This is a genomic window from Streptomyces sp. NPDC005181, assembly GCF_040608395.1.
GTDB lineage: Bacteria > Actinomycetota > Actinomycetes > Streptomycetales > Streptomycetaceae > Streptomyces.
Genome location: NZ_JBEXID010000049.1, coordinates 1 through 54700 on the forward strand (window position 1 = coordinate 1; position 54700 = coordinate 54700).

A 54700-nucleotide genomic window follows, 5' to 3' on the forward strand; every position below is an offset into this window, starting at 1 on the left:
CGAATACGCCCAGTATGAGGACGCTCCTCCGCCTTGCGATGCACCGCATCTGACGCCGCGCGCTGATCCACCAGGGATTACGGGACAGCCCTTAGGTGTGGACGTCGGACGTCCTGCGTGAAGTGCTGCGAGGTGTTGCCGAGGGCGATGCGGTCCTGCGGGCGGTTCGGTCCGGAGAAGCTCGGCCCTTGCCCCTCGAGGGCGCAGGAAGGGGCTCGTCGCCCCTTCCTGACCTGGCCGGTCGGCGGGCACGCGAGTGCCGCAGCCGGTGGAGACGCCTGACGCGCTGCCGCTGCCGACTCCCCGAGGGGCGCCTGTCCAGATGGGCCGGAGGCCCGCTCGCCCGCCTATAGATGTCGAGACACGTCAAATGTCGCAATTCTGATGATTGAGGAAAGTCACTCTCTTTTATTGACGAATGGGCAACTCGCGCGGGCCGAGGATTTGCCAGCCGGGCAAATCGCCCTTTTCGGACCGAGTGGCGAGAGTCACTTTCCAGGCCCGCGGACGCAGCGGCGCGCCGCCCGGTTCCCTTCTGTGCAAGGAAAGTTGACTCCGTGGACCGGGATGGATTGCGGAGAATTCCGTGACTCGATCTTGTAAATGAATTGTGATCGAAAATGGGGGGCTTGTTCAGGTCGGAGTTTCTCGCTTACGGTCACCGTCAATCCGGATGGAACGCCGAATCCTGCCGCCGTCCGGGAACCCGACCACACACGTACGGCAGGAGCGGGGGACCCAGGTAAGCCGCCGATCCGATATCCGGAACGGCTAGGGGTGAAGTCGTATTCCCATACGGCCAGGCAACTCCAGCCTCAACCCGACAGCTCACCTCGTAGGCGACGGAGAGGAATGCACATGCCCGCAACGGCTAACCACCGTCGTCGTAAGTCCAGTTCGCTGTCCCGCGGTTTTATCGCCGCGAGCGCGGGCGGAGCCGCTCTCGTGCTTCCGGTGATCGGTGCGACCGCTGCATCGGCGGCGCCCGCGAAGTCTGTCACCGCCGCCGTCGCAAAGACTGTGGCGCCCGCTGCGGCACCTGCCAAGGGAATTGCCGCCGCCCCGAAGGCTGCACCCTCCATCTATTCCGTGGTCACCGGTGACACCCTTTACAAGATTGCCGCGGGGCATCCCCTGAGTGGCGGTTGGCAGCAGCTGTACCAGGACAATCGAGCGGTCATCGGAGCCGACCCCGGCCTGATTCGCCCGGGCCTGAAGCTGACCATCGGTGCCAAGGCCGAGTCCACGGCTGTCGAGTCCAAGCCGGCCGCGAGCAGCGCCGCTCCTGCTGCCGCGCAGCCCGTGACGTACACGAACAACCTCGACGGCTGGATCAAGGAGTCGCTGGCCGTCATGGCCAAGCACGGCATTCCCGGCAGCTACGACGGCATCCACCGCAACATCATGCGCGAGTCCTCGGGCAACCCCCGGGCCATCAACAACTGGGACTCGAACGCCGCCAAGGGCACGCCGTCCAAGGGGCTTCTGCAGGTCATCGACCCCACGTTCAAGGCCTACCACGTGCCCGGTACGTCGATGGACAGTTACGACCCGGTCGCCAACATCACGGCTGCGTGCAACTACGCCGCCGCCAAGTACGGCTCGATCGACAACGTGTTCGGGGCCTACTGACGCCCGGTTGCGTTGATGCCCGTTCCGGGATGACGGGTGGCGAGAGTCCGAGGGGGCCTCGCCACCCGCTTCCGTCTCTGCTCTGTCGGAGGCGAGACCCGTTCAGTCGATCGCAGCCCCGGTCGAGGTGGTTCGGAGCGTCAGCGCCCGAGGCCGGGATCCTGGCGCAGTGAGCCCGGCCCCCGCACCGCGACGCACGGCGTGGCGTATCCGGGACATGCTTCGAGCGGGCGCAAATTACCGACAGGTATGTAGTGACTTGACGCGCAAACGGCAGTAGAACCAGTTTCACTCTGTCGAGAGTGAGGCGTGTCACATGAGTGACTCTACCATGCACGATGCAGGCCCCAAGGGCGTTTCGCGTCGAAGATTCATCACAGGAACTGGTTCTATTTTAGGGGCCGTGGCCCTCGTGGGTCACAGCACCCCCGCCCAGGCCGGGGTCGGCACCTCCGCTGCTCCGATCGACTCCGGAGCCCATGTCCCGGCCCTGGTGATCGGCACCGGATACGGCGGCTCCGTCGCCGCCCTGCGTCTCGCCCAGGCAGGCGTCGACGTGCACATGATCGAAATGGGCATGGCCTGGGACACCCCCGGCCCGGACGGCAAGATCTTTGCCAATACGACCTCCCCGGACAGCCGGTCGTACTGGCTCCGCACCAGGACCAAGCAGCCCCTCAGCAACTTTCTCGGCTTCCCCATCGACAAGAACATCACCCGCAGCACCGGGATCCTCGACGCCGAGGAGTTCAGCGGGATCACGGTCTACCAGGGCCGCGGCGTCGGTGGCGGCTCGCTGGTCAACGGTGGCATGGCGGTCACCCCCAAGCGCGAGAACTTCGGAGCCGTCCTCCCGTCGGTGGACGCCGACGAGATGTACGGGATCTACTACCCGCGCGCCAATGCCGGGCTCGGGGTCAGCACCATCGATCCGGCCTGGTTCGAGACCGCCGCGTGCTACCAGTACGCCCGGGTCGGCCGTAAGCAGGCCCAGCGTGCCGGCTTCCCGTTCGTCTTCGTGCCCACCGTGTACGACTGGGACTACATGAAGCAGGAAGAGGCCGGAACCGTCCCCAGATCGGCGCTGGCCGGCGAGATCCTCTACGGCAACAACTACGGCAAGAAGTCGCTGCAGAAGACGTACATCGACCGGATCAGGGCCACCGGCCGGGTCGCCATCTCGCCGCTGCACAAGGTCACTTCGGTCGCCCCGGCGGCAGGCGGCGGCTACACGGTCGTCATCGACCAGATCGACACCGGCGGTGTCACCACGGCCACCAAGACGGTGACCGCGGACCGGGTGTTCTTCGCGGCCGGGAGCGTGGGCACCAGCAAGCTGCTGGTCAAGTTGAAGGCCACCGGCGCGCTCCCCGGCCTGAACAACGAGATCGGCAAGGGGTGGGGCGACAACGGCAACGTCATGTGCGGCCGTGCCAACCACCTGTGGGACCCGACCGGCAGCCTTCAGGCGTCCATTCCCACGGGCGGTATCGACAACTGGGCCTCCGGTGGCGCGTTCGCCGAGGTCGCGCCGCTGCCCACCGGATTCGAGACCTACGCGTCGTTCTACCTGTCCATCACCAAGAACCCGAACCGGGCCGAGTTCGCCTGGAACGCCGCGACGGGCAAGGTCGACCTGAACTGGCAGACCGCCTGGAAGCAGCCGTCCATCGACGCCGCCAAGACGATCTTCGACAGGATCAACCAGAAGGAGGGGACGATCTACCGGACCGATCTCTTCGGCACCTACAAGATCTGGGGCGACCACCTCACGTACCACCCGCTCGGCGGCGCGGTGCTGAACCGGGCCACCGACAACTACGGCCGCCTGCACGGCTACTCCGGCCTGTACGTCATCGACGGCTCGCTGATCCCCGGCAACACCAGCGTCAACCCGTTCGTCACCATCACCGCGCTCGCCGAACGGAACATCGAGAAGATCATCGCCACCGACCTGTGACGATCAACGGCCGGGCAGCGCGCACACGGTGTCGAGGCCCAGCACATGGTTGAGCCGGCCGAACGCCAGCCATGATCCGATGCTCATGCTCAGCTCCACGATCTCGAGTTGGCTGTAGTGCGCGGCCATCCGGGACCAGAACGCATCGTCGAGGTTGTGGTGATCGAGGGCGTACCGCTCGGCGTATTCGGCGGCCAATCGGGTCCGGTCGTCGAATACGCCGGTGGTACGCCACTGGGTCACCGCGTCGGCGAAATCCTCCTCGACCTTCACGCCGTCCCGTTCGGTCCGCCAGTCGAGACAGAAGACGCACCCGTTGATCTGGGCGATCCGTAACCGTGCGGCTTCGAACTCGCGTAGTCCCAGGGTCGTGTGGGCGTACACCGACAGCGAGAAGTTCGAAGCGGCGATCCCGATCCCGGGCACCATCTCGCCCCACACGTACTCGATCGCGTCCCTGCCCTCGGGGATGTCGATGTTCATGGTTGTCTCCTTCCGAGCCTGCCGGCTGCGGGGCGCAGCGGGACGTCGAGCGCGTCGTACAGTCCTGGTTCCGCGTTCACGAGCCAGTCGATGGCGCCCACGAGCCGGCCGACCGCCGTGGCGTTCCCGCCCGCGGATCTGTTCTCGCCCTCGTCGGTGGCCTCGACCGTGACCTCGATGCGCGGGCGGCCCTCGATGATCACTCGATGTGCGCCGTCGCCGTCGGGCGGCGTCGGCCAGTCCGGCGCGCAGGAGGGGTGGATGCGCGTGATGTGCTCGATGACGATGCGGGGTTCGCCCCCGACGATGCCCTGCACTTCGAACCGCACGGCGCCCTGGGTGCCGGCCTCGAACGAGCCCATCGTCCGGGTGCTCACCGTGGCATCGAGCGGGCGCCGGTCCAACGTCTCGCGGATGTCTTCGAGTTCGGCCCCCAGTGCCCTGGCCATCAGCCGTATCTGCCCACCCCACACCATCGTCGGGACGGACGGTGCGAGCATCAGCGGCTCGTACTCCATCGGCTGGCCCATTCCGACGAGGTACCGGACCGATTCCTCCTGGTCGTAGGTGGAGTAGTCGAAGATCTCCTGACAGCGGATCACATCCACGGAGGTACCGAGTCCACTGATCAGCAACGGGAGTACGTCATTGCCCCAGCCGGGGTCGACACCGGAGACGAACAGCGAGCCGCCGCCGTCCGCGATCGCGGCCAGCACCGGATCCCGCAGCTCCGGCGGGGCGCCGAGCTGGTCGTACAGGGCGTACAATGCGGGGGTGACGACCACGGCCCCGGCCCGGATCGCCCGGCTGATGTCGGCGAGGGCCTCGTCGGGGCGGATGTCGCCGGACGCGGCGTACACCACGGCCCGGGGACCGGTGGCCAGCACGGCATCGATGTCGTCGTTCGCCCTGACCCCCAGCGGACGACCGAGCCCACCGAGCTCGCCCGCGTCGCGTCCCACCTTGTCGGGGTTGTGGACGAGCACGGCGGTGAGCTCGAGCGCCGGATGGGCCTCGACAGCGCGGATTGCGGCGCGGCCGACATTGCCCGTGCCCCAGACAACCGTGGAAATCATGCGCGGAGGGTAGCGAGAGGACCTATCAGTTCCTAGTGCCATGACGCGATGAGTTTGCCGGGCAGGACAGGGGAGTTGACCGCCATCGCGACGTCGCTCGGGCTGCGCCGCCATGCCAGGGGGAATGAATGCACCACGCCTGGGAGATGCTCCCGGCCTGCCGGAGAAACGGGATGCAGAAGCGCGGACGGGCCGGGACAACACACACGCCCGGGACGAGCGGCTGTGCTGGGCGTTCGGGCTGATCCCGGACGATCCCGAGGACCGGGCGGCGGCGCTTGCGCAGCCGGCCTGTGGCCCGGATCACCTGCTGCGCCGCCTGCGCGCCGAAGTCCATGCGGCACACCATGAAGTACGTCACAGTGCCGTGCGCGGGGCCGTGTCCGCCGTTGGTTCCTGGTGCCGGCAACGGCCCACCCCTGTCTGCCGATCTGAGGGTTCCCCGTTGACGGTCCGGACACTGCGTCGCTCCGGGGCGACTTAGGTCACCCTTCCCTGTCGCTGCAGTCGCCTGATAGAGATGTGGAATTCCGACAACTCATCGAAAGTCGCACCATGAACGAGGAAGATCTCACCGATTCCATACCCTTCACCATCGATCTGACCTTCGAGGAAGCTCGACGACGGGCGGAGGTCGTGACCGCACTCGGGCCCGACTGGAACCCGGTCGCCGTTCTCCAGAGCGAGGACGAGGCCTACGCGCTCCTTTACTCGAACCTGGACGTCGAGCAGCAGCGCACCTACGACCTGCTCGTGGCGACCGGTGTCCTGCCAGGAGGGGAGCCGGGCCGTGCGGCTGCCCATTGATCCACAGGCGGACGTCGCCCGCCGTGCCTGGCTCGCCTGCCCCGTCTGCGACGACGCCCGTCATTGCGAGACGTGCGCCGACCGCCGTAACTGCGGTGAGCACTGGCGCTATCTGATATCCACCAAGGGACCGGTCGTTCACCTTCAGTGTCCGCGGTGCACACACATGTGGTCAGTGAACACGCGGCCCGGCGTCAGCCGCCGCGACGACAGCACCTCCGGGTGCTGACCGACGGCCGGCTCAGGACTTGGCCTGGTGGTCACAGGACTTGGGGCGGCCCTTGGTCCTGCGCACAGTCCTGCGACGTGCGCGACACGAAATGAAGCGGTTCACAGGGGAGATTCGGGGTCTTCGCGCGGGGCAGGCTGTTCTGTTTCCTGCTCGGTGTCGGCGGAGCGAGAAACTGGCGTTCGAGCTGTCCGGGGGGTAGCCGGTCGGGCTCGACATAGCTCTGGGCGAGTCCGCCTTCCCGGATGGCGATCAGCAGGCGGGTGAAGTCGTCGGGATCCACGGTGAGTGTGCGGCCCGCGGCGCTCAGGCACTCTCCTCGGACATCCAGCGGGAGCTGACCGAAGGTGCGAATCGTTGTAGGCTCCGGACGTCGCCCTTGACCTGCGGGAAGCGGGCAGGGAGCAGGAAAGTCGGGAGATTTTTCGTGTTTCGTACCATGTTCAAGTCGAAGATCCACCGGGCCACCGTGACCCAGGCCGATCTGCACTACGTCGGCTCCGTCACGGTCGATGCCGAGCTGATGGAAGCAGCCGATCTGCTGCCCGGTGAGCTCGTGCACATCGTCGACATAGACAACGGCGCCCGGCTGGAGACGTACGTCATCGAGGGCGAGCGCGGCTCCGGTGTCATCGGCATCAACGGTGCCGCCGCCCACCTCGTCCACCCCGGCGACCTGGTCATCCTGATCAGCTACGCCCAGGTCGACGATGCCGAGGCCCGCGCTCTGACCCCGCGCATCGTCCATGTCGACGCCGACAACCGGATCGTCGCGCTCGGTGCCGATGCCTCGGCACCCGTGCCGGGCACCGCTACCGAACGCAGCCCGTACGCCGTTCCCGTAGCCAACTGACCGTTCCGTTCAGGAGGGAGCCCTCGCCATGGCTGAGAACACCGCGCTCGAATTCTTCGACGACCGAGAGAACGGCAACCTGCTGGCACTGGTGGACGGCCGGACCGCCGGAGTCATCGCGTACTTCGTGATGGACGGCACGCCCGCCGCGCTCGTCGCCGTGCACACCGTCGTCGAACCCGAGCACAAGGGCAAGGGATTCGCCGGCGCCCTGGCCCAGGAGTTCTACGCCATGGCGGGCCGCGAGGGGGTGCCCGTCGTCCCGCTCTGCCCGTACGCCGCGAAGTGGGCTCTGGGCCACCCCGACCAGGCCCCGGTGGCCCCGGTCGAGCTGGTGGAGCGGGCAAAGGAGCAGCTGAAGTCCCACCCCGAGTTGTAACGGTCCGATCCGATCCCCTCTGAACAGGACCCCGGGCCCTCGCCGATGACACTTGCGCTCCTGCACACCTCCCCGCTCCACGTCCCGGTCTTCGAGGCGCTCCGCGACGCCGACCACCCCGGTCTCGTCCTGCGCCATCTCGTGCACGAGGGCCTGCTCGCCCGCGCCCGGGACGCGGGCCCCGACGCGGTGCGCGGTGCGATCGAGGCACTGCTCGCGGGAGCTGTCGCCGAAGGTGCAACTGCGGTGCTCTGCACCTGTTCGACGATCGGCGGGGTCGCCGAGTCCGCCGCGGAGCCGCTCGGCGTCCCCGTGCTGCGTGTCGACCGCCCGATGGCGGCGGCCGCCGCCGCGAGGGACCGGGTGGTGGTCCTCGCGGCGATCGGAGACACCCTGCCGCCGACGCTCGCCCTGCTCGCCGAGGAGGCGGGCGGCCGGCGCGTGGACATCCGCACGGTGCTGGTCGCCGGCGCATGGGCGCGGTTCGAGGCCGGTGACCGTGACGGTTACCTGGAACTGGTGGCGGCGGCCGCCGACCGGGTGACGGACGCCGATGTGATCGTGCTGGCCCAGGCGTCCATGGCCGATGCCGCCACCCGCACAGCCACACGGATCCCGGTCCTCTCCAGCCCCCGACCCGGGCTCGCCGCCGCGGCCGCCGCGGCGGGCTGAGCCGCCGTACGGGTTCTCGTCCGACGGTACGGAACCCGGACGTATGGACTCGGCAGGCGAGGGCAGCCGCTCCGGGAGACGGTGGAGTCGAGATCCGCCGAACCTTCGGAGGCCCGACATGACCAACCCGTACCCCGACCCTGTTCCACCCGCGCCGACCCCCGGCCCCATGCCGGGACCGCCGTCGCCGCTGCCCGAGCCGACGCCCGCGCCGCCCGTCCCCGGCCCTGTGCCGCCCGGTCCGTCGCCCGACCCGATTCCGCAGCCGCCGCGGCCCGAGCCGGTGCCGGAACCGGAGCCGTCGCCCCAGCCGCCCGGATGACGGGGCCGGTCCGTACCGCCGCGACCTGCTACCGGTCGCGCCGCGGTCCGAGCCCGAGGAGCGAATCGGCGTGGCCTGCGCCGCTCTCCTCGGCGATCGAGTCCAGCGACTGCGCATCACGCACCGGCGCGAAGCGCACCGTGTCCCCGTCCGAGCCGCCGTCCCCGCCGTCGCCGACCGTGCTGAAGCCGTACACGGCGGGGCGCGGCAGGCTGTTGTACGACCACGGCGTGGAGAAGTAGTACGCGCCCGTGTCGTACAGCACCACGAAGTCGCCCTCCCGCAGTTCCGGCAGTTCCCGGGCGTGCGCGACGACATCACCGGCGAAGCAGCACGGCCCCGCGACGTCCTGGACCAGGAGCGGACCGTCCTTGGGCCGTCCCTCGGCGTCGAACGCCCCCACCCGCAGGGGCCAGGCGTCAGGCATGAAGACGGTACGGGTGGCGATCTGCGCCCCCGCGTGGGTGAGCGCGATACGGCGGCCCCCCGCGTCCTTCGTGTACTCGACGAGCGCCCCGATGAATCCGTTCTTGGCGAGCAGCGACCGGCCGAACTCGGTGACCAGCCCGTACCGGCCGTCGAAGAGCCCCGGTACCGCCGCCCGCAGCGCCGCCGCGTAGGCGGCGAAGGTGGGCCGGACGGAGTCGTCGTCGAAGTTGACGGGAAGGCCGCCGCCGATGTCGATGCTGGTGACCTGCCGCGTGCCGAGCGTCTTGTTGATCTCCTCGGCGAGCTGGTACATCTCTGCGACACCGGCCGCGATCAGCTCCGGGGAACAGCCCTGGGAACCGACATGGGCATGCAACTGGGTCAGCCAGGAGTGCTCGGCGAAGGCCTGCACGACACACTCGCGCGCGCCGGGATCGCGCAGCGCCACCCCGAACTTGGACGTGGCCGTGGCGGTGCTCATCGCCCCGATGGAACCGCTGCCCACCTGCGGGTTGACGCGTATCCCGATGACGGAGGCCGAGCTGCTGGGCCGCAGCGAGGCGATCCGGCGCACCTCGTCGAGGCTGTCGGCGTTGAGCGCCACCCCGAGCGCGAGCGCCTGACGGATCTCGTCACGGGTCTTGGCGGGGGAGTCGAGCACGATGGCCGAGGGCGCGAAACCGGCGTCGAGGGCGAGTCTCAGCTCACCCGGGCTGGCGACCTCGCACCCCATGCCGCAGTCGGCGAGCAGTCGCAGCACGGGGACCAGGGACGCGGCCTTGGCGGCAAATGTGTGCAGCACGCCGGGTGTGCCGGCGAACGCGTCCTGGAGGGCGGCGACGGAGTCGCGCACTCCGTCGGTGTCGATGAACCCCGCAACGGGCCGGGACTCGCCGAGCAGCCCGGCGCCGACGGCGTGGCGGACCGCGGCGGCGACACGCGCGGAGGACGGAGGGCCGGGGACGGCCGCGGTGAGAGGCATACGACGAGAGTCGGTGATGGGAGCCCCGCAGGTCTCTGTCGGACAGGACGGGATCGGTGCCGGTCCTTGGCCGTCGGGCCAACGGCTGCACCAATATGGGACAAATCTAACCGGTGAGGCGGACGGCGAGGGTGATGAGTAGCCGGGTGTCGGGGTCGTCGAGGTCGACGCCGAACCGCTCCCGGGCGCGTCGTAGCCGGTACCGCAGGGTGTTGGGGTGCAGGACGAGCCGCCGGGCCGCCCGTGCGACATCGCCCGACGCGTCGAAATAGGCGGCGAGCGAGCGGACCAGCTCGCCGCCGGTCGCCAGGTCCGTCCGTACAAGGTCGTGCACCGGCCCGCTGCCCGCTTCCCAGACCGGCCGTACGGCGTCCAGGACCCGCAGGACGTCCAGAGCGGGCCCGACCTCGGCGGCCCCTGCCCACCGGACCGGTGCCGGCTGCGCACCGTGCGACTCCCCGCCGTGCGGCTCCCTTCCGCGCGCCGCACGGTCACGCAGCACCCGTACGACCAGTCCCGCCTCCTCGTACGACGCGGCGGCCCGCAACGCGGAGGACGCCACGGACCCTGCGCCGACCCAGACCGGGGCGGATCCGGGGATCGACGTGGCGAGCGTGTCCAACTCCCTTGCCAGGCCCAGCGCTTCTCTCTCCCGGCCGCTCTCGACAGGCAGCAGCACAAGGAGTCGGTCCCCGTCGCGCAGGACGCGCACCGAGGGGTGGTACGAGGCGGCCTGCAGGCCCAGCACATCGAGGACCCGGTCGGCCGGTGCCCGCGGCCCGCCGTCGCGTTCGGCGACCACGACCGCGCACGGCGCCTCCGGCGACAACCCCAGCGACCAGGCGTGCGTGCGCCGGTCCCCGTGCCCGTACAGCAGACCGCGCACCGCATGGTCCCTGCGGCGCACGGCACCGCTCTCGCGCAGCCGGTGCTGCACCAGGTGCGGCGCGGCGACCTCCGCTCCGTGCCGCAGTGCTTCCGCCGCCCGGGCGGACAGCGCGCGCCCGTCCGCAGCCGCCCAGATGGACCCGAGCACTTCGGAGCCGCTGCGGACGGCGATGATCAGACGCTCGGGGCTGTCGCCGTCGGCGGGGCGGTGGACGACGTCCTGTGAGGTCCACAGCGCGCGGAGGATCCCACTGCGGCGCAGTTCGGCGACGCGCCACTCGGGAACCCGGCCGCCCAGAATGGTCGACCGGCGCACCCCGTCCGCCTCGGGGCGGGTGGCGGAGTGTGCCAGGACCCGGAACCGGGTGTCCTCGATGGTGAGGGAACCCCCGGTGGACTCGGCGATGGCCGAGGCGAGGGCGGCCAGCCCGCCGGCCGAGGCATCCGCCGTGGCGGCGGCTGCCTCTCCACGCCCCGCCTCCACGAACGAGAGAGCGGAACGCAGCAGCGCCGCGGTGTCGGTCCAGTCGGCCCACGCCGCGCGGGCGAGCAGGGCGATGCCCGATTCCTCGGCGGCCGCCAGCACCTCGGGCGCCGCGGGCACTCCTTCCGTGTCCCGGAGCACCACGGCGCAGGCACCGCGCCGGGCCGCCTCGCGCACCGGGTCCGCCGCGTCGGCGGAGGCGGCGGGCGGGCCGACGGCCAGCACGATGCGGCGGTCGAGCGGCTGCCCGGGGCCCTCGTCGCCCACCGCCACCCCACGGACGCAGATGTCCTGACCGGCAGGGGCGAGCAGCAGCCGCAGAGTCCCGCCGTCGTCGAACGCCAGGACGTCGCGGAGCTCGGCCCCCGGTTCGGACTCACGCACATCGTGGGGCGGAGGGATCGTCATGAAAGCCGAGCATACGAAGGGCGGGGTGGTGGCCGAGTGGGGCCCTGCGTATGCGTGAGCGGGAGGAGACGCCGGAGGAGAAGAGGTGCACGACGGAGCCGACGGGGCCCCGACCCGACTCGCGGCAGCCTTCGGGAGGCGGCCGGATCGTCTCGGGGCTGCTCGCCGATGCGGTCCCGGTCCGGTGCAGTCTTCACGAGGTCCGCGGACGGACCGGCGCCGGGCCCAGCGTCGTACTGCCCGGTGCGGCCCGGTGGCCGAGACCGGTGCGGTACGCGTCCATCGCCGCCTCGGTGCGGCCCGCCCGGCGCAGCAGATCGCCGAGGAGCCGGCAGATGTCCGCCAGGTCACCGGCCGCGCCCGCGCGTTCCAGCAGGCCGAGCGCGGTGACGTAGTGCTCCTCGGCGCGGTCGAGGTCGCCCCGTTCCTCGGCGATCTGCCCGAGGAGCCGGTGCACGCCGCCGGCGTGGACCGAGCCCCGGTCCGGCTGCAGTTCGCAGAGCAGCCTCCGCAGCAGGGCCTCTGCCTCCTGCGCCTTGCCGAGCCGGCGCAGCACATCGGCGAGCTCCACCTCGACCTGTGCCGTGTAGAGCGCCGCCCGCTTCGAGGCCAGCATGTCGCGTGCGGCACGCAGTTCGGTCTCGGCACCGAACAGATCGCCGTCCTGCGCCCGCACATAGCCGCGCATCCAGTGGCAGTGCGCCATCTCCGTACGGATCTGGAGCTGCTGGTAGATCTCGGCAGCCTTGGCGAGCGAGGCGTCGGCCTCCGCTGTGCGGCCGGCCGCGATGAGCGTACGCGCGACTCCTCGGTGCAGTCCGGCGACCAGCTCCGGGTCGGAGACCTGCGGGGCGAGGGCCAGCGCCAGTTCGCCTGCCTGCGCGGCGCGGGCATGGGCACCCATGTCCATGTAGGGGGCGATCGCGGCTGTGTACAGCAGCAGAAGCGCACCGGGGTCCTGCAGACCGGAGGCGTTGAGCTCGTCGATCGCGCTCTCCAGCAGATAGCAGGCGTAGCGGAGTTCGCCCGCCAGGAGGTGCGCGACGGCCCGGCCGCGGATTGCTGGGGCGCGCTCCGGGAGCGGGGCGCCGGCGAGGAGTTTCTCCGCGGCTTCGAAGTGCTCGCGGGCCACCGACAGGTCCCCCGTCTCGAGCGCGCACTGCCCGAGCCCCAGCAGCGCCGTGGCGCGTTCGCCGTCGAGTACGAGTCGCTCGGCCTCGGCGAGCAGCCGGGCGTAGGCGGCGGCGGCGTCCTCGGCGGCGCCGGTGGCCAGGGTCCGCTGGGCCTCGACAAGGCGCAGCCGCAGGTCGGTGGCGAGATGGGCCGGGCGCCCTGTGGCCAGTTCCTCGTACGTCACCCCCAGGCGCTCCGCGAGATGCCGTACGGCGGACTCGGAGGGGCGGACCCGGCCCGCTTCCAGAGTCGAGATGTACGCCGGCGTGTAGGCGGGCTCGGCCAGCTGACGTTGGGTCAGCCCACGCTTCGTGCGCAGCCGGTGCACGCGCCGTCCGACGGCGCCGGGATCGTTCTCCGGTCCGTGCCCCTCGCCCGGTCCGTGCCCCTCGCCCGGTCCGTGCCCCTCGCCCGGTCCGTTCCCGGCGTCCGTGCCTGTGGTGTGTATCGCGGCCACTGGCTCGCCCCTCCTGTACTCACGACGTGATCTGCGCTCCATGAAGAGTAGTTGTCCGGCTGCGCGCACCAACCGCCAGTCTTGCGGGCCATGTTCGGCGCCTCGTTCACATCTAGGTCAAGCGTCGAGATAAATCCCATTAACTCGCAAGTTGATCAAGGGTTGTGCCCCCTCACGTCCACTCGGAGTCCGAGGCCTTCAAGGAGTTGTGCATACGCACAGGCCCAGGCACGTGCCGAACGGCGGTATCGGTGACGGGACTCGCTCTCGTCGGCCTGCTGGCAGCGACCGCCGCTACTGCCGCCCCCGCGGGGGCGGCAGTAGCCGATGCCGACGGCGGGGGAAGTCACCGGGTCGAGTACTTCCTCGCGCCCGGTGGCGCCGGCCGGACCGTGGAGGTGCCGGCCGCCGCGCCGGCGACGACCGGCCGGAGTGCAGGTGCTTCGCTCGGCGCCGCGGATGCCGCCGTGGACGGCACGGTCGGACGCCAATCGGTGACCGGCACGACCGACGACCGGCTCGACGTCGTGATCACCGCCAACTCCACCAAGTACGGTGGTGCCGGCTACTCCGCTCACGCATATCCCGTATGCGCTCCGTCCCAGGCGGGCGGAATCCCTCACGACCCGGCCATATGAGTGTGGCCAGAGGCGACGGGGAGGCCCCGAACCATCCGCGACCCCGCCGTCCGTGCCCTGGCCACCGACACACTCACCTGGAGGGTCCAGGCCACCGGCCACCGGAAGTAACGGGCCGTTCCAGGCCCTCCCGCCTCAGGCGACGATCGGGACCACGGCCTCCGGCGTCAGCATCCGGAACGTGAACGACTGGTGGAAGTAGAGCCGGATGTGGGTCGCGTCGTGGTCCTGATAGCCGATGGACAGATCCTGGCCCAGCCGCAGTTCGAAGTCGCCGCCACGGGTGGACAGCAGCACCCCGCCCTTGACGGCGGGCGCCCACAGGATCCGGTCGTCCAGCAGTCGCGAGAGATGCGTGGCCACCGGATAGCCGTGGTCGGACGTCTCCGTCGCCTCGGTGAACGCGTCGGCGCCGAGCAGCAGCCGGTACGGCCCGTCGACACCGGCCAGGCGCAGCCGGGTCAACGCCTGGCTCACGGTCGTCGGATAGTCGCGGGCATCGGCCGGCAGCGCCAGCGCAGGGTGCGAGGAGCCGTCCCGCAGACCGGTGATCCCGGCCGCCGCGTACCCGTCGATGATGGCCATGTCCTCGGCGAACGCACAGGTCCGGGCGGCGTCCTTGACGGGCTGCCAGTCGCTGTCGTCGGAGCCGCGCTCGACATCGTCCATGGCCGCCCGGGTCACCGTGAACGGCACCCGCCACTCGATGACCGGCGTCGACGTACGGGCCCGGGCGATGACGTCCGGTGTCGGCGGATCGATGTCACGCAGACGCCCGTCACCGACCGCCGCGAGCGCCGGCCCCTCCGGGTCCGTCACATCGACGACGCGGCGGCCCGCCAGATGGCGGCTGAAGGTGCGCCGGGCCTCTTCTTCGATCTGGTCCCAGGCGATTTCCGTGATGGGGGCGAGTTCGCGGTGGAGGTTGTTCATCACTGGGCGCTTTCTTGCAGGCTGCCGATGTGCAGCGAACCGTCACCCGCACCCGTCGGAGCCGGGGCCTGGGCCACCGGCGCGGACGCAGGCTGCGGCAGGGACTCGGTTCCGGACAGGACGGGGGACGGCGGCGGGGCGTCGAAGAAGTCGGCGCAGGGGGCGTAGAAGAGCGTGCCGGTGACCGCGGTCGAGAAGTCGAGAATGCGGTCGTGCGTACCGGGCGGACTGCCGAGGAACATGTTGCGGAGCATCTGTTCGGTCACGTCCGGATCGGCGGCGTAACCGATGAAGTACGTGCCGAACTCGCCCTGCTCGAAGCTGCCGAACGGCATATTGGCGCGCAGGATCTCGCGCGCCGATCCGTCCGGCGCGGTGAGGGTGTTCAGCGCGACGTGGGAGTTGGCCGGCTTGACGGTGTCGGGCATTTCGACGTCGTCGGCCTTGGTGCGGCCGATGACCCGCTCCTGCTCCTCCGTGCTCAGCGCGTTCCAGCCGGTCAGGTCGTGAAGATACTTCTGCACGATGACATAGCTGCCGCCGGCGAAGTCCGGGTCGGCGGAGCCCACGAGCGCCGCGGCCCGCGCGCCGGCCCCCACCGGGTTCTCCGTCCCGTCGACGAAGCCGAGCAGATCGCGGTGGTCGAGATAGCGGAACCCCTGGGTCTCGTCGACGATCTTCACGGCCCCGCCGAGTCTGCCGATCAGCCGGGCGGCCCACTCGAAGCAGACGTCCATCCGCTCGCCCCGGATATGGAACAGCAGATCGCCGGGGGTGGCGGGGGCGTGGTGGCGGGCGCCGTGCAGCTCCTGGAACGGATGGAGTCCGGCCGGCCGCGGCCCTGCGAACAGCCGGTCCCAGGCATCCGAGCCGAACCCGGTCACACAGGCCAGATCGACGCCCGGGTACCGGAAGTCGATGGACCGGGCGAACGCCCCGAGGTCCGGGAGCACGTCGCGTACGGCGGCCTCACCACCTGGCTCGATCGTGGCGACCAGGATCAGGGCGGCGGTGGTCAGCGGCGTGACGACGGGCTGGGCGGCGGCCGGGTCCGGGACGGCGTCGGGCATACGGAGGCTCCGAGGAGTGGTGGCGACAGCGCGGTCGTGGCGTCGGTGCGGTGCCGGCGTCCCGGCGGTGCGGGACGACGGCGGGACTCGCTGCTACTTACGCATAGGTACCGTTCCGCCGCACCCGGGGTGACCCGGCCGGGCGAACAGCCGGCCGCGGCCCGTCAGCCGGTGGCGGTCTCCGACCGGTCGCCGCCCCAGAGCGTGTGGAAGGAGCCAGGACGGTCCGTACGCCGGTAGGTGTGCGCCCCGAAGAAGTCCCGCTGCCCCTGAGTGAGCGCCGCGGGCAGCCGGTCGGCGCGCAGACCGTCGTAGTACGAAAGCGCGGCGGCGAATCCGGGGGTCGGCACTCCCTGGCGTACCGCCTCGGCGACCACCGTCCGCCAGTCGTCCTGCGCCGCGCCGATCTCCTCGGCGAACTGCTGGTCGGAGAGGAGACTCACCAGCTCCGGCTGTGCGTCGTACGCCGCCCGGATCCGGTCCAGGAATGCCGCCCGGATGATGCAACCGGCCCGCCAGATCGCGGCCACCGCACCGAGATCGATCTTCCAGTCGTATGTCTCGCTGCCCGCCCGGATCTGATGGAACCCCTGCGTGTACGAGACGATCTTGGAGGCGTACAGCGCCTGCTCCACCCGGTCGGCGAACGCCGCGGCCTCGGCCCCGGCCAGTGGAGTGGCCGACGGGCCCGGCAGCTCCCGCGCGGCCTCCCGCAGATCCGCGTGGCCCGACAGCGAACGGGCGAAGACGGCCTCTGCGATACCGGAGACCGGCACGCCCAGATCGAGTGCGATCTGCACGGTCCAGCGGCCCGTGCCCTTCTGCTCCGCCCGGTCCTGCACGATGTCGACGAACGGCTTCCCCGTCTCCCGGTCCGTATGGGAGAGGACTTCCGCCGTGATCTCGATCAGATACGAGTCGAGCCGGCCGGTGTTCCAGCCGCGGAACGTCTCGGCGATCTTCGCGGGGGAGTAGCCGGCCACCCTCCGCAGCAGGTCGTACGCCTCCGCGATCAGCTGCATGTCCGCGTATTCGATGCCGTTGTGGACCATCTTCACGAAGTGCCCGGCACCGTCGGGGCCGATGTGCGTGGTGCACGGAGTGCCGTCCTTCGCCTTCGCGGCGATCTTCTCCAGGAGCGGTCCCAGCGATTCGTACGACCGGGTGGAACCGCCGGGCATGATGCTCGGCCCGTTCAGCGCGCCCTCCTCGCCGCCCGAGATACCGACACCGACGAAATGGATGCCGCGCTCGCGCAGATCCTTCTCGCGGCGGCGGGTGTCCTCGAAGTGCGCGTTGCCGCCGTCGATGATGACGTCGCCCTCGTCGAGCAGCGGGGCGAACTCCTGGATCACCGCGTCTGTCGGATCGCCTGCCTTGACCATGATGACCAGCCTGCGCGGGCGTTCCAGCGCTGCCACGAACTCCTCGGGCGTGCGCGCGGCGACGAAGGTGCCCTCGTCGCCGAACTCCTTCACCAGGGCGTCGGTCTTCGCGGTCGTACGGTTGTGCACCGCTACGGTGAAGCCGTTGCGGGCGAAGTTCCGGGCGAGATTGCGGCCCATCACCGCAAGTCCAGTGACGCCGATCTGCGCAGTGCCGCTCATCTGTGTGCTCCTGCAGTCTGTCGAGGATGCCGGGATGACCAGTATGGATACGGGGCGCGAGGACGGCCTGTTCAAGCCGCCGTACGCCGTGCACGCTGCCGCAGTAAACCGTCCGTACGGTCGAGTGCCGCGGTGCCACGGCTCACGCCTCGCCGGTCAGAGGGCGGAGGCTGCTTTCACCTGTTCCGACGGGGTGGGCAGCATGGCGGCGCGAGCAATGTTGCGGGCCATCCCTCCGAAGACGACGGCGTGGAACGGGGAGACACTCCACCAGTAGGCATGGCCCAGCAGCCCTCGGGGATGGAACAGTGCGCGCTGCCGGTAGTGCGCGCCTCCGGACGTGTTCCGCTCGGCGTACAGCTCCAGCCATGCCAGGCCGGGCAGCCGCATCTCCGCGCGCAGCCGCAGCAGATGGCCCGGCACGATGTCTTCGACCCGCCAGAAGTCCAACGAGTCGCCCACCCTGAGCCGGGTGGCGTCCCGGCGGCCTCGTCTCAGTCCGACACCGCCGATCGCACGGTCGAGCCAGCCGCGGACAGCCCATGCCAGGGGGAAGGAATACCAGCCGTGGTCGCCCCCGATGCCTTCGATGACCCTCCACAGGGCCTCTGGGGCGGCGTCGATGCAGAGTTCCCGCTCGTCGGTGTAGAGACTGCCGCCTGCCCAGCCCGGGTCCGTGGGCAGCGGGTCGCTCGGCGCACCGGGCACCGAGGCCGACGACCACCGAGTTGTCACGTTCGCCTCGCGCACCCGCTGCAGCGCGAGCGCCAGCGCCCTCCGGAACGTGAACGGCTGCCCGGGCCCGTCGGGGACGTAGCGTGCGATGTCGTGCTCGCGGCACACGACCTCGTACTTCAGCGATTCGGCGAGCGGGCGTGCGATCGAGCGGGGTACAGGGGTGACCAGCCCGATCCAGTGGCTCGACAGCCGGGGTGTCAGCATCGGGACGGGCAGGATCAGCCGGTGCGGCAGACGGGCGACGGTCGCGTACACCTGCATCATCTCGCGGTAGGTGACGATGTCGGGGCCGCCGATGTCGAAGGTGCGGTTCACCTCGGCCGGCATGGTTGCGCTGCCCACGAGATAGCGCAGTACGTCACGGACGGCGACCGGTTGGATCCTGGTCGACACCCAGCTCGGCGTGACCATGACCGGCAGACGTTCGGTGAGGTAGCGCAACATCTCGAAGGAGGCCGAACCGGAGCCGATGATGACGGCCGCGCGCAGAGCCGTGGTCGGCACGCCCGACTCCAGCAGGATCCTGCCGACCTCGGCACGCGAGCGCAGATGGGGCGACAGTTCGTGCTCGGGGACGCCGGCGGGCGTGAGTCCGCCCAAATAGACGATGCGTGAGACACCTGCGGCGCGCGCCTGCTCGCCGAATGTCCGGGCCGCGTTGCGGTCCGTGGCCTCGAAGTCCGATCCGCTGCCGAGTGCGTGCACCAGGTAGTAGGCGACGTCCACACCCCGCATGGCTGTCCCCAGCGACTCGGGGTCCAGGACATCACCGCGGACGACCTCGGCCCGGCCGGCCCAGGGGTGGTCACGCAGCTTCTCGGGCGTACGCGCGAGACAGCGCACGCTGTGCCCGGCATCGAGCAGTTCGGGGACCAGCCGGCCTCCGATGTAGCCCGTCGCACCGGTCACCAGGCAGCGCAGTCCCGGTGCGCCGTCCTCGTGGTTCATGGCGCCTCCGTACGTCTCGATCGCCGACTCTTCCACCGTGCCTGTGCGCCGTCCCTTCCGCTTCCCGACGATGTGTCCGGATGCTTGGGGCGGCGGGAAGCGGCCGAGCGGGTGGTGCGCCGGTGCCGCCGTCCGTTCACGGAGGCGGTACGGAAGATCCTCAGCGCGGTATGCCTGGTCGGGACGGCTAAAACCTGAAGCGTGTTGCCCATAGAGTGGTCGCGAAGCACTGACAAATGGTCCCGGCCTCACAAGGGCTGCGGACGGGGCGTGCGGCAGCCGTCCGAGGCGTGCCGCGACGAAGCGGGGGCGGCGTGACAGAAGCAGAGGTCGGAGCGCGCAATGCGAGCGACGCGGAGGGCGAACCTCCTGCCGAGCAGCCCCGACGGAAGAATGAACGACGCTCCTTCTGGGTGGAGTTGCCCCTCCTCATCGGCGTTGCGCTGGTGCTGTCGCTGCTCATCAAGACGTTCCTGACCCAGGCCTTCTCGATCCCCTCGGAGTCCATGCAGAACACGCTGCAGCCCGGGGACCGTGTGCTGGTCGACAAACTCACGCCCTGGTTCGGTTCACAGCCCGGGCGCGGGGAGGTCGTGGTCTTCCACGACCCGGGCAACTGGCTGCCGACCGACCCGGCTTCGCGTGCGAACCCGGTGCAAGAGGTGCTGTCCTTCATCGGCCTGATGCCGTCGGCGGACGAGAAGGACCTGATCAAGCGGGTGATCGGGGTGGGAGGAGACACCGTCGAGTGCAAGGGCACCGGCCCGGTCAAGGTGAACGGCAAGGCCCTCGACGAGCCCTACGTGTTCCCCGGCAACACTCCGTGCAGCTCGGATGCCGAATTCACGATCACTGTTCCGCAGGGACATATCTGGGTGATGGGCGACCACCGTCAGTCATCGGCGGATTCCCGCTACCACCGAAATAACCCGGGTGGCGGTGCGGTACCCGTCGACGACGTGGTCGGCCGCGCCTTCACCATCGCCTGGCCGGTCACGCGATGGGACTGGCTGTCCGTCCCCGACACCTTCGAGCAGTAGACAAGCAGTGAGCGTGAGCGCCTGCGCATATCAGGAGTCCGTCTAGAGGCCCTAGGCAGTAGCCTAGGCTCCATTGATCCGGTGGAGGTGGCGGATGGCTCGCGCTGGTCTGACGACCGATCGCGTGGTGGAAGCGGCGGCCGATCTGGCGGACTCCATCGGTCTCGACAAGGTCACCGTGTCCGCGCTGGCGCGCGGCTTCGGGGTGAAGGACGCCAGCCTGTACTCCCATGTCAGGAGCGTGCAGGACCTGCGCACCCGGGTCGCGCTGCTGGCCGCGGGGGAGTTCGCCGACCGGCTCGGCACGGCGGTTGCCGGACGGGCCGGCAGGGACGCCCTCGTCGCCTTCGCCGACGCCTACCGTGCCTTTGCCCTGGAACGGCCGGGTCGGTACGCGGCGACCCAGATCCGGCTCGATCCCGCCGTCGCCGCCGCATCCACCGCGTTCGACCGCACCATCGAGATCATCTACGCGATGCTGCGCGCCTACGACCTGTCCGAGCCCGACTTCACGGACGCCGTACGGCTGCTGCGCAGCACCTTCCACGGCTACAGCGCCCTGGAGGCCAACGGCGGCTTCGGTGCCCCCCGCGACGTGCAGGCGTCCTGGCAGCAGTGCGTCGAGGCGCTGCACATCGTGCTGGAGCGCTGGCCGTCCGCACAGCGGCGCGGGGAGGGCGGGGAGAACGATGGATGAGCGGACCTCGGCCCGCACCGGCCGTCTGCACGCGCCCGGAGCGACCTTCCCCTACGAGGTGCGCGGCGTGCCGTCCCGTGCTGCACGACATCGGCTGAACGGGGCGGCCGCACCCGTTCTGTGCGCCCGGTCGACGGGCCTGATTCCGTGAAGGGAAGGAAAACATGGCCGAGCGCACCAGGCGGACCGTGCGCGACCTGCGGCGGGCCAACCGGGCGAGAGTACTGCAACGGACGTATTTCGACGGGCCGTTGAGCCGACAGGAGCTCGGACCCGCCACCGGGCTGAGTTCAGGATCCATCAGCAACGTCGTTGCGGAGCTTGCCGCGGAGGGGCTCCTGGAGGAGGCCGGCATCGTCGGCTCCGACGGCGGCCGTCCGCGCACGCTGCTGCGCGTGGCGCCCGGCGGGGGACTTCTCATCGGCATCGACATCGGCGAGACGCGGGTCCGCGTCGAGCTCTTCGACCTGTCGCTGACCGAACTCGCGCGCACGGAAAGGCTGCTGGCCCAGGACGGCTACGACGTCGAGCGCATCGTCGCCCATGTCGGCAGCGGCGTGGCGGACGTTCTGCGGGACGCGGGAGCGGATGCGGATGTCCCTGCGCGACGGCTGCTCGGCATCGGTATCGGGGTGCCTGGCATCGTCGAGCGGGGCAGCCGCGAGGGGGCCGTTGGCGGGGTGCGGCGCGCACCGGGCGATGTCGGCGCCGTCGTGCACGGCCAGACGATCGGCTGGCGCGATGTTCCCTTCGAACGGCTGCTGCGTGACGCGGTCGACGTACCGCCCGAAGTCCCGCTGTTCATCGACAACGGCGCGAAGACGCTGGGCCAGGCCGAGATGTGGTTCGGCGGCGGCCGCGGCGCGACCGCCGCGGCGATCGCCCTCATCGGGTCGGGTGTCAGCGCCTGCGTCAATCGCGGCGACATCCTCGACGAGGACCGCAGCAGCATGGCGCTGGAATGGGGCCACACGACGGTGCAGCTGCGCGGCCGCCGGTGCCGCTGCGGGTCCATCGGCTGCCTGGAGGCGTACGCGGGTGCGCAGGCCATGCGTGAACGCTGGCACGAGGCAGGCGGCCCGCTGCCCCGCGACGTCGACGACGAAACCGCGCTGGCAGCGCTCCTGGCCGCCGCGTACCCCGATGCCGACGGCCCGGAACCCGACCCGGTCGCGCTCTCCATTCTCGACGAGACCGCCGAATGCCTGGGTGCGGCCCTGGCCGACCTCGTCAACCTGTTCCTGCCCGAACGCGTTCTGCTGGGCGGCTGGGCGGGGTTGCTGATCGGACCACATCTGATTCCGGACATCCGCCGGCATGCGCAGGAGTACGCGCTCCGGCATCCGGCGGCCCGCACCACGATCGATCTGGGCCGACTGGGACCGGACGCGGTCAGTCTCGGCGCGGCGACGCTCCCGCTGGCCGACTTCCTGGCACGGGGCGGCAGCCGCCCTGCGGCGGGCACGCCACCGGACGTGCCCGGGGCCCGGCTCCTCACGGCAACCGACGTCGTACGCAACCGCCACCGCTCCCCGGCACCATGACGCCCGTACTGCGGTCCCTGATCCGCCGGTGACCGGTGGGTCTCGGCCACTGCCTTGTCATCACCCGTTGTCTGCCCCTAAGTTGACCGCTTGCGACGTGTCCTACTGCCAGTGGGGGAGCCAATTCATGGCCGCGAACGGACGACACCGCAGATACCAGCCGAGCCGCATCAACCGCGCCTCGCTCACGGTCACGGCGGGCGGCGCGGGCATCGCGCTCCCCTTCGTCACCGCCGCCTCGGCGGGCGCCGCATCGGCCGATGTCTGGGACAAGGTCGCCGCCTGCGAGTCCACAGGCAACTGGCACATCAACTCGGGTAACGGCTACTTCGGCGGGTTGCAGTTCACCCGGTCGACCTGGGCGGCCTACGGCGGCACGGTCCATGCCCCACGTGCTGATCTGGCCACCAGGGAGCAGCAGATAGCCGTCGCGGAAAAAGTGCTGGAGGCACAGGGCCCGGGTGCCTGGCCGACCTGCTCCGTAAGGACGGGCCTGACGCGGGGCGGCGATGCCCCCGACACCACGCCGCGGTCGGAACGGACCGGCGGTCCCGTCGATGCCTCGTCGGCAACGACCTCCACGCCCAGGAAGGCGAGCCCCAGGACGAAGAAGACCTCCGCGCCCGCCACCCCGACCACAGTGTCCGGCAAGCGCGAGTCGTACACCGTCGCGCGCGGCGACTCCCTCTCCGGGATCGCGGCGACCGAGCATGTGCAGGGCGGCTGGCAGCGCCTTTACACGGCGAACCGGAAGGTCGTCGGCGACGACCCTGATCTGATCTTCCCGGGCCAGCGGCTCACCCTGGATGTGGCCGACACCCCGAAGGCCGCGCCGAAGAGCGGAACCGGGCCGGCCGCGAAGCCGGGCCGGTCGGCCGAGCCCAAGCAGAAGGTCCGTCCGCACCGGCCCGCGAAACCGAGTCACCAGGCAACCACGCCGCACCAGGTCGCGAAGGCACAGCCGAAGAAGACCGAGCGGGCCGAGAAGCACTCCGGGCTCGTCGCGCCGGTGTCGGCGACCCGTGTCGGCACCGCGTACCACCAGTCCGGCTCCTGGGCGAGTGGCTATCACACGGGCGTCGACTTCCCCGTCCCCACCGGCACCTCGGTCAAGGCGGTGGCCCCCGGCACGGTCGTTTCGGCAGGCTGGGCGGGGGCGTACGGCTACCAGATCGTCATCCGGCACAGCGACGGCAAGTACAGCCAGTACGCCCACCTGTCCGCACTTCTGGTGCGCGAGGGTCAGCACGTCAGCGGCGGCCGGCGCATTGCGCGATCGGGTTCCACAGGCAATGTCACCGGACCGCACCTGCACTTCGAGATCCGTACGGGACCCGGCTACGGCTCCGACGTCGATCCGCTGTCCTACCTCAGAGCGGGCGGCGTCAACGTCTGAACGGTCCCACGCAGCTCCGTGGGATCGCCGGCCTCACCGTCCTCGCCGGACAACGCACCTCACCGTCCCGAGCCGGCGGGCGACCGCCGTGCGGGGCCGAAGTCGACGTGACCTACCCGTCGCCGCTCCAGCGGCACCGTGACAGTCAGCGGGAGCGGCGCAGGAAACGTTTCGGCGGCAGCGGCGGCGGGCGGGCCCGCCCCGACGGCCGTGGCCCTTGCGGGCTCCAGGGGAACGACCAGCGCGGGCTCGGACTCCGCAGCGCCCCCGGCGCCCTCCGCGGCAATCACCGGGAGATCGAGACCGACCGGGAGCACCCGCTGCCCCTCGCTCTGCTCCGCGCCCAGCCGCTCCGTCATCAGCATGATGAGCCCGCCCGCGGCAACCACACCGCAGGTGAGCGCCAGAAACGCGCCCGTCGTGCCGTGCTGGAACTGCTCGTCGAACAACGTGATGCCGACCGCCGAGGCGATCACCGGGTTGACCACGGTCACTGTTGCCAGCGGTGCGGTCAGGCCGGCGCCCCGGTACGCGGACTGCGACAGCAGCAGTCCGGCCGACGCCAGAGCGGCGATCACCAGAAGCGTGGGCAACTCCGCGCCCACCGACCCCGACGTCCACTGCATCGCCACCGTTTTCGTGAACACCGACGCGATACCGAAGGCGACACCGGCGGCCCCGGCGAGGACCACACTCCGTACCACCGGTGGCCGCATGCCCTTCGCGCTCAGCAGGAGCAGCGCCACCCCACCGAACGTCACGGTCGCGAGCATCAGCTGCTGCGGGCCGCCCAGGGTGTGCGACTCCTTGCTGCCGGTGAGGGCGAGCAGACCCGCCAGACCGACCGTCGCCATGATCGCGCCACGCCAGGCGGTCGCTCCGGCCCGGCGGCGTACGAAGAGGGCCGCCATCGGCAGGGCGAACACGATCGTCAGCGCACCGAGCGGCTGCACCAGGCTGAGCGGGCCGTACGCCAGCGCCACCACGTGCAACACCGCACCCACGCCGTTCGACGCCACCGCCACCCACCAGACGCGGTTGCGCAGAGGGGCGAACGAACGGCCGTCTCCGGCCGTGGCAACGCGCTCCTGGACGATCGCCCCGGCCGCATAGGCGACCGCGGAAATCAGTGACAACAGCACGGACAGTGCAAGGGAGCTCATGTACACCACGATGGCCCTTCAAAGCCGCCGAGTCGTCGTCCTTGAGACGGCGTTCCGACGTACTGCTTTGGTAGTAGGGGAGTGGTTTTTGTGTCCTCCTCCCGACGGTAGTCCTCCCCCTGCCGAGTCTCAGGACGATCATCCCGCACGGATACGGTGAATGGTGAGACGTGGCCCCCAGGGTGTCCGGTCGTCACCACGAGTGACCGGGGAAGCCGTGAAGGAGCAGTGCATGGAGCAGGCCGAGGCGGAGTCGGTGGGCGGATTCTTCGCTCTGCGGAGAACGCCGGTGCCCGGCGGTGCGCACCGCCCGCTGGCCCTCCTGTACGCGGGGGAGACGGCGCCGCTCACGGCCCGCATCGATACGGTCGCCGCGCGGCTCCGTACCCCTGAACGCAGGGTCGCCGCGTCCGTCGCACACCTGGGGCTGGCCGCCCGCCTCTGGTCGACCGCCCTGGGGCCGGCCGCCCTCTCGGGCCGCTTCCCGGACCTCTCCCCGGCCGCACTCCACTGGGAACCGCAGCACCCCGCGCCCGACGACCTGTGGCTCGACTCCGCGCACACGTTGCCGGGCACCGCGGACCGCATCCGCGAGTGCGTCCAGTACGGCCACCTCGTACCGCTCGCCGAAGCGATCCACCGGGACGGACACATCGCACCCCGGCTGCTCTGGGGCAACGCGGGCTCGGCCCTGGCCGGAGCGCTGCGCGAGCTGACCTCCTGGGCCCGCACCCACCACCGCCCCGACGCAGCGCACCGGGCCCGCGCCCTGGCCGCCGAACTCTTCGACCACCCGGACCTGCGGACCACCGGGACTCCGCACACCCCGGCGTTCCGCCGGAACAGCTGCTGCCTCTACTACCGGTGCCCGGGCGGCGGCCTCTGCGGGGACTGCGTCTTCGACCGCCGGCCGGGCGGTTCCGCTCAGTCGCTCGCACCATGACCGCCCTCGGCCGTCGGCGAGATGCCGCTCGGCGGAGTCGGCCGCGGCGCTGACAGGAGCGGGCCGGACCGCGCGGGCCTCGTCGTCCATCGGGCCGGCCTGATGGACGACGAGGCCGGGCGACCGGGGGACGGCAGCCTGAGATGCGGCGCGGCCGTCTTGTCGGCCGGTCCGCTGTGAGCGTTCCGAGGCTCCTGGCCGGCCCCTCTCCTTCGGGTTGTCATGCACCTGGACAGTCGAACGGGTGCCGTGCTGTCATGCCAACTGTCGTTCCTTCCAACGTTGTACATCCTGTTGCAACGAGCCGCCACCCTTCCTCACCAAGGAGGATCCGTGCGCATCAGAAAGAAAGTTGTCCTGCTTCTCGCCGCCGCTCTCGCCGCCGCCGGCCTGTCCGCCGTGCCTGCCGCGTCCGCGGCCTCGGACCCCGGCAGTCCCGTCGGCGTGCATGGTCTGAAGGGCGAGTACTACACTCAGTCCGCCCCCGGTGCCTTCGACTTCGGTCAGCTCAAGGCCACCGGATTCGACCCGGACATCGACTTCCTCACCCTCGAATCGCGCCTGAGCTCGGCCACCGGGCAGGCCGACAACGTCAGCGTCCGGTGGACCGGGAAGATCGTGCCGGAGAAGACCGGTGCCCATGTCTTCTCGATGATCGGGGACAACGGATTCCGTCTCTGGATCGACGGGAAGCCCGTCATCGACCACTGGGTCGACGACTGGGAGAAGGAACAGACCTCGCAACCGGTCGAGCTGACCGCAGGTCAGGCGTACGACCTCAAGATCGAGTTCTTCGAGCACCAGGGCGGCTCCAACCTGCATCTGAAGTGGACCGACCCCGGTGGCACCAAGGAGCCGGTACCGCAGTCCGCCTTCCGGCTGCCCGACGACTTCGCGTACGACGGGGCCATCGCCGCCACGGTCCTCGCGGACGGCCGCACCCTCAAGCTGGACGTCGCGCAGAAGCTTGCGCCTCTGCCCGCTCAGCTCGCCAACCACACCGTCAATCCGTCCGCCGCCGCCCGCGCCGAGTACGAGCACGAGATGAAGGAGATGATCGACGAACACTCCAGCCATCCGTCGGTCGTCATGTGGGTCACGTTCAACGAGGGCTGGGGCCAGTACGACCAGGCGCGCATCGCCGACCAGGCCAAGTCCTGGGACCCGACCCGGCTCGTCAACAACATGAGCGGCCTCAACTGCTGCGGTGCGGTGGACGGCGGCAATGGTGACATCGCCGACGCGCACGGCTACCCGAGCCCGGCGCTTGCGCAGCCCGACGGCAAACGTGCCCTGGTCAGCGGTGAGTACGGCGGGCTCGGCCTGGCCGTGCCGGGGCATGCCTGGGCCGTGCAGCAGTCGTACATCGCGGTCGACCCGGCCACGTACACCGACGACTATCTGGCCAGACTCGACGAGGTGCGGAAGCTCGCCTGCAAGGGCAGCAGCGGCGCCGTCTACACCCAGATCTCGGACGTGGAGGGCGAGTTGAACGGACTGCTCACCTACGACCGGCGGATCGTCAAACCCGACATGAAGCGGATCAAGGCGGCCCAGGACGCGCTCGTCCGCGACGCGTCCAACCCGGTCGTGGCGGGATGCCCCACCGCCTGACCTGTGACAGTTCTCCGGTCCGCCCCTGCCCGGGGCGGGCCGGACGTTCGCGTCCGCACCCTTGACGCGGATCACCGGGGAACCAAGAATGATCGCGCTCTGACAACGTTGTCCAAGGAGGAGTGCCCCATGCACGGGATCCCACGGATGCACCGGACCCCACGGCCGAGACTCCGAGGCCCGGCGGCCGTACTCGCCGCCGTCGCGCTCCTCGGCGGTGTCCTCACCACCGGGGCCACGGCCCAGGCCGCACCCCGTCCAGCAGGGCAACTGACCGATCTGGTCGATCCGTTCATAGGCACCCAGAACGAGGGCAACACCTACCCGGGCGCATCCGTGCCGTTCGGCATGGTGCAACTCTCCCCGGACACCGGCCACAACACCGGTTACGACTACGCCGAGAACCACATACGCGGCTTCTCCGCCGTCCATCTCTCCGGCGTCGGCTGCGGACTCGGCGGCGACCTGCCGACGCTGCCCACCACCGGGACATCACGCAGACCGACTACGCCAAGTACGCAGCGGAGTTCAGCCACGACGACGAGAAGGCAAGCCCCGGCTACTACAAGGTCGGGCTGAAGACCGGGATCGGCGCCGAGCTCACCGCGACCAGGCGCACCGGCGTGCAGCGCTACACCTTCCCGGCCACCGACAAGGCCAACGTCCTACTCAACGCGGGCCAGTCGCTGCACCGGATGCTGTCCTCGAGGGTGGAGATCCTGGACAACCGGACCGTCCGGACCGCGATCACCGGCAGCGGCTTCTGCCAGGACACCAAGCCCTACACCGTCTACACGATCACCCGCTTCGACCGGCCGTTCACCACCTTCGGCACCTGGAGCGGCGACACCGTCACCGAAGGTTCGAAGGTCTCCTCGGCGGCCGGCGAGCGCAACGGCGCCTGGCTGCGCTTCGACACCGGCAACGATCGCACCGTCGAGGCCACCACGGCCCTGAGTCACGTCGACGCCAAGGGCGCCGCACTCAACCTCCGCGCCGAGGGCGGCCGCACCTTCGACCGCGTCGAGCGCGCCGCCCAGCAGTCCTGGGAGAACCGGTTCGACGACGTGAAGGCGCAGGGCGGCAGCGGCGAGCTGCGCCGCACCTTCTACTCCTCGCTCTACCGTTCCTTCCTCGCCCCGAACGTCGGCAGCGACGTCGACGGCCGCTACACGGGCTGGGACCAGAAGACCCACCGCGCTGTTGCTGCGGACGGGGATTTCACCTACTACCAGAACTGGTCGCTCTGGGACACCTACCGCACCCAGGCCCAGCTCCTCTCGCTGCTTGCCCCGCGCGAGTCCCGTGACATGGCGATCTCGGTCCTGCGGATCGACGCCGAGAGCGGCTGGCTGCCCAAGTGGGGCTACGGCACGGTCGAGACGAACATCATGACCGGCGACCCCGTCACCCCGTTCCTCACCAATGCCTACCAGCAGGGGCTGCTGAAGGGACACGAGGAGGAGGCGTACCGCGCTCTGAAGAAGAACGCCGACGGCGTCCCGCCCACCGACTCCGCGCCCGTCGGCCGCGAAGCCGACGTGCAGTATCTGAAGGACGGGTTCGCCCCGTACATCGGGAACCGTCCGCACGCCAAGCCCGGTGACTCCGACTTCGACCACGGTGCCTCCGCCACCCTGGAGTACGCCCTCTCCGACGCGATGCTGGGCGAGATGGCCCGCGACCTCGGCCACGACGCCGACGCGAAGCGGTACGAGGACCGCGCCCAGAACTACCGGAAGATCTTCGATTCCTCGACCGGCTTCTTCCGCGCCCGCGACGCCTCCGGAGCCTTCACCGGCCCCGCCGACCCGGCGCAGAGCGAGGGCTTCCACGAGGGCACGTCCTGGCAGTACCAGTGGCTCGTGCCGCAGGACCTGCCCGGCATGGTCGGCCTTATCGGCGGGAAGGACGCCGCCAATCAGCGGCTCGACTCCTTCTTCGCGTACGACAAGCTGCTCGCCGATCCCGCGAAGACCGCCCGTGAGGTCTGGGTCAACGGCCCGTACGCGTACTACAACGCCGACAAGTACAACCCGCAGAACGAGCCCGACCTCATCGCCCCGTACACCTATCTGTCCACCGGGCAGCCGTGGAAGACCACCGACGTGGTGCACGCGGCGCTGACCCTCTTCACCGACGCCCCGACGGGCATGACGGGCAACGACGACCTCGGCACGATGTCCGCCTGGATGGTGCTCTCCTCCATCGGTGTCTTCCCGATCCAGCCCGGCACCGACACCTGGGGTCTGTCCACGCCGGCCTTCGCGCGTGTGGATCTCACGCTCGACCGCCGCTACTACCCGCGCGGCTCGTTCACGGTGAGCGCGCCCGGAGCGTCGGACACCAACCGCTACATCCAGTCGGCGACCATCGACGGCGCGGCGCAGTCGCGCACGTACCTCACCACGGAGGACATCCGCTCGGCGCGGTCGCTCGCCCTCACCGTGGGCAGCGCGCCCTCGGCATGGGGCGCCTCGCCCGCGGACGCTCCGCCCGCTCTGGGCTGACCGGCATGGTCGTGGGGCGGGCGGCGTCCCGCCCGCCCCACAGCTCAGCTGCTGAGCTCGAACTCGGCCCGGATCCGCTTGCCCACCGGCACCCGCTCGGCGGTCAGCCGGTCGCACAGCGCGATGACGATCTCCATGCCGTGACCGCCGGGGCGGGCCGGGTCGGGGGAGCAGAACAGCGGAAGTGCCGAGCTGCTGTCGTACACCGTGACGCTGACCCGCTCGGCGGTGCCCTCCAGCTCCAGCAGATACGGGCCCTGGCTGTACCGGTCCGCATTGGTGACCAGCTCGCTGACCGCGAGCATCAGATCGCCCCGGGTGCGCTCGCCGAACCCCGTCCGCGACTGGGCCGCGAGCCGCGCCAGAAACTCGTCGGCGAGGGCCCGGGCCTGCGCGATGCAGCCGGGCTCGCCGTCGAAGGCCGCGGCGCTGTGGAGCACCTCCGTGGGCCGGTGCCCGTACGGGCGGCCGGCCGGCCGCAGGGTGACCTGATCGTTCATGTGCTCCAGCCAGGGCGACGCAGGGACGGTCGGTGACCATGTCTCGCCGTGCGCCTACCCACGGCGAACGGTCCCACTCCAGGCAGAAGTGGACGACCCGGTTCAGCTGACGACGCACATACCGGTACGCAGCCGTTTCACGATCCGGGAGAGCAGCCGGGACACATGCATCTGGGAGACCCCCAGCTCCGCCCCGATCTGCGACTGCGTCATCTCGGCACCGAAGCGCATCTGCACGATCCGTCGTTCGCGCGCGTCGAGCTCGGCCAGGAGCGGCGCCAGCGCATGCAGATTCTCGACGCTCTCCATGCCCGGATCGGGTGCACCCAGCACATCGGCGAATGTGCGCCGGTCCTTGCCGTGGTCGCTGTCGACCGCGTGGGTGTCGAGGGATCCCGCCGCGTAGCCGTTGGCGGCGACCAGGCCTTCGATGATCTCGTCCTCGGACAGCTCCAGATCCGCGGCGAGCTCACTCACCGTGGGATCCCGGTCCAGCTCCAGTGCGAGCCGCTCCTTGGCCTTCGCCAGATCGACACGGAGCTCCTGCAGCCGCCGCGGCACATGGACGGCCCACGTCGTGTCACGGAAGAACCGCTTGATCTCGCCGACGATGTACGGCACGGCGAAGGTGGCGAACTCGACGTCCCGGGACAGGTCGAACCGGTCGATCGCCTTGATCAGACCGATCGTGCCGACCTGCACGATGTCCTCGGCGTCGTCACCGGCCCGGTTGCGGAAGCGGGACGCGGCGAAGTGCACCAGTGAGATGTTCATCTCGATCAGGGTGTTGCGGGCGTACGCGTACGCGTGCGTCCCTTCCTCCAGATCCCGGAGACGGTCGAAGAACAGCTTCGACAGTGCGCGGGCATCGCTCGGTGCGACGCTGCCGGCGTCCTCGACCAGTGGCAGCCCACTGGTCTGCTCGATCCGTTGTGCCGGTACGCCCACCATTTCGGTCGTCCGTGCGGACCTGGCTGCCATGACGTCGTCCTCCCCTGCACCCGACTGCTGTCGACGCGCTCCTGCCCGGTCGTTGCGAAGTCATGCCTTTCTCACCTCGCACGCACCGCTTCACGCGAACGGAGCAGCACCCGCCGCATGGCAGACTTGATCGGGGCGCTCTGCCCGTGACCAGCGACCCCATGACACATGACAGAGGAACGGCAATGACGGTGACAGAGGACAGCCAGGAGTTCGCTCCCGGTATCGAGGAGTTCGGTCCCGGTATCGACCCGGAGCGGCTGGCCGTCTGCCTGAGCGTGCTCGACGAACTGGACGCCATCGAGGTCGACCACCCGGACGCCATTGCCGTGCGCCGCGCCACTGCCGGTATCTACCGGACCGTGAAGCAGCGCCGCCGCCAGGAGCGCCGGGCCGCCAAGACCGCGCACGACAAGGCCGTCACCGAAGCCACCGCCACCGGCTCGGCCGAACGCATCGACGACGAGACCCAGGGCGTCCTGCCGTCCTCCTCGGCCGGTGCCGAGCTCGCCGGGATACTCCAGCGGCCCCGGTCCTGCTACATCTGCAAGACCCGGTACGTCGAGGTCGACGCGTTCTACCACCAGCTCTGCCCGCAGTGTGCCAAGGAGAACCGGTCCCGCCGCGACGCACGCACCGACCTCACCGGGCGCCGGGCGCTGCTCACCGGCGGTCGCGCCAAGATCGGCATGTACATTGCGCTGCGGCTGCTGCGCGACGGCGCGCACACCACGATCACCACCCGCTTCCCCAACGACGCGATCCGCCGCTTCAAGGCGATGCCGGACAGCGCCGAGTGGATCCACCGGCTGAAGATCGTCGGCATCGACCTGCGCGACCCCGCCCAGGTCGTCGCCCTCGCCGACTCGGTCGCCGCCGAGGGACCGCTGGACATCCTGATCAACAACGCTGCGCAGACGGTGCGCCGCTCCCCGCAGGCGTACAGCGAACTGGTGAGTGCCGAATCCGCCCCGCTGCCTGCGGGCGAGCTCCCCGCCGCCGAGGTCATCGGCACCTTCGGCAGCGGTTCGGTCGACCGTGTCGCGGCCCTGCCCGCCGCCCGCAAGGAGGGCCTGACCGCGCAGGACGTCACCGAGCTCGCCCTGGTCACCGGCTCCGCGTCCCTGGAACGGATCGCTGCCGGCACCGCGATCGACGCGGGCGGTCTCGTACCCGACCTGCATCACACCAACAGCTGGATCCAGACGGTCGAAGAGGTCGAGCCGATCGAGCTGCTCGAGGTCCAGCTCTGCAACTCCACCGCGCCGTTCATCCTGATCAGCCGGCTCCGCCCGGCGATGGCCGCGACGGCCGCCAAGCGCGCCTATGTGGTCAACGTCTCGGCGATGGAGGGCGTGTTCGGCCGGGGTTACAAGGGCGCGGGCCACCCGCACACCAACATGGCCAAGGCCGCGCTGAACATGCTCACCCGCACCAGCGCCCAGGAGATGTTCGAGAAGGACGGCATCATGATGACCGCCGTCGACACCGGCTGGATCACCGACGAGCGTCCGCACCCCGACAAGATCCGCCTGGCCGAGGAAGGCTTCCACGCCCCGCTCGACCTGGTCGACGGCGCCGCCCGGGTCTACGACCCGATCGTGCGAGGCGAAGAGGGCGAAGATCTGTTCGGTTGCTTCCTCAAGGACTACGCGCCCGCAGGCTGGTAGATCACCCGGTTGTCCGAAAGTGACCCACCGCACGCATTCCATCGAGCGCGGACGCGCTCATTTGGTTAGTCTGATGTGTACGGACGCCACCAAGGGATCCACGAAACCTCCTCGGCCGTCCTGGGACAGGTCTGTAACCAGGCCGCCGTCCCCGACCCACACCCGGCGCCACCGCGACCGAACTGTTCCTGCCCCTGCCCCTTATGGGCAGTCGATTTCCGGTTACTGGCCGGAGGCTCGGCGCCGCCCGGGGTGACGTGACACAAAGGAGTGCGCGGTGACACCAGAACTGACGAAGCACGAGAAGCGACCGGCGGAGCGGCACGGAGAGCGGGCCAAGCGGCCCGAAAAGCTCCGGAACATCGAAGTCTGGGCCAGGTCCGCACCGATCCGGCTGGCCGGCTACGAGGATGATCTCGCCGAGCCGCACATCCTGCCGGGCATCGACTGATCCTCCGGCCCGACCCGCGCGGCCCGATCACTCGCCACGGTCCGTCAGCTCAGAAGCCCCGGCCCTCCGCCACCATGGAGAGCCGGGGCTTCTGCGTGTGGGCAGTTCGGCAGTGCCGGCGGACCGCACTCGTCCTGACCGCAGGTCCATCCAGTCATCCGATGGTTATGGGGAAGAAGTTTCGTTCTGTCTGGAAAATGTCATTGACATGTCCTCGCCATGCTCCAATCATCGGACGTCATGACCGAACTTCCCAGACGCCATGTACTCGGAATGACGGCAGGGGCGGCATTCGGCGCCGCCCTGCTCACCCCCGCCACCGCCGATGCGGCCCCGCGTACCGGAGCCGTACTCCGGCGCACAGAGCGTCGAGGCCACCGTCGTCAACGCGGGCACCGTCGCCGTCCTCGCCGCCGATGGTGTCAGTGTCTCCGTGGACGTCCCCGGAGCCCGTACCGTCCAACCCGCCCGCATCACCCGGCTCGCCCCCGGCGACCAGGTCTGCGTCCGGATCGGCATCCGCAGCAGGCCGGGCACCGCACCCGGCACCGCCCAGGACGGCAACGTTGTCGCGCGCGGCCGTGGACAGCAGGCGGCGACCGTCCGCCGCTCGCTCACCCTCGGCGTCCCCGACTACCAGCCCACCGACACTTCCCTCTCCAGCCACCAGGCGCCGTACTGGTTCCAGGAGGCGAAATTCGGCATCTTCATCCACTGGGGCGTCTACTCGGTGCCTGCCTGGGCGCCGGTCGGCACGCAGTACGCCGAGTGGTACTGGAACCAGATGCAGGACCCCAACAACCCGACGTACGCCCACCACCGCGACACGTACGGCGAGTCCTTCAACTACGACGACTTCATCCCACAGTTCCGCGCCGAGCGTTTCGACCCCCGGTCCTGGGTGGAGCTCTTCCGGGACGCGGGAGCGCGGTACCACGTCCTCACGTCCAAGCATCACGAGGGCTTCGCGCTCTGGGACACCAAGCTCTCCGACCGCAACGCGGTGAAGATGGGGCCGCGGCGCGACCTGATCAAGGAGCTCTTCGACGCCTCGCGCCGCTACACCCCGGAACTGCACCGAGGGCTGTACTTCTCGATGCCCGAGTGGTTCAACCCCGACCACCCTTGGATGGGCCACGCCCCGCGCAACCCGTACACCCTGGAGCCCGTCCCGTACGCCGGATACACGGCGGGCAAGGACTACGTCACCGAGTTCCAGGGTCCGCAGATGCTGGAGCTGGTCCACGGGTACGACCCCGAGATCCTCTGGTGCGACATCGGCGGCGACAACGACAGTCACCGGGTGCTGTCCGAGTACTTCAACCACGCCAAGAACCGGGCCCGGCCCATCGATGTCACCGTCAACAACCGCTCCGGGATCGGGTCGCACGACTTCACGACGCCCGAGTACACGACGTACGACCAGATCGTCACGGCGAAATGGGAGTCCAGCCGGGGCCTCGACCCGTTCTCGTACGGCTACAACGCCCTGACACCCGACGAGAAGTACATGACGACCGAGGAGGTCGTGCACTCGCTCGTCGACATCGTCTCCAAGAACGGCAATTTCCTGCTCGACATCGGGCCGAAGGCCGACGGCACGATCCCCAAGATCATGCAGCGCCGGCTGCGGGAGACGGGGGAGTGGCTCAAGACCAACGGTGAAGCCATCCACGGGACCACGTACTGGTCACGGATGCCGCAGCTCGGCGAGGACCTGCGGTTCACCGTCCGGCCGGACAAGGCCTTCTACATCCACTCCCTGGCGCAGCCCGGCGCCACCCTCACCGTCGAGGCCCCGGTGCCGATCCGCAGCGGTGACCGGGTCACCCTGCTCGGGTACGACCGGCCGCTCCACTGGCGCACCACGGGCGGCTCGCTGGTGATCGACGTACCGGCGGCCGGAGGACCGGGAAGCACGCCTGGGTGTTCAAGGTCGCCTGGTCGGGCTGAGGAACGAGGGACCGAGCGAGACGGGCCGGATGAAGTCCCGCACATAGGTGCGGTGCCACCAGCATCCGGTGGCCCGCAGTTCGCGCCAGGTCGTGTACCGGTAGTGGTACACCCTGGCGCGAATGTGCGTGGGCGGGAGATCGGGGAACGGGTTGTGGCGCAGCAGCCGCAGCGTGTCCCGGTCGTTCTCCAGCAACCGCTCCACGAACGGGCCGAACCAGGACTGTGCGTACGCAGGGGACAGCGCCGCGAACCACATCAGCCAGTCGAGCCGCAGATGGTACGGGGCGAACTGGCGCGGCAGCCTGCGCGGATCGCCCGGCTTGCCGTGGAAGCCGTACTCCTGCCAGGCCGTGCCCGGGTGGAGCAGCTGCTCGTCGGTGCCCTCGACCACGATCTCCAGGCGGACTCGGCTGATGCTGCCGAACGCACCGTACGTATTGACCAGATGCAGCGGGTCGAAGGAGCGGTTCATCACCTGGCGGCGGGAGATCAGGTTGCGTGCCGGGCGGTAGCTGAGCACCACGACCAGCGCGGTGACGGCGATGACCACCACCTCGTACCAGAGCGGCGGGGCGGACTGTGCGGGCGGCGTGGCCACCAGGGACCAGTCGACGGCGGACAGGGCGAGGGTGATGGTCACCCAGTTCAGCCAGGCGAAGTTCCCGGACAGCACCAGCCACAGCTGGGTGGCGATCATCAGCCCGGCGGCCGCGCTCGACACCGGCTGCGGGGCGAACAGCAGCACCGGGACGAGGAGCTGGGTGACATGGTTGGCCGCCACCTCGACCCGGTGAAGCGGCTTCGGCAGCCGGTGGAAGAACCAGCTCAGCGGGCCCGGCATCGGCTGGGTCTCATGGTGGAAGTCCAGACAGGTCAGTCTGCGCCAGCACTCGTCGCCACGGATCTTGATCAGTCCGGCGCCGAACTCGACCCGGAACAGCACCCAGCGCAGCAGCCACAGCACCAGGACCGGCGGAGCTGTATCGCCGTTGCCGAGAAAGACGGCGAGGAAGCCGGTCTCCAGGAGCAGCGACTCCCAGCCGAAGCTGTACCAGACCTGGCCGACCTGGACGATAGACAGATACAGCGCCCAGGGCAGCAGCCACAGCAGCATCGCGGCCCACAGCGGAACGTACGAGTCCACCCCCGCGATCAGCGCGACCGCGACGGCGCAGCCCGTCCAGCAGACGGCGGCGAAGAAGCGGTCGGAGTAGTGAAGGCGGAAGAGGCCGGGGGTGTCCCGCCAGTCCGTACGCCGCAGGAACTCGGGCACGGGCAGCATGCCGCGCTCGCCGATCAACGCCCGGAACTGCAGCGCGGCGGCGAGGAAGGCGACCAGATAGATGCCGGCGAGAGCCCGCTGGAAGATCAGCCTGCTGAGCCAGTAGCCATCTGCGGTGAACCACTCCATCACGTCCAGTATCGGCGCTGGGGAGCGGCTGAGCCGCTTCAGCCCGCCGATACGATCCGGCGCAGTGCGGTGCCGAGCCGGTGCACATACCATCGCTGGGCCACCGGAACGAGCGGCCCGGCGAGCCGGGCGTACCAGCTGGCCGGACGGGAGAACGCCAGCACGGTGAACCACACGGTCCCGTCGTCCGCCAGGTCCACCACGAAGCACTCCTCACCGCACTCGGGGTGATGCGGACGTGTCCCGTAGCCGAAGCCGATGCGCTGCTTCTCGTACGCGGTCCAGACCACCTCGCACGGCGCGGTGAACCGGAACGGGCCGAGGGCGACCGACACCCGCACGGTGGTCCCGGCCTCGGCGCGGGCCGTCGACGCCTGCACCCGGGTGCCGGAGGTGCGGTGCATGCGCCATTCGGTGACGGCGGCGCCCGCAGCCTCGAAGTCGGCGCGGCCGCGGCCCACCGCGGCCCGGTGGTGGAGATGGTGGTAGCCGTCGGGGAGCGGGCCGAGCCGGGTGGCGCCGACCTCGGGATAGGTGAGGGTACTCATGACGTCCTGCCTCTGAGGTCGGTGAGGTCGGTGAGGGCGGGGTCGGCGAGTGCCGGGGCGGTGCCGGCCGGGTCGGTACGGGGATGATCGGTACAGGGGCGCTCGGGCGGGTCCTGTCCGGCAAGCGCCTGCTCGGGACGGCCCTGGAACCGCCGCCAGGCGAGTACCGAGCACAGTGCGAAGCCCAGTGCGTTGCCGAGACCGCGGGTCGCGGCCATCCAGGTCAGCGGACGGCGAAGAGCGGCCATAGGCGGCGGATCGGGTCCAGCCCGGGCGCGCCGGTCAGCCGCAGCCCGGCCGGTAGGACGACCAGCATGCCCAGCATCACGATCAGGTCGACCAGAACGGACACGGCACATCCCCCGTCTTGAACGCGTTCAAGTGCTTGCCTGCGCCGACTCTAGAGCCTTTGCTGAACGCGTTCAAGAAGGGAGGTCGGAGGTGCGTGCCCGCGTCAACAGGGGGTGGCGGGACGGCGGGTCGGGTGCGGCCGTGCGCGACGCGTCAGATGTCCGCGAAGTCCAGGCCGGTATCCGGGTCTTCGCCCGCGCCCGCCGGGTTGCCGGACTGCGGACCGTACAGGGCGAGCAGTCGGGTCCGGGTCCCGCGCAGCCGTGCCGCCACGGTCTCCGCGACGTACTTGTACACCGTTCGGCCCAGCTCGGCATCGTCGTCGCACAGTGCGCGGACGGCCGCGGCGTCGAACTCCACGGCCTCCACCGGGTGGATCGCTACAGCGTCGAGATGCCAGATGTGCGGCGGGAACAGCCAGGACCAGCCCAGCAGTTCGTCGCGGCCGAGCGTTTCCATCACCGCCGCGCGACCACCGGGCACATGGAGGTTCAGTTCGACCTGACCGGACCGGATGATCCAGAAGCGGTCGGCCCTTCGGCCCTTTTCGAAGATCCTGGTGCCGACGGGCAGTGAAACCTCGCGGGCGGTCTCGCTGAGCATTCGCGCTCGCCCCTCGGGCGGGAGCGCGTCCAGCAGATTCCTGGCCGTTGACATTCCGTCCTCCGTCCACGGCGGATTCCGGGGTGCTGCGCACGTGGACCGCAGCCGCACCGGCGCATCACCTCTAGTGAACGATATGCGCTCTTCTGCGCCGCCGCTCGGGCGCGCGGCACCAGCCGTGCCGTGCTCGGCGCGTGAAGGGGGGCCCGGCACCCGGGCCCCGTGTCGGCCACCGACTGCGACCATTCGAAGAATCGGACAATTAATGGCAAAGTGACCTGCATGGATGATCGGGTTGCGGGTGCCCTGTCACTCCCGGACGACTGGCCCGCCCACCCGGATCTCAGCCTCGCCCTGAACCGTATGGGCAGCTTCGACTGGGACCTCGACAGTGGTCTCATGCACATGGACCGGCCCGCACTCGATGTGTTCGACCTGCGCGTCGACGAATACGACGACCGGCCGGAGAGTCTCGGCCCTCGGGTACCGACCGACGAGGCCGCACGCCTCGATGCCATGGTGTCGCAGGCCCTCAAGAGCGGGCAGATCACCTACGGGGCGTACTTCCGCATACTCCGGCGCGACGGCACGCTGCGCTGGACCCACACCCAGGGCTTCATCCGCCGCGACGAGACCGGCCGCCCCCACCGCATCATCGGCATCGTCCGGGACGCCACCCAGGAGCTGGCCGACTCCACCGCCCGCCGCGAGCTGGACGAGGAGCGGCGCCGCCGCACCAGCCTGGTCGAGACCACCACGGCCGCCCTGGCCCACGCCCGTACCGTCCAGGACGTCATCGAGGTACTGAAGAACTCACAAGGCCTGGCCCACCTCGGTGCGACCAGCCTCGTCGTGGGGCTGATCGAAGCCGGGCGCATCCATCTCGTCGCGGACGGCCCCGACGGGTCCTTCGTGCCGGGCACCCGATACACCCGTACGGACGAGCCGTACCCGATGAGCGAAGTGATCCGTACGCTCACGCCCCGCTTCATCGAGTCCGCCGAAGACTTCGCCTGCTCGTACCCGATCCTGTGGCCGCACATCAGCGGTCTCGGCATCACTTCCGCCGCCTATCTGCCGCTGATCGCCCAGGCCCGGCCGATCGGTGCACTCGGACTCCTCTACAGCGACAAGGACGGCTTCGCGGGCGACGAACGCAATCTGCTGGTCGCACTCGGCAGCTCCATCGCCCAGAGTCTCCAGCGGGCCATGCTGTACGAGCAGGAGCACGACCTCGCCCAGGGGCTCCAGCAGGCCATGCTGCCGCGCCGGATCCCCGAGGTGCCGGGCGCGCAGATCGCCGTCCGGTACCGCTCGGCCCGGCAGGGGCGGGACATCGGCGGCGACTGGTACGACGTCATTTCGCTGCCCGGCGGCCGGGTCGGGGCCGTCATCGGGGACGTACAGGGCCACGACACACACGCGGCGGCCGTCATGGGGCAGCTGCGTATCGTGCTGCGCGCCTACGCGGCGGAGGGGCACAGCCCGGCCGCGGTCATGGCCCGGGCCTCGGTCTTCCTCCACGAACTCGACACCGACCGCTTCGCGACCTGCACCTACGTCGAGGTGGATCTGACCACCGGAGTCATGCAGCTGGTCCGGGCCGGCCACATCGATCCGCTGGTCCGGGACATCGACGGGAGCTGCCGCAGGATGCCCGCCGAGGGCGGGCTGCCGCTGGGCCTCTCGGCCGAGTTCGGACGGCTCGAATACCCGGTCAGCACGGTGGAGCTGGACCCGGGCCAGACGATGGTGCTGTACACCGACGGCCTGGTGGAGCTGCCCGGCGTCGATCTCGACGAGGGGATGCAGCTGCTGACAGCCCTGATCCGTAACGGTCCGCAGGATCTCCAGGCTCTGGCCGACCAGCTCTGCGAGGAAGTCGACGAGTGCGGCGGCGAGGACGACGTGGCGGTGCTGCTGCTGCGCCGCAAGGCCGCGCACGCGCCCCATCCGGGCGGCCGGCTCCAGCAGGATGTCGCTCAGAACGACCCGGTGGCGCTGAGCTCGTCCCGGCACATGATCCGGGCCGCGGTACGGGCCTGGGGCGCGAAGGAACAGGCCGACGAGGTGGAGTTGGCCGCCGACGAGCTGATCACCAATGCGCTGATCCACACCGACGGCGGGGCGATCGTCACCATTCGGGTGCTCACCGGGCCCGAACGGCGGCTGCGGGTCGATGTCGAGGACCGGTCGAGTGCGCTGCCGCGGCGCCGGGACGCGGGCGGGACCGGGGTGTCCGGACGCGGCCTGATGCTGGTGGACCGGCTGGCGGACGCCTGGGGCGTGGAGTCCCGCGGCACCGGCAAGTGCGTGTGGTGCGAGTTCGTCATTCCGGAGCGCAGGTGACCGGGCCGACGGAGGGGGCTGGGCCGGTGGAGGGAGCGGGCGACACTACCCGACAGTAACAGAACGTAACATGTCTGTACTTGACCGTAACCGATCGAGGGCGATTGACTGCGACTGCGGCAGTCGTTGACTCCGGCAATCTTTGTCTTCGATGACATGAGGATCCGTTGGGCACTGAGCTACTGGCACCTCTCGATCTGGCCTTCTGGCACCTCGAATCCGATGCGCACCCGATGCATCTCGGCGCGCTCGCCGTCTTCTCGCCGCCCCCCGCCCCCGCGCCCGGCGTCGATGCGGAGGCGGTCCTTCAGCTGCTCGGCACCCGCGCGGCCGCGATCCCCCGGCTGCGTATGCGTGTAAGGGACGTCCTGCTGCCGGTCGGCGGCGCCGCCTGGTCCGTCGACAAGGACTTCGACGTGTACCGGCACGTCCAGCGCGTGCGGCTGCCCCAGGGCGAGGCGGATCCGGCCGGCGGCGGGTTCATGGCCGGGGCCACCCGGCTCGCCGGTGAGCTGATGGAGCAGCCTCTCGAACGCGGGCTGCCCCCCTGGCAGATGTACGTCATCAGCGGTCCCGGTGCCGGCCCCTTCGCCGTGCTCGTGAAACTGCATCACGCGCTCGCCGACGGAATGCGCGCGGTCGCCATCGGCGCCGGGATCTTCGACGAGATCGCCCCCGTCGGGGCCCGCGCCCGCGGCGGCGCGAGCACCCGCCTGGCGCGCCCGGTCCCACCCAGATCCTGGATGCCGGGGCCGCGCCAGGTGGCCGGCTTCGCGCTGGGCCGGATCGAGGATCTCAGCCGGGCGTTCGGCGTCGGCGCGTCCGTCGTGCGGGCCAGCCGCCTCGATCTGCGCGGCGCCCCCGCACTCACCGCGACTTCCAGCGGCACCCGGCGACTGGCCACCACCGACCTGGACGCCGAGGCCGTACGCCGGATCCGCCGGATCGCGGGCGGCACCACCAATGACGTCCTGGTCGGCGTCGTCGCCGGGGCGCTCCGCCGCTGGATGCTGGAGCGCGGCGAGCAGCTGCCCGACGCCGATCCACGCGCCCTCGTCCCCGTCTCCCGGCGCAGGCCCGGCGCCACCGCTGCCACCGGGAACCGGCTCTCCGCCTATCTGCTGGGCCTCCCCGTCTCCGAGGGCGACCCGTGGAAGCGGCTGCGCGCCGTCCGCAGGGCCATGGACCGCAACAAGGCCGCCGGACCGCTACGGGGCGCGGGTGCTGTCGCCGTACTCGCCGATCAACTGCCTTCGCTGGCGCACCGCTTCGGCGCCCCGCTGGCGGGAAGCGCGGCCCGGATGCTCTTCGACGTCCTGGTCACCAGCGTGCCCCTGCCGCGCTCGGCGCTCTCGCTCGGCGGCTGCCCGCTGCAGGCCGTCTATCCGATGGCGCCGCTGGCTCGCGGTCAGTCCCTGGCCGTCGCCATGTCCACGTACGGCGGCCAGGTGCACATCGGTCTGGTCGCCGACGGCAAGGCGGTCCCGGACCTGGAGCAGCTGGCCCGCTGCGCCGAGGACGAGCTGCGTGAGCTGCTCGCCATGCTGCCGGCGGACCAGAGCACCCGCCTGTCGGAAGGCGCTCACCTATAGATCGGACAGATTTCGCCGTACGAGCGGCATGTGAGGGCGTTCGGGGAGTTGACGTGCCCAAGTGATCCGATGAATATTCGTTGTGCAGAACTGACGATCATCGGGGAGGGCGGCACCGGCATGCGGCGAAACAGGGTGGGAAGCAGTGCGGTCGAGGTGACCGAGCTGTCCTTCGGGGCGGCCGGCATCGGCAATCTCTTCCACGAGGTCGATCCCGCGCAGGCTGCCGCTGCCGTGGACGCCGCCTGGGAGAAGGGCGTCCGCTACTTCGACACGGCACCGCACTACGGGCTCGGTCTCTCCGAACGCAGGCTCGGTGAGGTCCTGCGCCCCCGGCCCCGTGACGCGTATGTGGTGTCCACCAAGGTCGGACGGGTACTCGACCCCCTGCCGGACGGCGAGCCGGCCGCGGCCGACGGTCTCTCCGAAGGCTTCGCCGTACGGGCCACCCACCGCCGCCGCTGGGACTTCAGCGCCGACGGCGTACGCCGCAGCATCGAGGACAGTCTCGAACGGCTCGGCCTCGACCGGATCGACCTCGTCTATCTGCACGACCCGGACGACCACGCCGAGGCAGCCTTCCGCACGGCCTACCCGGCCCTGGAGAAGCTGCGCGCGGAAGGCGTCGTCGGCGCCATCGGCGCGGGCATGAACCAGACCGCGATGCTCACCCGCTTCCTGCGCGACACCGACGTCGACGCCGTGCTCTGCGCCGGCCGCTACACCCTCCTCGACCAGTCCGCGCTGGCCGAGCTGCTGCCCGAAGCAGCCGCCCGCGGCCGCAGCGTCGTCGTCGGCGGGGTCTTCAACTCCGGGCTGCTGGCCGACCCGCGCCCCGGCGCGACCTACGACTACGCCGCCGCCCCGCCGGCCCTGCTCGACCGGGCCCTGCGTATCAAGGCCGTCACCGAGGCACACGGCGTCCCGCTGCGCGCCGCAGCGCTGCGCTACCCGCTCGCTCACCCGGCCGTCGCCACGGTGCTCGTCGGCACCCGCTCGCCCGACGAGATGCACGACGCCGCCGACCTGCTCTCCCGCGAGATCCCGGACGTCCTCTGGGACGACCTGCGCGCCGAGGGCCTGCTCTCCGAGGGCCCGCTCACCGAGGACGGACGCTGATCATGAGGATCGCCCTGCACACCAAGGTCCGCGCCGACCGCATCGAGGAGTACGAGGCAGCGCACCGCGAAGTCCCCGCGGAGCTCACCACCGCGATCCGCGCGGCGGGCGCCACCTCGTGGACGATCTGGCGCAGCGGCACCGACCTCTTCCATGTCATCGACTGCGCGGACTACGCCCGGCTCCTAGCCGAGCTGGAGCAGCTTCCCGTCAACGTCGCCTGGCAGGCCCGGATGGACGAGCTCCTCGATGTCGCCCACGACTACTCGTCGGACGGCGCCGCAGCCGGTCTCCCCGTCGCCTGGGAGCTGTGACATGACCGGCCGGGAATGGATCGTCGACGCCCACCACCACGTGTGGGACCTGGCGGTTCGCGATCAGGAGTGGATAACCGGGGACGAACTGGCCCCTCTCGCCCGCACCTTCACCCTCACCGACCTGGAGCCCGAGGCCCGCGCCGCGGGGGTGTACGCCACCGTCCTCGTCCAGACCGTCACCGTCCCCGAGGAGACCCCCGAGTTTCTCGCCCTCGCCGACGGCAACGACCTCGTCGCGGGCGTCGTCGGCTGGACGGACCTCACCGCGCCCGACATCGCCGACACGCTCGCCGTACTGCGCGAACTCCCCGGCGGCGACCGGCTCGTCGCCATCCGCCACCAGGTCCAGGGCGAACCCGACCCCGAGTGGCTGCTGCGCCCCGACGTCCGCCGCGGGCTCTCCGCCGTGGCCGCCGCCGGACTTGTCTACGACCTGGTCGTCCAGCCCCGTCAGCTGCCCGCCACCGTCAGGGCCGCCGCCCTGGTGCCCGAACTCACCTTCGTACTAGACCATGCCGGCAAGCCGCCCATCGCCACCCGGAGCCTGCACCCCTGGGCGGACGATCTCCAGGCTCTGGCCGGCCGACCGAACACCGTGTGCAAACTCTCCGGCCTGGTCACCGAAGCCGACCTGCGCTCGTGGACGGTCGACGACCTCCGCCCGTACGCCGACACCGTTCTCGACGCGTTCGGGCCCGACCGGCTGATGTTCGGTTCCGACTGGCCCGTCTGCCGGCTCGCGGCGAGTTACGCGGAAGTCGTCGACGCCGCCCGCACCCTTACCGAAGACCTTGCCGAGGACGAGCGGGAGGCGGTCTTCGCGACCACCGCCGAGCGGGTGTACGGACTCCGGTAGGCACGGGCCCGCCGGCTGCGGCACCCTGGGAACCATGCCCGAACTACCGGAGGTCGAGGCCCTGCGGGTCTTTCTCGACAACAACCTGGTCGGCAAGGAGATCGCCCGCGTCCTGCCGCTCGCCGTCAGCGTGCTCAAGACCTACGACCCACCGCTCACCGCACTGGAGGGCGACACCGTCACCGGCGTCGCCCGGCACGGCAAATTCCTGGACATCGGCGTCGGCCCGCTGCATCTGGTCACCCATCTCGCCCGGGCCGGCTGGCTGCACTGGAAGGACAGCTTCCCCGCCGCCCCGCCACGCCCCGGCAAGGGACCCCTGGCGCTGCGCGCCGTACTCACCGGTGGCGACGGCTTCGACCTCACCGAGGCGGGCACCACCAAACGCCTCGCCGTATATCTGGTGCGCGACCCGGCCGAGGTGCCCGGCATCGTCCGCCTGGGGCCCGACCCGCTCGACGACGCCTTCGACCGAGACGCGTTCGCCGCGCTGCTCGCCGGGGAACGCCGCCGGATCAAGGGCGCTCTGCGCGACCAATCGCTGATCGCGGGTATCGGCAACGCCTACAGCGACGAGATCCTGCACGCCGCGAGGATGTCACCGTTCAAACCGACCGCGAGCCTCACCGACGACGAGACCACCCGGCTGTACACCGCGCTGCTCACGACGCTCCACGACGCCGTGGCACGCTCCAGCGGCGTTGCGGCCGGAAAGCTGAAGGCGGAGAAGAAGAGCGGGCTCCGCGTCCATGGCCGCGCCGGCGAACCGTGCCCGGTCTGCAGGGACACCATCCGGGAGGTCTCGTTCAGCGACTCGTCGCTGCAGTACTGCCCGACCTGCCAGACCGGCGGAAAACCGCTGGCCGACCGCCGGCTCTCCAAGCTGCTCAAATAGCGCGCCGCCGCGCTCATGATCGGCACCTCAGCGGGTGAGTTGCAGCAGCCGCCGTCCGTCCGCCGCACGGATCTCGAAACGGTCGATGGCGGCCGGGTCCGACGCAGCCCCGCCCTGCACCGACACGGGCTTCTCGTCCGGGCCGGTCACCGACCAGGTGGTGACAGTCTCCTCGCTGCCGTCCCGCCCCACCGCGACCAGCGCGCACACCCCCGCCACCGGCACGCGCGACACCTCCAGGCCGATATCCGTGCCCCACTCCTTCGCCCCGGTGGTCACCACGGCCGCCACCCCCGTGGACCGGTCGGCCGCTGCCCACCGCTGCACCTGTGCCTGCCCCGGCGGCCCGCCCGATCCGGCCGACTCACCGACCACCACGAGCGGCCCGCCCACCGCGAGGACCACCACCACCACCGCCGCCGCCACCAGCGCGAGCCGCCGTCTGCGGCTCCTGCGCCGCGCGTCCGCCACCGCACCCATCGCACGCCGCATCAGCTCCGGACCCGCCCGCACCACCGGATCCACCCCCGGCGGAGTCCGCCGCGCATGCTCCGCGAGCACTGCAGTCACCGCACCGAACTCCGCCGCCCGGACCGTGCACAGGGGACATTGGGCCAGATGCTCCTCGAAGCGGAAGGCATCGGCAGCGCCGAGCACGCCCAGTGCATAGGCGCCGACATTGCGATGGGGTTCCGGGATGCGCATGCCATCTGGTACGGAACCGGTCCGCGAATCACTCAAGCCAACTCCACCGCACACGCTCTACACTCCGGCCTCATGCTGCGCGTACTGGCCGTCGACGACGAAGCACCCGCCCTGGAGGAGCTGCTCTACCTCCTGCGCGCCGATCCGCGCATCCGCAGCGCCGAGGGCGCCACCGGGGCCACCGAGGCGCTGCGCCGGATCGGCAGCGCCGTCGACGCGGGACCCGACGACCCTTCCGCCATCGACGTCGTCTTCCTCGACATCCACATGGCGGGCCTCACCGGACTCGACGTCGCCCAGCTGCTGGCCGGATTCGCCGCGCCCCCGCTCATCGTCTTCGTCACCGCCCACGAAGGCTTCGCCGTCCACGCCTTCGACCTCAAGGCCGTCGACTACGTCCTCAAGCCCGTGCGCCGCGAACGGCTCTCCGAAGCCGTCCGCCGCGCCGCCGAACAAATCGGCGACCGCTCCGTGCCTGCCCACTCCGCGTCCGTCCACGACACCGCAGCCGACCAGATACCCGTCGAACTCGGCGGAGTCATCCGGTTCATCCCGATCGACGACATCGCGTATGCCGAAGCGCAGGGCGACTACGCGCGGCTGTACACCGCCACCGGCAGCCACCTCGTCCGCATTCCCCTCACCGCCCTTGAGGAGCGCTGGCGCTCGCGCGGCTTCGTGCGCATCCACCGCCGTCATCTCGTCTCTCTCGCCCGCATCGACGAACTGCGGCTCGACGCAGGCACCATGAGCGTTCGTATCGGCACCGCGGAGCTCGCTGTGAGCCGACGCCACACCCGTGCGCTGCGCGACCTGCTGATGCGGCAGACCGGCCGCTGACCAGGGCCTACCCGGGTTCGAGCCCTTCCCAGGGCGCCCCCGGCTGCGTACACTCCGGGCCCATGTCCGCAGAGTCGACGCCCCGGCGCGAAGTGGTGACGGGGGAGCCCCGGCGGGTGCGCCCGCTGCCGCGCTACCGCACCCAGTCGGAGATCGACGAGCAGACCGCGCTCGGTGGCGCCTATGTCCGCTCGCTGATGCGCAGTCAGCTGCGCGCCGGACTCACCGCCTTCGGTGTCCTCGCCGTGGTCGTCGGTACGCTCCCGCTGGTCTTCGAAGCCCTGCACAGCGCTGCCGTCGTATGGGCGGTCCTCGGCTTCGCCGCCTATCCGCCGCTGACCCTGATCGCCTGGTGGTACGTGCGGCGGGCCGAGCGCAACGAGCGCGACTTCGCCCGGCTCGTGGAAGGCCGCCCCGCACAGTGAGCCGGACGTACGCGGTGGCGGCCGTGGCCGTCGTCGTTCTCACCACCCTCCTCGTCGGCGGTTTCGGGCTGCGCATCTCCCGTACCACCTCGGACTTCTACGTCGCCTCCCGCACCGTCCGGCCCCGGCTCAACGCCGCAGCGATCAGCGGCGAATACCTCTCCGCCGCCTCCTTCCTCGGCATCGCCGGCCTGGTGCTCGTGCACGGCCCCGACATGCTCTGGTACCCGGTCGGCTACACCGCCGGCTATCTGTTGCTGCTGGTGTTCGTCGCCGCGCCGCTGCGCCGCTCGGGGGCGTACACCCTGCCCGACTTCGCCGAGGGGCGGCTCGAATCGCGACAGGTGCGCAGGCTGGTGAGCGTCCTCGTCGTCGGGGCGGGCTGGCTCTATCTCGTACCGCAGCTCCAGGGCGCAGGGCTCACCCTGAAAATCCTGACCGGGGCGCCCGGCTGGCTCGGCGATGTGCTCGTCGCGTCGGTCGTCGTGATAGCAGTCGCCGCGGGCGGCATGCGGTCCATCACCTTCGTCCAGGTCTTCCAGTACTGGCTGAAGCTGACCGCGCTCCTCGTCCCCGCGATCTTCCTGGTGCTGGCCTGGCACGGCAGCGGGCGGCCCCGGAGCTCCTTCGACGAGCAACTGTCCGTCTTCCGCGCCGACCATCCGCTGTACGCCACGTACGGGCTGATCATCGCGACGTTCCTCGGCACCATGGGGCTGCCGCATGTCGTCGTCCGCTTCTACACCAGCCCCAACGGCCGCGACGCCCGCCGCACCACCGTCGTCGTGCTCGCCCTCATCGGCACGTTCTATCTGCTGCCGCCCGTGTACGGCGCGCTCGGCAGGGTGTACGCCCCCGAGCTGATCCACGGCGGAGACGCGGACGCGGCGGTGCTGCTGTTGCCCGAGCGGGTCATCGGCGGGCTCGGCGGGGATCTGCTCGGCGCGCTCATCGCCGGCGGCGCGTTCGCCGCGTTCCTGTCCACCGCCTCCGGACTCACCATGGCCGTCGCCGGAGTCATCACCCAGGACGTCCTGCCGTCGCGCGGGGTGCGGCACTTCCGGCTGGCCACCGTCCTCGCCATGTGTGTGCCGCTGGCCGGTTCGCTGATGGTCAGCCGGGTACCGGTGGCCGACTCGGTGGGGATGGCGTTCGCCGTATCGGCGTCGTCGTTCTGCCCGCTGCTCGTGCTCGGCATCTGGTGGCGGCGGCTCACCCCGCCCGGCGCGATCGCCGGACTGCTGCTCGGCGGCGGCTCGGCGTTCCTGTCCGTCGCCATCACCGTCAGCGGTGCGGTGCGCCCGCCGGGATGGCCGCACACGCTGCTCGCCTGGCCCGCCGTCTGGTCGGTGCCGGTCGGCTTCCTCGCGATGGTCCTGGTGTCGCTCGCCACGCCCGGCCGCATCCCTCCCGGGACGAACGCCGCGATGACGCGCTTCCACCTGCCGGAAGCGCTGATGCCCGGACGACACCGATGACCGGAAGACACCGATGACCGGGGGCCGTGATGACTGAGGCACGCGATGCGCCGGGGGCCGCGATGACCGGGGGACAGCCATGACCGGGGCCGGATACGCCGTGCTCGTCCTGCTCGTACTCCTGCTGTTCGGCGGCGGCTTTCTGCTCGGCCGCCGCACTGCCCGTCCCGTCCGTACCAGCGACGTCGGCACCCCCGTCGAGCACGCCACCTTCGAGACCCTGCACACCGCCTCGCTCGCCGCGCCCCCGCTGCGCGCAGGACTCACCGAGGAGAGCGCCCGCAAGTCCGCCCGCAGGCTGCGCTCCCTGCTCGGCACCGATGCGCTCTGTCTCACCGACCGGGACCGGGTGCTCGTCTGGGACGGCGAGGGCGACCACCACGGCAAGCAGGTCATGGACCAGGTGCGGGGCCTCCTCGCCAGCGGCCGGGACACCGCCTTCCACAGCGGCTGCGACGACCTCGACTGCCCGCTCCGCTGGGCCGTCGCCGTGCCGCTGACCGTCGACCACCGGGTTCTCGGCACCCTGATCGCTTACGCCCCGCGTGAGTCCGCGGTGCTGGCCAGAGCGGCCGGAGAGGTCGCCCGCTGGGTCTGTGTACAGCTGGAACTCGCCGAACTCGACCGGTCCCGTACCCAGCTCATCGAGGCCGAGATCAGGGCCCTGCGCGCCCAGATATCCCCGCACTTCATCTTCAACTCCCTTGCCGCCATTGCTTCATTCGTCCGGACCGACCCCGAACAGGCCCGCGAACTGCTGCTGGAGTTCGCCGACTTCACCCGCTACTCGTTCCGCAGCCACGGCGATTTCACCACTCTCGCCGACGAGTTGCACTCCATCGACCAGTATCTGGCGCTCGTACGGGCCCGCTTCGGCAAGCGGCTCTCGGTCACGCTGCAGGTCGCCCCCGAAGTGCTGCCCGTCGCCCTGCCGTTCCTCTGCCTCCAGCCGCTCGTCGAGAACGCGGTCAAGCACGGCCTCGAAGGCGCCGTCGCCCTTCCCCGGGCTCTCGACTCCGTTCGAGCAGGGGAGACCCCGATCCGCATCACCATCAGCGCCCTGGACGCGGGCTCGGAGGCAGAGGTCGTCATCGAGGACGACGGCACCGGCATGGATCCCGAACGGCTCCGGCAGATCCTGCGCGGCGAGGGCGGCACCTCCACCGGCATCGGGCTGCTCAACGTGGACGAGCGGCTGCGCCAGGTGTACGGCGACGACTACGGGCTCGTCATCGAGACGGGGATCGGCGCAGGGATGAAGATCACCGTGCGGCTGCCCAAGTACCGCGCCGGGGTGCACGGTTCGTGACCGCCGCCACGGGCGGCATCCGCCAGGTCGGCAGCGGTCAGTACAGGTGGATCGCCAGATGCCCCAGCGACAGCCCCAGCTGCCAGGCCGGCGTCCACACCTGGGCCGTCTCCTGTGGCCACTCCTCGTCCTCCTCGACGCCGACCGGCTCCCACGGAGCCGGACCGATCGCATCGAGGTCGGCCGCGAGCAGCTCGGTCTCCTCCAGCCACCGCCACGCGACGCGGGCCAGCGCCAGATCGGGGTCCGGTCCGCCCCGCTCGCCGTCCGATGCCGGGACCGGAGCCGCCGACATGGCGTCGAGCCGCTCGCAGACCCATCCGCGCCACGCCGTCCCGTACGCGGTCAGCAGCCGCAGCTCGTCCATCCGGGTCGCGGGCAGGGCATCGACCGCGCCTCCGTCGGAGAGAAAAATGGTCAGAGCGAGCGCATCGCGCCCTGCTCGGTACTCCAGCGTCGACGGCTCCATCAGATCGCCGGTCCGCAGCAGCTCATCGGCGATGTACTCGGCGTACATCCAGGCCATCGGGACCAGCAGCCCGCCCCCACTGGTTCCATCCGTACGTTCCGGACGCATCCCGTCTCGCCTCTTTCTCTTCTCGGCACCGGGCTACACGCAGCATTGAACCGGGGGAGCGCGCCCCGCGTGGCCAGAAGGACAGGATCCGTCGGACCGGATCCGTCACAGCACAGACATGAGGTTGCGATGACCGCCGATCCCGGGGAGGGCCCGCATGTGCGGCAGTTGCTCGGCGCCTATGTTCTCGACGCACTCACGCCACGGGAGACCCGCGGTGTCTGCCGCCATCTGCGGGAGTGCGACGGCTGCGTCGCCGACTACGTGGAGGTCGCGGAGGCCGCGGCCCTGCTCGGCCTGGTCAGCGAGGAGGACCTGCTCGGGGAGTAGCCGGGCAGATTACGGGAGAGCAGGCGCAGCGCGTAGTACGAGCGGGACTTGACCGTGCCCGCCGGAATGCCGAGCGCGTGCGCCGTCTCGCCCACGCTCAGCCCGCGGAAATATATCTGGACCAGCACCGCACGGTGCTCGGGGCTGAGCGTGCTCACCGCCTCGCGCACATCGAGCGCGGCGACGGTGGACTCCGTGGTGTCCTCCCGGCCCGGGGCGCTCTCCAGCGCGATGTCGCCGACCTCGGCCGGCCGGGCCTGCCGGGACCTGCGCGCGTCGATCGCGAGGCGCCGCGCCACGGTGAAGAGCCAGGGCCGCATCGAGTCGTACGGACCGTCGAACGCCTCCGGGTGCTGCCAGGCCCGTACCAGCGTCTCCTGGAGGAGGTCCTCGGCCCGCTGCCGGTCGCCGAAGGTCAGACCGAGCAGGAAGTGAAGGAGTGCGGGACCGTGTTCGCGCTGCACTGTTGCGAGGGCCTGCTCATCGGTCGTCGTCGTGGTCATCGTGCACGCCTTTCCCCGCGGAGGCCCCTGCCGCCTCGCCGCTGCCTGCGCCGTATACGAACGCATTCGAGCCGAGACGAACAGCAGATGCACCGAGGCGTGCGACGAGCGGTCGCACCGAGCGGCGAATGGTGCGGTGAACGGTCGGGCGGACGCCGAACGGGTGCAGGGGCCCGGTTCGGCGCCCCCCCGCACCGTCCTCGGCCGCACCGTCCTCGGCCGCACCGTCCTCGGCCGCCGCGGCCGAGGACGGTCAGGTCAGCGGGGCACAGAAGCCGGCCGTACGGACAGCAGCCAGCCACGTCCCGGCGTCACCGGCACCCGCTGCGAAGTGGCGTTCCGGCTGGAAACCCTCGATCGCGGGCGCATACGCCGCCACCGGGCCGTCGGCGTCCGTCAGGACACACCCCACCGGTTCCGCCGCCCATGACGCGACCGCGGTCACCGTCCCGCCGGGGCCCCTCCAGGTGGAGGCGAGGACATCGTCCCGGCCGGTGGTCACGGGAGGCTCGTCCGCCCACCGTCCGGTGAACTCGGCTTCGGGCAGCCCTGGTTCGTCGAAGGCCCGCCACATCGGCCGCACATCGGTCATCGGGGCGCGCGCCGTCATTCCGAAGACCGGGCCCCGCCGCGGGTTGCCGCCACCCTGCAGCATCTCGCCCATCAGCCCGAACGGAATCCCGGACAGCTCCACCAGCCAGTAAGCGGGATCGGTCCCCTCGTAGTCGAACAGCTCGCCCAGCCAGAGCCGGTCGGTGTACGGCATCAGTTCCGCGTACAGATTGGCGCTGGACGCGAAACCGTCCGGCTCCCGGTACGGGTTGCAGGAGTGCAGATCGATCAGGGGCGCCGTGTCCCCGGAGCGGGCCAGGGCTGACGAGCAGGGCTTCCCGCAGCGCACCAAGAAGGGGAAGCAGCAGGTTGAGGGGTTCTACAGCGGACTGGCGACCGCGACGACCGCACCGTTCGCGCTGCTGCCCTCGGCCTTCCCCGGCACCCACGGCCCCGAGGATGTCAAGGCGATATACGCCGTCGAGCAGAAGCTCATCGAGACGGCCATCGCCAACCCGACGGTGGGCCACTACTCCGACGCGTACACCGAGCACTACGGGCGCATGTCGACCGAGGCCACAGACCTGGTCAACGACATCGTCAGCGGTCGCAAGAAGATCGGCGAGTGGAAGCCGTTCTGGACCGAGTGGCGCTCCAAGGGGCTGGACCAGATGGCCCGGGAATTCCAGAAGTCCATCGAGAAGAACGCCTGACGGTACGGAAGGCGGGGCCCGCCGCGACGCCGTCGGCCGGTTACGGAACGACGGTGACGGGCCAGCGCCCCGCCTTCACCAGCCGGATCGCCACCGAACCGATGAACCGGTGCCCCGCCGACTCCGACGCGCCCACCACGACGGCATCCGCCCTCAGCTCGTCGGCCGCGGTGACCAGCCCGTTGTACGGATCGCCGCGAAAGGTGTGGAACTCCCAGCGCACATCCCATATGTCCTTCAGTCGTTCGGTCGCCGCCCGGATCTCGCTCACCAGACTCTCCGCGATCTCGCCGGTCGCATCGCCGACCGGTGCGCCGAGCGCGGCGCCCGCGGGCATCACCGGCTGCACATAGACGAGGGCGAGCAGGGCGTTCTGCCGGCGGGCGAGCCCGGCGGCGTATGCGGCGGCGCGCATCGAGGAATCGGACCCGTCGAGGCCCGCGACGATCACTTTTGGACCGTCCGTGCCACGTTCGAACTGGGAAGGCTGCTGGTCTGTCACGGCAGTGAGGTTAGCCGCTCCCGCCGCCATTCCCGGCCCGGGCTGCCCCGCAGCCGGGGCCGGAGCCGCCGGTCACCTTGGGTGCGCTCCCCCATTGGGTGCAAAGCCCCCCGTATCCGGCGTCGTTGAGAGGGGACGAACAGCCGGCATGCGAGCAGTTGGTCATGAAAAATGCGCAGGGGCCGCCAGGGCGCAGAATGCTGCTCCGCCGGCCGTCGGCCCGGCGCCGCTGCTGTCGTCCGCATGACTGCCCGGAGCCGGCCCGGGCGGGTCACGGTGCCGCACCGCAGTCGAGCGAGCGGCGGCTCCTCGGCCCTCCGATCAGCGGGTAGCGACCAGGCGGGCGAAGACGACGACATCGCCGTCGTGGTCGTCGGCTGTCGTGGAGCCGCCGTGGGTGATGAGACGCAGTTCCGCCCGGCCCGTGTCCCGATACACCCGGTCGCCGGGGTAGTCGGCCGGGGAGAACACCTCGACCGCGTAGACCTCGAAAACCGCGACCCGGTCGTCGCGGCGGGGCACCTCGATCCGGTTGCCCTTCTCCAGCGAACGGAGACTGTGGAAGTCGGCGGGCCCCGCCACGGTGTCGACATGGCCGATGAGGACCGAGGTGCCCGGCCGGCCCGGTGCGACACCGCCCCGGTACCACCCCGCGAGCTGGGGATCCTGCGGAGGAGGTGTCCCGATCGAGCCGTCCGGCTCCAGGTTCACATCGACGAGCGGCGCATCGACCCGGATCGCAGGGATGACCACGCGCGAGGCGGGGGCGTACGCCAGCGGCTTCACGGCGGCGCCCGCCGGAGGGGCGGCGGAGGCGCCCTGATGACGGTCGGCCGAGGCGGCGACCGGGTGGGGCGGGTCCGGTGAGGGGTCCGGACCGTTCCGCACCAGGGCGAGGCCGGTGAGCAATACCAGGGCGAGCGCGCCCCAGGGCGAGTATCTGGTCCGCTCGACGCGCCAGTGGTCCCGGCCCATGGTTTCTCCCTTCGTTGCGACGCTAAGGGCTGTCCCGTAATCCCTGGTGGATCAGCGCGCGGCGTCAGATGCGGTGCATCGCAAGGCGGAGGAGCGTCCTCATACTGGGCGTATTCG

General features: G+C 70.4%; 54 protein-coding genes, 2 pseudogenes and 1 riboswitch. Of the genes and pseudogenes, 30 read left to right on the top strand and 26 right to left on the bottom strand.

All coding sequences use genetic code 11. From position 1 onward, the window contains the following. Positions 1 to 669: 669 nt before the first annotated feature. Positions 670 to 855, top strand: a riboswitch (cyclic di-AMP (ydaO/yuaA leader). A gap of 3 nt (positions 856 to 858) precedes the next feature. Further along, on the top strand, positions 859 to 1632 hold the full coding sequence (locus ABZV38_RS26325; RefSeq protein ID WP_356330841.1) for a LysM peptidoglycan-binding domain-containing protein: 774 nt from the start codon (positions 859 to 861) through the stop codon (positions 1630 to 1632). A 316-nt stretch (positions 1633 to 1948) separates the two neighbouring features. Beyond that, entirely contained in the window at positions 1949 to 3592 is a 1644-nt protein-coding gene (locus ABZV38_RS26330; RefSeq protein ID WP_356330843.1) for a GMC oxidoreductase, read from the top strand. A 3-nt stretch (positions 3593 to 3595) separates the two neighbouring features. Here the strand turns inward: ABZV38_RS26330 and ABZV38_RS26335 are convergent, their stop codons facing one another. Both ABZV38_RS26335 and ABZV38_RS26340 read right to left on the bottom strand, forming a co-directional pair. After that, complete coding sequence (locus tag ABZV38_RS26335) at positions 3596 to 4075, bottom strand: carboxymuconolactone decarboxylase family protein (protein ID WP_356330845.1); 480 nt, start codon at positions 4073 to 4075, stop codon at positions 3596 to 3598. Then, complete coding sequence (locus tag ABZV38_RS26340; protein ID WP_356330847.1) at positions 4072 to 5151, bottom strand: dihydrodipicolinate reductase; 1080 nt, start codon at positions 5149 to 5151, stop codon at positions 4072 to 4074. Before ABZV38_RS26340 ends, ABZV38_RS26335 begins: the two co-directional genes overlap by 4 nt. A 555-nt stretch (positions 5152 to 5706) precedes the next feature. Here ABZV38_RS26340 and ABZV38_RS26345 point away from each other — a divergent pair. Beyond that, the gene (locus ABZV38_RS26345) at positions 5707 to 5958 is read left to right on the top strand and encodes a DUF6400 family protein (RefSeq protein ID WP_356330849.1); all 252 of its coding nucleotides are present in this window, start codon (positions 5707 to 5709) and stop codon (positions 5956 to 5958) included. Continuing rightward, the gene (locus ABZV38_RS26350) at positions 5942 to 6187 is read left to right on the top strand and encodes a hypothetical protein (protein ID WP_356330851.1); all 246 of its coding nucleotides are present in this window, start codon (positions 5942 to 5944) and stop codon (positions 6185 to 6187) included. The genes ABZV38_RS26345 and ABZV38_RS26350 overlap by 17 nt, the downstream gene beginning before the upstream one ends. 31 nt (positions 6188 to 6218) lie before the next feature. Here ABZV38_RS26350 and ABZV38_RS26355 read toward each other — a convergent pair whose 3' ends face one another. Beyond that, positions 6219 to 6470 carry a hypothetical protein gene (locus ABZV38_RS26355; RefSeq protein ID WP_356330853.1) on the bottom strand — a complete coding sequence of 84 codons (252 nt, stop codon included), beginning with the start codon at positions 6468 to 6470 and terminating at the stop codon, positions 6219 to 6221. A 144-nt stretch (positions 6471 to 6614) separates the two neighbouring features. On the opposite strand from ABZV38_RS26355, the gene panD reads away from it, so the two are divergent. From panD to ABZV38_RS26370, 3 genes are read left to right on the top strand one after another with little or no spacing between them, the layout of a single operon-like run. Beyond that, entirely contained in the window at positions 6615 to 7040 is a 426-nt protein-coding gene (gene panD / locus ABZV38_RS26360; RefSeq protein WP_356330855.1) for an aspartate 1-decarboxylase, read from the top strand. 28 nt (positions 7041 to 7068) lie between these two features. After that, positions 7069 to 7419, top strand: coding sequence for a GNAT family N-acetyltransferase (locus ABZV38_RS26365; protein ID WP_356330858.1), 351 nt, complete (start codon positions 7069 to 7071; stop codon positions 7417 to 7419). 45 nt (positions 7420 to 7464) lie between these two features. Further along, the gene (locus tag ABZV38_RS26370; protein WP_356330859.1) at positions 7465 to 8091 is read left to right on the top strand and encodes an aspartate/glutamate racemase family protein; all 627 of its coding nucleotides are present in this window, start codon (positions 7465 to 7467) and stop codon (positions 8089 to 8091) included. Between the two features lie 350 nt (positions 8092 to 8441). Here the strand turns inward: ABZV38_RS26370 and ABZV38_RS26375 are convergent, their stop codons facing one another. The 3 genes from ABZV38_RS26375 to ABZV38_RS26385 all read right to left on the bottom strand — a co-directional run bounded on the left by ABZV38_RS26375 (position 8442) and on the right by ABZV38_RS26385 (position 13105). Further along, positions 8442 to 9824 (bottom strand): diaminopimelate decarboxylase, encoded by a 1383-nt coding sequence (locus ABZV38_RS26375; RefSeq protein ID WP_356330861.1) that lies wholly within the window; start codon positions 9822 to 9824, stop codon positions 8442 to 8444. A gap of 106 nt (positions 9825 to 9930) precedes the next feature. Continuing rightward, positions 9931 to 11604, bottom strand: a complete 1674-nt coding sequence (locus tag ABZV38_RS26380) for a helix-turn-helix domain-containing protein (protein WP_356330863.1) — start codon at positions 11602 to 11604, stop codon at positions 9931 to 9933. 193 nt (positions 11605 to 11797) lie between these two features. Further along, positions 11798 to 13105 carry a helix-turn-helix domain-containing protein gene (locus ABZV38_RS26385; RefSeq protein WP_356330939.1) on the bottom strand — a complete coding sequence of 436 codons (1308 nt, stop codon included), beginning with the start codon at positions 13103 to 13105 and terminating at the stop codon, positions 11798 to 11800. Between the two features lie 380 nt (positions 13106 to 13485). On the opposite strand from ABZV38_RS26385, the gene ABZV38_RS26390 reads away from it, so the two are divergent. Next, positions 13486 to 13872 carry a hypothetical protein gene (locus tag ABZV38_RS26390; protein ID WP_356330865.1) on the top strand — a complete coding sequence of 129 codons (387 nt, stop codon included), beginning with the start codon at positions 13486 to 13488 and terminating at the stop codon, positions 13870 to 13872. A gap of 135 nt (positions 13873 to 14007) precedes the next feature. Here the strand turns inward: ABZV38_RS26390 and ABZV38_RS26395 are convergent, their stop codons facing one another. From ABZV38_RS26395 to ABZV38_RS26410, 4 genes are all read right to left on the bottom strand, one after another. After that, positions 14008 to 14805 carry a family 1 encapsulin nanocompartment shell protein gene (locus tag ABZV38_RS26395; protein WP_356330866.1) on the bottom strand — a complete coding sequence of 266 codons (798 nt, stop codon included), beginning with the start codon at positions 14803 to 14805 and terminating at the stop codon, positions 14008 to 14010. Then, the gene (locus ABZV38_RS26400) at positions 14805 to 15875 is read right to left on the bottom strand and encodes a Dyp-type peroxidase (RefSeq protein ID WP_356330868.1); all 1071 of its coding nucleotides are present in this window, start codon (positions 15873 to 15875) and stop codon (positions 14805 to 14807) included. The genes ABZV38_RS26395 and ABZV38_RS26400 overlap by 1 nt, the downstream gene beginning before the upstream one ends. Positions 15876 to 16039: 164 nt before the next feature. Next, positions 16040 to 17482: an NADP-dependent phosphogluconate dehydrogenase gene (gene gndA / locus ABZV38_RS26405; RefSeq protein ID WP_356330870.1), complete on the bottom strand. Its 1443-nt coding sequence runs from the start codon at positions 17480 to 17482 to the stop codon at positions 16040 to 16042. Positions 17483 to 17638: 156 nt separating this feature from the next. After that, positions 17639 to 19168 carry an SDR family oxidoreductase gene (locus tag ABZV38_RS26410; protein WP_356330871.1) on the bottom strand — a complete coding sequence of 510 codons (1530 nt, stop codon included), beginning with the start codon at positions 19166 to 19168 and terminating at the stop codon, positions 17639 to 17641. Positions 19169 to 19404: 236 nt separating this feature from the next. On the opposite strand from ABZV38_RS26410, the gene lepB reads away from it, so the two are divergent. The 4 genes from lepB (at position 19405) to ABZV38_RS26430 (ending at position 23845) form a co-directional block, all read left to right on the top strand. Further along, positions 19405 to 20208 (top strand): signal peptidase I, encoded by an 804-nt coding sequence (gene lepB, locus ABZV38_RS26415; RefSeq protein ID WP_356330873.1) that lies wholly within the window; start codon positions 19405 to 19407, stop codon positions 20206 to 20208. Positions 20209 to 20302: 94 nt separating this feature from the next. Beyond that, positions 20303 to 20905: a WHG domain-containing protein gene (locus tag ABZV38_RS26420; protein ID WP_356330875.1), complete on the top strand. Its 603-nt coding sequence runs from the start codon at positions 20303 to 20305 to the stop codon at positions 20903 to 20905. Between the two features lie 164 nt (positions 20906 to 21069). Then, positions 21070 to 22449 carry an ROK family transcriptional regulator gene (locus tag ABZV38_RS26425; protein ID WP_356330877.1) on the top strand — a complete coding sequence of 460 codons (1380 nt, stop codon included), beginning with the start codon at positions 21070 to 21072 and terminating at the stop codon, positions 22447 to 22449. Positions 22450 to 22576: 127 nt separating this feature from the next. Further along, on the top strand, positions 22577 to 23845 hold the full coding sequence (locus ABZV38_RS26430; protein WP_356330879.1) for a transglycosylase family protein: 1269 nt from the start codon (positions 22577 to 22579) through the stop codon (positions 23843 to 23845). Between the two features lie 59 nt (positions 23846 to 23904). On the opposite strand, the gene ABZV38_RS26435 is transcribed toward ABZV38_RS26430, so the two are convergent. After that, positions 23905 to 25008, bottom strand: coding sequence for a DMT family transporter (locus tag ABZV38_RS26435; RefSeq protein WP_356330880.1), 1104 nt, complete (start codon positions 25006 to 25008; stop codon positions 23905 to 23907). A gap of 232 nt (positions 25009 to 25240) precedes the next feature. Here ABZV38_RS26435 and ABZV38_RS26440 point away from each other — a divergent pair, with 232 nt between their 5' ends. From ABZV38_RS26440 to ABZV38_RS26450, 3 genes and pseudogenes are all read left to right on the top strand, one after another. Further along, complete coding sequence (locus ABZV38_RS26440; RefSeq protein WP_356330882.1) at positions 25241 to 25951, top strand: (2Fe-2S)-binding protein; 711 nt, start codon at positions 25241 to 25243, stop codon at positions 25949 to 25951. A 333-nt stretch (positions 25952 to 26284) separates the two neighbouring features. Next, entirely contained in the window at positions 26285 to 27565 is a 1281-nt protein-coding gene (locus ABZV38_RS26445; protein ID WP_356330884.1) for a PA14 domain-containing protein, read from the top strand. Between the two features lie 147 nt (positions 27566 to 27712). After that, positions 27713 to 30075, top strand: a pseudogene (locus tag ABZV38_RS26450) (GH92 family glycosyl hydrolase). A 44-nt stretch (positions 30076 to 30119) separates the two neighbouring features. On the opposite strand, the gene ABZV38_RS26455 reads toward ABZV38_RS26450, so the two are convergent. Further along, a complete protein-coding gene (locus ABZV38_RS26455) occupies positions 30120 to 30575 on the bottom strand; it encodes an ATP-binding protein (protein WP_356330886.1) in 456 nt (151 codons plus the stop codon). Between the two features lie 102 nt (positions 30576 to 30677). Further along, entirely contained in the window at positions 30678 to 31556 is an 879-nt protein-coding gene (locus tag ABZV38_RS26460; protein ID WP_356330888.1) for an RNA polymerase sigma factor SigF, read from the bottom strand. A gap of 185 nt (positions 31557 to 31741) precedes the next feature. Between ABZV38_RS26460 and ABZV38_RS26465 the strand changes: the two genes are divergently transcribed. Together ABZV38_RS26465 and ABZV38_RS26470 are read left to right on the top strand one after the other, a co-directional pair. Continuing rightward, a complete protein-coding gene (locus ABZV38_RS26465; RefSeq protein WP_356330890.1) occupies positions 31742 to 33226 on the top strand; it encodes an SDR family NAD(P)-dependent oxidoreductase in 1485 nt (494 codons plus the stop codon). Between the two features lie 277 nt (positions 33227 to 33503). Further along, a complete protein-coding gene (locus ABZV38_RS26470) occupies positions 33504 to 33677 on the top strand; it encodes a hypothetical protein (RefSeq protein ID WP_356330892.1) in 174 nt (57 codons plus the stop codon). Between the two features lie 307 nt (positions 33678 to 33984). On the opposite strand, the gene ABZV38_RS26475 is transcribed toward ABZV38_RS26470, so the two are convergent. Further along, entirely contained in the window at positions 33985 to 34344 is a 360-nt protein-coding gene (locus ABZV38_RS26475; RefSeq protein WP_356330894.1) for a hypothetical protein, read from the bottom strand. Between the two features lie 24 nt (positions 34345 to 34368). Between ABZV38_RS26475 and ABZV38_RS26480 the strand changes: the two are divergent. Next, positions 34369 to 35283 (top strand): annotated as a pseudogene (locus ABZV38_RS26480) (alpha-L-fucosidase); the annotation flags it as partial. An 84-nt stretch (positions 35284 to 35367) separates the two neighbouring features. Here ABZV38_RS26480 and ABZV38_RS26485 read toward each other — a convergent pair. The 6 genes from ABZV38_RS26485 to ABZV38_RS26510 all read right to left on the bottom strand — a co-directional run bounded on the left by ABZV38_RS26485 (position 35368) and on the right by ABZV38_RS26510 (position 38600). Further along, positions 35368 to 35535 (bottom strand): hypothetical protein, encoded by a 168-nt coding sequence (locus ABZV38_RS26485; protein ID WP_356330896.1) that lies wholly within the window; start codon positions 35533 to 35535, stop codon positions 35368 to 35370. A gap of 72 nt (positions 35536 to 35607) precedes the next feature. Beyond that, the gene (locus ABZV38_RS26490; protein ID WP_356330898.1) at positions 35608 to 37044 is read right to left on the bottom strand and encodes a lipase maturation factor family protein; all 1437 of its coding nucleotides are present in this window, start codon (positions 37042 to 37044) and stop codon (positions 35608 to 35610) included. A gap of 38 nt (positions 37045 to 37082) precedes the next feature. Then, entirely contained in the window at positions 37083 to 37592 is a 510-nt protein-coding gene (locus tag ABZV38_RS26495) for a DUF1990 domain-containing protein (protein ID WP_356330900.1), read from the bottom strand. After that, positions 37589 to 37810, bottom strand: coding sequence for a hypothetical protein (locus ABZV38_RS26500; RefSeq protein ID WP_356330902.1), 222 nt, complete (start codon positions 37808 to 37810; stop codon positions 37589 to 37591). Before ABZV38_RS26500 ends, ABZV38_RS26495 begins: the two co-directional genes overlap by 4 nt. Before the next feature lie 5 nt (positions 37811 to 37815). Continuing rightward, complete coding sequence (locus ABZV38_RS26505; RefSeq protein WP_356330941.1) at positions 37816 to 37944, bottom strand: hypothetical protein; 129 nt, start codon at positions 37942 to 37944, stop codon at positions 37816 to 37818. A 152-nt stretch (positions 37945 to 38096) separates the two neighbouring features. Beyond that, the gene (locus tag ABZV38_RS26510) at positions 38097 to 38600 is read right to left on the bottom strand and encodes a cyclic nucleotide-binding domain-containing protein (protein WP_356330904.1); all 504 of its coding nucleotides are present in this window, start codon (positions 38598 to 38600) and stop codon (positions 38097 to 38099) included. A 228-nt stretch (positions 38601 to 38828) separates the two neighbouring features. Between ABZV38_RS26510 and ABZV38_RS26515 the strand changes: the two genes are divergently transcribed. From ABZV38_RS26515 to ABZV38_RS26540, 6 genes are all read left to right on the top strand, one after another. Then, positions 38829 to 40895 carry a SpoIIE family protein phosphatase gene (locus tag ABZV38_RS26515; RefSeq protein ID WP_356330906.1) on the top strand — a complete coding sequence of 689 codons (2067 nt, stop codon included), beginning with the start codon at positions 38829 to 38831 and terminating at the stop codon, positions 40893 to 40895. Positions 40896 to 41062: 167 nt separating this feature from the next. Then, positions 41063 to 42487, top strand: coding sequence for a wax ester/triacylglycerol synthase family O-acyltransferase (locus tag ABZV38_RS26520; RefSeq protein WP_356330908.1), 1425 nt, complete (start codon positions 41063 to 41065; stop codon positions 42485 to 42487). A gap of 120 nt (positions 42488 to 42607) precedes the next feature. After that, entirely contained in the window at positions 42608 to 43606 is a 999-nt protein-coding gene (locus ABZV38_RS26525) for an aldo/keto reductase (protein WP_356330909.1), read from the top strand. A gap of 2 nt (positions 43607 to 43608) precedes the next feature. Continuing rightward, a complete protein-coding gene (locus ABZV38_RS26530; protein WP_030973703.1) occupies positions 43609 to 43920 on the top strand; it encodes an L-rhamnose mutarotase in 312 nt (103 codons plus the stop codon). Between the two features lies 1 nt (position 43921). Next, on the top strand, positions 43922 to 44779 hold the full coding sequence (locus ABZV38_RS26535; protein WP_356330911.1) for an amidohydrolase family protein: 858 nt from the start codon (positions 43922 to 43924) through the stop codon (positions 44777 to 44779). A 34-nt stretch (positions 44780 to 44813) separates the two neighbouring features. Beyond that, positions 44814 to 45674 carry a DNA-formamidopyrimidine glycosylase family protein gene (locus ABZV38_RS26540; protein ID WP_356330913.1) on the top strand — a complete coding sequence of 287 codons (861 nt, stop codon included), beginning with the start codon at positions 44814 to 44816 and terminating at the stop codon, positions 45672 to 45674. A 27-nt stretch (positions 45675 to 45701) separates the two neighbouring features. On the opposite strand, the gene ABZV38_RS26545 is transcribed toward ABZV38_RS26540, so the two are convergent. Beyond that, entirely contained in the window at positions 45702 to 46415 is a 714-nt protein-coding gene (locus ABZV38_RS26545) for a zf-HC2 domain-containing protein (RefSeq protein WP_356330915.1), read from the bottom strand. 36 nt (positions 46416 to 46451) lie between these two features. Between ABZV38_RS26545 and ABZV38_RS26550 the strand changes: the two genes are divergently transcribed. The 4 genes from ABZV38_RS26550 to ABZV38_RS26565 all read left to right on the top strand — a co-directional run bounded on the left by ABZV38_RS26550 (position 46452) and on the right by ABZV38_RS26565 (position 50431). Continuing rightward, on the top strand, positions 46452 to 47219 hold the full coding sequence (locus ABZV38_RS26550; protein ID WP_356330917.1) for a LytTR family DNA-binding domain-containing protein: 768 nt from the start codon (positions 46452 to 46454) through the stop codon (positions 47217 to 47219). A gap of 62 nt (positions 47220 to 47281) precedes the next feature. Continuing rightward, the gene (locus tag ABZV38_RS26555) at positions 47282 to 47644 is read left to right on the top strand and encodes a hypothetical protein (protein ID WP_355996560.1); all 363 of its coding nucleotides are present in this window, start codon (positions 47282 to 47284) and stop codon (positions 47642 to 47644) included. Beyond that, positions 47641 to 49122, top strand: a complete 1482-nt coding sequence (locus ABZV38_RS26560; protein ID WP_356330919.1) for a cation acetate symporter — start codon at positions 47641 to 47643, stop codon at positions 49120 to 49122. Before ABZV38_RS26555 ends, ABZV38_RS26560 begins: the two co-directional genes overlap by 4 nt. Positions 49123 to 49201: 79 nt before the next feature. Then, positions 49202 to 50431, top strand: coding sequence for a histidine kinase (locus tag ABZV38_RS26565; protein WP_356330921.1), 1230 nt, complete (start codon positions 49202 to 49204; stop codon positions 50429 to 50431). A 37-nt stretch (positions 50432 to 50468) separates the two neighbouring features. On the opposite strand, the gene ABZV38_RS26570 is transcribed toward ABZV38_RS26565, so the two are convergent. Then, positions 50469 to 51008: a hypothetical protein gene (locus tag ABZV38_RS26570; protein ID WP_356330923.1), complete on the bottom strand. Its 540-nt coding sequence runs from the start codon at positions 51006 to 51008 to the stop codon at positions 50469 to 50471. A 129-nt stretch (positions 51009 to 51137) separates the two neighbouring features. Here ABZV38_RS26570 and ABZV38_RS26575 point away from each other — a divergent pair, with 129 nt between their 5' ends. Next, positions 51138 to 51338, top strand: coding sequence for a zf-HC2 domain-containing protein (locus ABZV38_RS26575; RefSeq protein ID WP_356330925.1), 201 nt, complete (start codon positions 51138 to 51140; stop codon positions 51336 to 51338). On the opposite strand, the gene ABZV38_RS26580 is transcribed toward ABZV38_RS26575, so the two are convergent. Both ABZV38_RS26580 and ABZV38_RS26585 read right to left on the bottom strand, forming a co-directional pair. After that, positions 51269 to 51841: a sigma-70 family RNA polymerase sigma factor gene (locus ABZV38_RS26580; RefSeq protein WP_356330927.1), complete on the bottom strand. Its 573-nt coding sequence runs from the start codon at positions 51839 to 51841 to the stop codon at positions 51269 to 51271. The genes ABZV38_RS26575 and ABZV38_RS26580 overlap by 70 nt on opposite strands. Positions 51842 to 52094: 253 nt before the next feature. Further along, entirely contained in the window at positions 52095 to 52742 is a 648-nt protein-coding gene (locus ABZV38_RS26585; protein ID WP_356330929.1) for a glycoside hydrolase domain-containing protein, read from the bottom strand. Here ABZV38_RS26585 and ABZV38_RS26590 point away from each other — a divergent pair. Beyond that, a complete protein-coding gene (locus ABZV38_RS26590) occupies positions 52693 to 53106 on the top strand; it encodes a hypothetical protein (RefSeq protein WP_356330931.1) in 414 nt (137 codons plus the stop codon). The genes ABZV38_RS26585 and ABZV38_RS26590 overlap by 50 nt on opposite strands. 40 nt (positions 53107 to 53146) lie before the next feature. Here the strand turns inward: ABZV38_RS26590 and ABZV38_RS26595 are convergent, their stop codons facing one another. Then, a complete protein-coding gene (locus tag ABZV38_RS26595) occupies positions 53147 to 53608 on the bottom strand; it encodes a universal stress protein (protein ID WP_356330933.1) in 462 nt (153 codons plus the stop codon). 321 nt (positions 53609 to 53929) lie between these two features. Beyond that, a complete protein-coding gene (locus tag ABZV38_RS26600; RefSeq protein ID WP_356330937.1) occupies positions 53930 to 54583 on the bottom strand; it encodes a class F sortase in 654 nt (217 codons plus the stop codon). Positions 54584 to 54700 lie beyond the last annotated feature (117 nt).

Bases quoted from the DNA above. Each gene is read 5' to 3' on its own strand.
- ABZV38_RS26325 (WP_356330841.1), top strand. From the start codon at position 859: ATGCCCGCAACGGCTAACCACCGTCGTCGTAAGTCCAGTTCGCTGTCC.
- ABZV38_RS26330 (WP_356330843.1), top strand. From the start codon at position 1,949: ATGAGTGACTCTACCATGCACGATGCAGGCCCCAAGGGCGTTTCGCGT.
- ABZV38_RS26335 (WP_356330845.1), bottom strand. From the start codon at position 4,075: ATGAACATCGACATCCCCGAGGGCAGGGACGCGATCGAGTACGTGTGG.
- ABZV38_RS26340 (WP_356330847.1), bottom strand. From the start codon at position 5,151: ATGATTTCCACGGTTGTCTGGGGCACGGGCAATGTCGGCCGCGCCGCA.
- ABZV38_RS26345 (WP_356330849.1), top strand. From the start codon at position 5,707: ATGAACGAGGAAGATCTCACCGATTCCATACCCTTCACCATCGATCTG.
- ABZV38_RS26365 (WP_356330858.1), top strand. From the start codon at position 7,069: ATGGCTGAGAACACCGCGCTCGAATTCTTCGACGACCGAGAGAACGGC.
- ABZV38_RS26370 (WP_356330859.1), top strand. From the start codon at position 7,465: ATGACACTTGCGCTCCTGCACACCTCCCCGCTCCACGTCCCGGTCTTC.
- ABZV38_RS26375 (WP_356330861.1), bottom strand. From the start codon at position 9,824: ATGCCTCTCACCGCGGCCGTCCCCGGCCCTCCGTCCTCCGCGCGTGTC.
- ABZV38_RS26380 (WP_356330863.1), bottom strand. From the start codon at position 11,604: ATGACGATCCCTCCGCCCCACGATGTGCGTGAGTCCGAACCGGGGGCC.
- ABZV38_RS26395 (WP_356330866.1), bottom strand. From the start codon at position 14,805: ATGAACAACCTCCACCGCGAACTCGCCCCCATCACGGAAATCGCCTGG.
- ABZV38_RS26400 (WP_356330868.1), bottom strand. From the start codon at position 15,875: ATGCCCGACGCCGTCCCGGACCCGGCCGCCGCCCAGCCCGTCGTCACG.
- gndA (WP_356330870.1), bottom strand. From the start codon at position 17,482: ATGAGCGGCACTGCGCAGATCGGCGTCACTGGACTTGCGGTGATGGGC.
- ABZV38_RS26410 (WP_356330871.1), bottom strand. From the start codon at position 19,168: ATGAACCACGAGGACGGCGCACCGGGACTGCGCTGCCTGGTGACCGGT.
- lepB (WP_356330873.1), top strand. From the start codon at position 19,405: ATGGTCCCGGCCTCACAAGGGCTGCGGACGGGGCGTGCGGCAGCCGTC.
- ABZV38_RS26420 (WP_356330875.1), top strand. From the start codon at position 20,303: ATGGCTCGCGCTGGTCTGACGACCGATCGCGTGGTGGAAGCGGCGGCC.
- ABZV38_RS26425 (WP_356330877.1), top strand. From the start codon at position 21,070: ATGGCCGAGCGCACCAGGCGGACCGTGCGCGACCTGCGGCGGGCCAAC.
- ABZV38_RS26430 (WP_356330879.1), top strand. From the start codon at position 22,577: ATGGCCGCGAACGGACGACACCGCAGATACCAGCCGAGCCGCATCAAC.
- ABZV38_RS26435 (WP_356330880.1), bottom strand. From the start codon at position 25,008: ATGAGCTCCCTTGCACTGTCCGTGCTGTTGTCACTGATTTCCGCGGTC.
- ABZV38_RS26440 (WP_356330882.1), top strand. From the start codon at position 25,241: ATGGAGCAGGCCGAGGCGGAGTCGGTGGGCGGATTCTTCGCTCTGCGG.
- ABZV38_RS26455 (WP_356330886.1), bottom strand. From the start codon at position 30,575: ATGAACGATCAGGTCACCCTGCGGCCGGCCGGCCGCCCGTACGGGCAC.
- ABZV38_RS26460 (WP_356330888.1), bottom strand. From the start codon at position 31,556: ATGGCAGCCAGGTCCGCACGGACGACCGAAATGGTGGGCGTACCGGCA.
- ABZV38_RS26465 (WP_356330890.1), top strand. From the start codon at position 31,742: ATGACGGTGACAGAGGACAGCCAGGAGTTCGCTCCCGGTATCGAGGAG.
- ABZV38_RS26490 (WP_356330898.1), bottom strand. From the start codon at position 37,044: ATGGAGTGGTTCACCGCAGATGGCTACTGGCTCAGCAGGCTGATCTTC.
- ABZV38_RS26495 (WP_356330900.1), bottom strand. From the start codon at position 37,592: ATGAGTACCCTCACCTATCCCGAGGTCGGCGCCACCCGGCTCGGCCCG.
- ABZV38_RS26500 (WP_356330902.1), bottom strand. From the start codon at position 37,810: ATGGCCGCGACCCGCGGTCTCGGCAACGCACTGGGCTTCGCACTGTGC.
- ABZV38_RS26510 (WP_356330904.1), bottom strand. From the start codon at position 38,600: ATGTCAACGGCCAGGAATCTGCTGGACGCGCTCCCGCCCGAGGGGCGA.
- ABZV38_RS26515 (WP_356330906.1), top strand. From the start codon at position 38,829: ATGGATGATCGGGTTGCGGGTGCCCTGTCACTCCCGGACGACTGGCCC.
- ABZV38_RS26525 (WP_356330909.1), top strand. From the start codon at position 42,608: ATGCGGCGAAACAGGGTGGGAAGCAGTGCGGTCGAGGTGACCGAGCTG.
- ABZV38_RS26530 (WP_030973703.1), top strand. From the start codon at position 43,609: ATGAGGATCGCCCTGCACACCAAGGTCCGCGCCGACCGCATCGAGGAG.
- ABZV38_RS26535 (WP_356330911.1), top strand. From the start codon at position 43,922: ATGACCGGCCGGGAATGGATCGTCGACGCCCACCACCACGTGTGGGAC.
- ABZV38_RS26540 (WP_356330913.1), top strand. From the start codon at position 44,814: ATGCCCGAACTACCGGAGGTCGAGGCCCTGCGGGTCTTTCTCGACAAC.
- ABZV38_RS26550 (WP_356330917.1), top strand. From the start codon at position 46,452: ATGCTGCGCGTACTGGCCGTCGACGACGAAGCACCCGCCCTGGAGGAG.
- ABZV38_RS26555 (WP_355996560.1), top strand. From the start codon at position 47,282: ATGTCCGCAGAGTCGACGCCCCGGCGCGAAGTGGTGACGGGGGAGCCC.
- ABZV38_RS26565 (WP_356330921.1), top strand. From the start codon at position 49,202: ATGACCGGGGCCGGATACGCCGTGCTCGTCCTGCTCGTACTCCTGCTG.
- ABZV38_RS26570 (WP_356330923.1), bottom strand. From the start codon at position 51,008: ATGCGTCCGGAACGTACGGATGGAACCAGTGGGGGCGGGCTGCTGGTC.
- ABZV38_RS26575 (WP_356330925.1), top strand. From the start codon at position 51,138: ATGACCGCCGATCCCGGGGAGGGCCCGCATGTGCGGCAGTTGCTCGGC.
- ABZV38_RS26580 (WP_356330927.1), bottom strand. From the start codon at position 51,841: ATGACCACGACGACGACCGATGAGCAGGCCCTCGCAACAGTGCAGCGC.
- ABZV38_RS26600 (WP_356330937.1), bottom strand. From the start codon at position 54,583: ATGGGCCGGGACCACTGGCGCGTCGAGCGGACCAGATACTCGCCCTGG.